Origin of the sequence: Streptomyces sp. NPDC006544 (assembly GCF_040611715.1) — a bacterium.
Classification (GTDB): domain Bacteria; phylum Actinomycetota; class Actinomycetes; order Streptomycetales; family Streptomycetaceae; genus Streptomyces.
In genome coordinates this window covers 55,662-110,370 of the sequence record NZ_JBEXOV010000005.1, presented here as the reverse complement: position 1 = coordinate 110,370, position 54,709 = coordinate 55,662, and the positions used below count along the sequence as shown (strand labels likewise).

General features: G+C 71.7%; 59 protein-coding genes and 2 pseudogenes (1 of these 61 running past the window's edge). 29 read left to right on the top strand and 32 right to left on the bottom strand.

Features of this window, described 5'->3' with window-relative positions:
• Positions 1-322, top strand: the 3' portion of a protein-coding gene (locus tag ABZY44_RS04140; protein WP_356650020.1) for a GNAT family N-acetyltransferase. The gene continues 203 nt to the left of window position 1, outside the view; the window shows 322 of its 525 coding nt (coding positions 204-525); the start codon falls outside the window, past its left edge; the stop codon is at positions 320-322.
• A 10-nt stretch (positions 323-332) separates the two neighbouring features.
• On the opposite strand, the gene ABZY44_RS04135 is transcribed toward ABZY44_RS04140, so the two are convergent.
• The gene (locus ABZY44_RS04135; RefSeq protein ID WP_356650019.1) at positions 333-725 is read right to left on the bottom strand and encodes a hypothetical protein; all 393 of its coding nucleotides are present in this window, start codon (positions 723-725) and stop codon (positions 333-335) included.
• 131 nt (positions 726-856) lie between these two features.
• The gene (locus ABZY44_RS04130; protein ID WP_356650018.1) at positions 857-1,912 is read right to left on the bottom strand and encodes an NAD-dependent epimerase/dehydratase family protein; all 1,056 of its coding nucleotides are present in this window, start codon (positions 1,910-1,912) and stop codon (positions 857-859) included.
• Between the two features lie 240 nt (positions 1,913-2,152).
• Between ABZY44_RS04130 and ABZY44_RS04125 the strand changes: the two genes are divergently transcribed.
• The gene (locus tag ABZY44_RS04125; RefSeq protein ID WP_356650017.1) at positions 2,153-2,779 is read left to right on the top strand and encodes an NAD(P)H-dependent oxidoreductase; all 627 of its coding nucleotides are present in this window, start codon (positions 2,153-2,155) and stop codon (positions 2,777-2,779) included.
• A 156-nt stretch (positions 2,780-2,935) separates the two neighbouring features.
• On the opposite strand, the gene ABZY44_RS04120 is transcribed toward ABZY44_RS04125, so the two are convergent.
• Both ABZY44_RS04120 and ABZY44_RS04115 read right to left on the bottom strand, forming a co-directional pair.
• A complete protein-coding gene (locus ABZY44_RS04120) occupies positions 2,936-3,259 on the bottom strand; it encodes a plasmid stabilization protein (protein WP_356650016.1) in 324 nt (107 codons plus the stop codon).
• Positions 3,260-3,326: 67 nt separating this feature from the next.
• Positions 3,327-3,530 (bottom strand): hypothetical protein, encoded by a 204-nt coding sequence (locus tag ABZY44_RS04115; RefSeq protein ID WP_356650015.1) that lies wholly within the window; start codon positions 3,528-3,530, stop codon positions 3,327-3,329.
• A gap of 269 nt (positions 3,531-3,799) precedes the next feature.
• Here ABZY44_RS04115 and ABZY44_RS04110 point away from each other — a divergent pair, with 269 nt between their 5' ends.
• The 3 genes from ABZY44_RS04110 (at position 3,800) to ABZY44_RS04100 (ending at position 5,773) form a co-directional block, all read left to right on the top strand.
• Complete coding sequence (locus tag ABZY44_RS04110; RefSeq protein ID WP_356650014.1) at positions 3,800-4,342, top strand: hypothetical protein; 543 nt, start codon at positions 3,800-3,802, stop codon at positions 4,340-4,342.
• A gap of 2 nt (positions 4,343-4,344) precedes the next feature.
• A complete protein-coding gene (locus tag ABZY44_RS04105) occupies positions 4,345-4,995 on the top strand; it encodes a hypothetical protein (RefSeq protein ID WP_356650013.1) in 651 nt (216 codons plus the stop codon).
• 181 nt (positions 4,996-5,176) lie between these two features.
• Positions 5,177-5,773 carry a DinB family protein gene (locus ABZY44_RS04100; RefSeq protein ID WP_356650011.1) on the top strand — a complete coding sequence of 199 codons (597 nt, stop codon included), beginning with the start codon at positions 5,177-5,179 and terminating at the stop codon, positions 5,771-5,773.
• 88 nt (positions 5,774-5,861) lie between these two features.
• Here the strand turns inward: ABZY44_RS04100 and ABZY44_RS04095 are convergent, their stop codons facing one another.
• Positions 5,862-6,383 (bottom strand): GNAT family N-acetyltransferase, encoded by a 522-nt coding sequence (locus ABZY44_RS04095; RefSeq protein WP_356650010.1) that lies wholly within the window; start codon positions 6,381-6,383, stop codon positions 5,862-5,864.
• Between the two features lie 122 nt (positions 6,384-6,505).
• Between ABZY44_RS04095 and ABZY44_RS04090 the strand changes: the two are divergent.
• Together ABZY44_RS04090 and ABZY44_RS04085 are read left to right on the top strand one after the other, a co-directional pair.
• A pseudogene (locus ABZY44_RS04090) lies at positions 6,506-6,757 on the top strand (IS1182 family transposase); the annotation flags it as partial.
• A 237-nt stretch (positions 6,758-6,994) separates the two neighbouring features.
• Positions 6,995-7,237 (top strand): hypothetical protein, encoded by a 243-nt coding sequence (locus ABZY44_RS04085; protein WP_356650009.1) that lies wholly within the window; start codon positions 6,995-6,997, stop codon positions 7,235-7,237.
• 516 nt (positions 7,238-7,753) lie between these two features.
• Here ABZY44_RS04085 and ABZY44_RS04080 read toward each other — a convergent pair.
• From ABZY44_RS04080 to ABZY44_RS04050, 7 genes are all read right to left on the bottom strand, one after another.
• A complete protein-coding gene (locus tag ABZY44_RS04080) occupies positions 7,754-7,954 on the bottom strand; it encodes a hypothetical protein (RefSeq protein ID WP_356650008.1) in 201 nt (66 codons plus the stop codon).
• A gap of 235 nt (positions 7,955-8,189) precedes the next feature.
• On the bottom strand, positions 8,190-9,290 hold the full coding sequence (locus ABZY44_RS04075) for a M20 family metallopeptidase (RefSeq protein ID WP_356650007.1): 1,101 nt from the start codon (positions 9,288-9,290) through the stop codon (positions 8,190-8,192).
• A 105-nt stretch (positions 9,291-9,395) separates the two neighbouring features.
• A complete protein-coding gene (locus tag ABZY44_RS04070; protein WP_356650006.1) occupies positions 9,396-9,977 on the bottom strand; it encodes a GNAT family N-acetyltransferase in 582 nt (193 codons plus the stop codon).
• A gap of 205 nt (positions 9,978-10,182) precedes the next feature.
• Positions 10,183-10,947: a glucose 1-dehydrogenase gene (locus ABZY44_RS04065; protein WP_356650005.1), complete on the bottom strand. Its 765-nt coding sequence runs from the start codon at positions 10,945-10,947 to the stop codon at positions 10,183-10,185.
• Between the two features lie 134 nt (positions 10,948-11,081).
• Positions 11,082-12,530 carry an MFS transporter gene (locus ABZY44_RS04060; RefSeq protein ID WP_356650004.1) on the bottom strand — a complete coding sequence of 483 codons (1,449 nt, stop codon included), beginning with the start codon at positions 12,528-12,530 and terminating at the stop codon, positions 11,082-11,084.
• Positions 12,531-12,602: 72 nt separating this feature from the next.
• Positions 12,603-13,187 (bottom strand): TetR family transcriptional regulator, encoded by a 585-nt coding sequence (locus ABZY44_RS04055; RefSeq protein ID WP_356650003.1) that lies wholly within the window; start codon positions 13,185-13,187, stop codon positions 12,603-12,605.
• Between the two features lie 116 nt (positions 13,188-13,303).
• Positions 13,304-13,588 carry a hypothetical protein gene (locus ABZY44_RS04050; RefSeq protein ID WP_356650002.1) on the bottom strand — a complete coding sequence of 95 codons (285 nt, stop codon included), beginning with the start codon at positions 13,586-13,588 and terminating at the stop codon, positions 13,304-13,306.
• Between the two features lie 498 nt (positions 13,589-14,086).
• Here ABZY44_RS04050 and ABZY44_RS04045 point away from each other — a divergent pair, with 498 nt between their 5' ends.
• From ABZY44_RS04045 to ABZY44_RS04030, 4 genes are all read left to right on the top strand, one after another.
• A complete protein-coding gene (locus tag ABZY44_RS04045) occupies positions 14,087-14,293 on the top strand; it encodes a hypothetical protein (protein ID WP_356650001.1) in 207 nt (68 codons plus the stop codon).
• Between the two features lie 3 nt (positions 14,294-14,296).
• Positions 14,297-15,721, top strand: a complete 1,425-nt coding sequence (locus tag ABZY44_RS04040) for a cytochrome P450 (RefSeq protein WP_356650000.1) — start codon at positions 14,297-14,299, stop codon at positions 15,719-15,721.
• A 145-nt stretch (positions 15,722-15,866) separates the two neighbouring features.
• Positions 15,867-16,484, top strand: a complete 618-nt coding sequence (locus ABZY44_RS04035) for a hypothetical protein (RefSeq protein WP_356649999.1) — start codon at positions 15,867-15,869, stop codon at positions 16,482-16,484.
• Between the two features lie 192 nt (positions 16,485-16,676).
• Entirely contained in the window at positions 16,677-17,165 is a 489-nt protein-coding gene (locus ABZY44_RS04030) for a peroxiredoxin (protein ID WP_356649998.1), read from the top strand.
• Positions 17,166-17,235: 70 nt separating this feature from the next.
• On the opposite strand, the gene ABZY44_RS04025 is transcribed toward ABZY44_RS04030, so the two are convergent.
• From ABZY44_RS04025 to ABZY44_RS03980, 10 genes are all read right to left on the bottom strand, one after another.
• On the bottom strand, positions 17,236-17,607 hold the full coding sequence (locus tag ABZY44_RS04025) for a hypothetical protein (protein ID WP_356649997.1): 372 nt from the start codon (positions 17,605-17,607) through the stop codon (positions 17,236-17,238).
• A gap of 339 nt (positions 17,608-17,946) precedes the next feature.
• Positions 17,947-18,867: a MurR/RpiR family transcriptional regulator gene (locus tag ABZY44_RS04020; RefSeq protein WP_356649996.1), complete on the bottom strand. Its 921-nt coding sequence runs from the start codon at positions 18,865-18,867 to the stop codon at positions 17,947-17,949.
• A 215-nt stretch (positions 18,868-19,082) separates the two neighbouring features.
• Entirely contained in the window at positions 19,083-21,395 is a 2,313-nt protein-coding gene (locus ABZY44_RS04015) for an ATP-binding domain-containing protein (RefSeq protein WP_356649995.1), read from the bottom strand.
• 156 nt (positions 21,396-21,551) lie between these two features.
• Complete coding sequence (locus ABZY44_RS04010) at positions 21,552-22,559, bottom strand: hypothetical protein (RefSeq protein WP_356649994.1); 1,008 nt, start codon at positions 22,557-22,559, stop codon at positions 21,552-21,554.
• 5 nt (positions 22,560-22,564) lie between these two features.
• Positions 22,565-26,134, bottom strand: a complete 3,570-nt coding sequence (gene dnaE, locus ABZY44_RS04005; protein WP_356649993.1) for a DNA polymerase III subunit alpha — start codon at positions 26,132-26,134, stop codon at positions 22,565-22,567.
• Between the two features lie 890 nt (positions 26,135-27,024).
• A complete protein-coding gene (locus ABZY44_RS04000; protein ID WP_356649992.1) occupies positions 27,025-27,213 on the bottom strand; it encodes a hypothetical protein in 189 nt (62 codons plus the stop codon).
• A 63-nt stretch (positions 27,214-27,276) separates the two neighbouring features.
• Positions 27,277-27,603, bottom strand: a complete 327-nt coding sequence (locus ABZY44_RS03995; RefSeq protein WP_356649991.1) for a hypothetical protein — start codon at positions 27,601-27,603, stop codon at positions 27,277-27,279.
• Complete coding sequence (locus tag ABZY44_RS03990; protein WP_356649990.1) at positions 27,600-27,944, bottom strand: hypothetical protein; 345 nt, start codon at positions 27,942-27,944, stop codon at positions 27,600-27,602. The genes ABZY44_RS03995 and ABZY44_RS03990 overlap by 4 nt, the downstream gene beginning before the upstream one ends.
• 509 nt (positions 27,945-28,453) lie before the next feature.
• Entirely contained in the window at positions 28,454-29,434 is a 981-nt protein-coding gene (locus ABZY44_RS03985) for an NADPH:quinone reductase (RefSeq protein WP_356649989.1), read from the bottom strand.
• 20 nt (positions 29,435-29,454) lie between these two features.
• Positions 29,455-30,033 carry a PadR family transcriptional regulator gene (locus tag ABZY44_RS03980; RefSeq protein ID WP_356649988.1) on the bottom strand — a complete coding sequence of 193 codons (579 nt, stop codon included), beginning with the start codon at positions 30,031-30,033 and terminating at the stop codon, positions 29,455-29,457.
• A 126-nt stretch (positions 30,034-30,159) separates the two neighbouring features.
• On the opposite strand from ABZY44_RS03980, the gene ABZY44_RS03975 reads away from it, so the two are divergent.
• The 5 genes from ABZY44_RS03975 (at position 30,160) to ABZY44_RS03955 (ending at position 33,620) form a co-directional block, all read left to right on the top strand.
• Entirely contained in the window at positions 30,160-30,552 is a 393-nt protein-coding gene (locus ABZY44_RS03975) for an ester cyclase (protein ID WP_356649987.1), read from the top strand.
• Positions 30,553-31,278: 726 nt separating this feature from the next.
• The gene (locus tag ABZY44_RS03970) at positions 31,279-31,413 is read left to right on the top strand and encodes a hypothetical protein (protein WP_356649986.1); all 135 of its coding nucleotides are present in this window, start codon (positions 31,279-31,281) and stop codon (positions 31,411-31,413) included.
• Positions 31,414-31,723: 310 nt separating this feature from the next.
• On the top strand, positions 31,724-32,077 hold the full coding sequence (locus tag ABZY44_RS03965) for a ribosomal protein L7/L12 (protein WP_356649985.1): 354 nt from the start codon (positions 31,724-31,726) through the stop codon (positions 32,075-32,077).
• A 201-nt stretch (positions 32,078-32,278) separates the two neighbouring features.
• Positions 32,279-32,647: a hypothetical protein gene (locus ABZY44_RS03960; RefSeq protein ID WP_356649984.1), complete on the top strand. Its 369-nt coding sequence runs from the start codon at positions 32,279-32,281 to the stop codon at positions 32,645-32,647.
• Between the two features lie 454 nt (positions 32,648-33,101).
• Entirely contained in the window at positions 33,102-33,620 is a 519-nt protein-coding gene (locus ABZY44_RS03955) for a hypothetical protein (RefSeq protein ID WP_356649983.1), read from the top strand.
• 231 nt (positions 33,621-33,851) lie between these two features.
• Here the strand turns inward: ABZY44_RS03955 and ABZY44_RS03950 are convergent, their stop codons facing one another.
• Positions 33,852-34,841: a YafY family protein gene (locus ABZY44_RS03950; protein WP_356649982.1), complete on the bottom strand. Its 990-nt coding sequence runs from the start codon at positions 34,839-34,841 to the stop codon at positions 33,852-33,854.
• 94 nt (positions 34,842-34,935) lie between these two features.
• Between ABZY44_RS03950 and ABZY44_RS03945 the strand changes: the two genes are divergently transcribed.
• Together ABZY44_RS03945 and ABZY44_RS03940 are read left to right on the top strand one after the other, a co-directional pair.
• Entirely contained in the window at positions 34,936-35,349 is a 414-nt protein-coding gene (locus ABZY44_RS03945; RefSeq protein WP_356649981.1) for a VOC family protein, read from the top strand.
• A gap of 134 nt (positions 35,350-35,483) precedes the next feature.
• Complete coding sequence (locus ABZY44_RS03940) at positions 35,484-36,269, top strand: hypothetical protein (RefSeq protein ID WP_356649980.1); 786 nt, start codon at positions 35,484-35,486, stop codon at positions 36,267-36,269.
• A gap of 292 nt (positions 36,270-36,561) precedes the next feature.
• Here the strand turns inward: ABZY44_RS03940 and ABZY44_RS03935 are convergent, their stop codons facing one another.
• Both ABZY44_RS03935 and ABZY44_RS03930 read right to left on the bottom strand, forming a co-directional pair.
• Positions 36,562-38,091, bottom strand: coding sequence for a serine hydrolase (locus ABZY44_RS03935; RefSeq protein WP_356649979.1), 1,530 nt, complete (start codon positions 38,089-38,091; stop codon positions 36,562-36,564).
• Positions 38,092-38,311: 220 nt separating this feature from the next.
• Positions 38,312-39,178: a LysR family transcriptional regulator gene (locus tag ABZY44_RS03930; protein ID WP_356649978.1), complete on the bottom strand. Its 867-nt coding sequence runs from the start codon at positions 39,176-39,178 to the stop codon at positions 38,312-38,314.
• A gap of 94 nt (positions 39,179-39,272) precedes the next feature.
• On the opposite strand from ABZY44_RS03930, the pseudogene ABZY44_RS03925 reads away from it, so the two are divergent.
• The 3 genes and pseudogenes from ABZY44_RS03925 (at position 39,273) to ABZY44_RS03915 (ending at position 41,319) form a co-directional block, all read left to right on the top strand.
• Positions 39,273-40,002: pseudogene (locus ABZY44_RS03925) on the top strand (SDR family NAD(P)-dependent oxidoreductase).
• A 238-nt stretch (positions 40,003-40,240) separates the two neighbouring features.
• Complete coding sequence (locus tag ABZY44_RS03920) at positions 40,241-40,573, top strand: metalloregulator ArsR/SmtB family transcription factor (protein WP_356649977.1); 333 nt, start codon at positions 40,241-40,243, stop codon at positions 40,571-40,573.
• A complete protein-coding gene (locus ABZY44_RS03915; RefSeq protein WP_356649976.1) occupies positions 40,570-41,319 on the top strand; it encodes a DUF2071 domain-containing protein in 750 nt (249 codons plus the stop codon). The genes ABZY44_RS03920 and ABZY44_RS03915 overlap by 4 nt, the downstream gene beginning before the upstream one ends.
• Positions 41,320-41,454: 135 nt before the next feature.
• Here the strand turns inward: ABZY44_RS03915 and ABZY44_RS03910 are convergent, their stop codons facing one another.
• Together ABZY44_RS03910 and ABZY44_RS03905 are read right to left on the bottom strand one after the other, a co-directional pair.
• Positions 41,455-41,892 carry a cytidine deaminase gene (locus ABZY44_RS03910; RefSeq protein ID WP_356649975.1) on the bottom strand — a complete coding sequence of 146 codons (438 nt, stop codon included), beginning with the start codon at positions 41,890-41,892 and terminating at the stop codon, positions 41,455-41,457.
• A gap of 21 nt (positions 41,893-41,913) precedes the next feature.
• Entirely contained in the window at positions 41,914-42,156 is a 243-nt protein-coding gene (locus ABZY44_RS03905; protein WP_356649974.1) for a hypothetical protein, read from the bottom strand.
• 161 nt (positions 42,157-42,317) lie between these two features.
• Between ABZY44_RS03905 and ABZY44_RS03900 the strand changes: the two genes are divergently transcribed.
• From ABZY44_RS03900 to ABZY44_RS03880, 5 genes are all read left to right on the top strand, one after another.
• A complete protein-coding gene (locus ABZY44_RS03900) occupies positions 42,318-42,935 on the top strand; it encodes a TOPRIM nucleotidyl transferase/hydrolase domain-containing protein (protein WP_356649973.1) in 618 nt (205 codons plus the stop codon).
• A gap of 123 nt (positions 42,936-43,058) precedes the next feature.
• Complete coding sequence (locus ABZY44_RS03895) at positions 43,059-43,361, top strand: hypothetical protein (protein WP_356649972.1); 303 nt, start codon at positions 43,059-43,061, stop codon at positions 43,359-43,361.
• Positions 43,362-43,817: 456 nt separating this feature from the next.
• Complete coding sequence (locus tag ABZY44_RS03890; protein WP_356649971.1) at positions 43,818-46,070, top strand: SpoIIE family protein phosphatase; 2,253 nt, start codon at positions 43,818-43,820, stop codon at positions 46,068-46,070.
• Positions 46,071-46,162: 92 nt separating this feature from the next.
• Positions 46,163-46,729: a pyridoxamine 5'-phosphate oxidase family protein gene (locus tag ABZY44_RS03885; RefSeq protein WP_356649970.1), complete on the top strand. Its 567-nt coding sequence runs from the start codon at positions 46,163-46,165 to the stop codon at positions 46,727-46,729.
• Between the two features lie 165 nt (positions 46,730-46,894).
• Positions 46,895-47,464, top strand: a complete 570-nt coding sequence (locus ABZY44_RS03880; RefSeq protein WP_356649969.1) for a helix-turn-helix domain-containing protein — start codon at positions 46,895-46,897, stop codon at positions 47,462-47,464.
• A gap of 146 nt (positions 47,465-47,610) precedes the next feature.
• On the opposite strand, the gene ABZY44_RS03875 is transcribed toward ABZY44_RS03880, so the two are convergent.
• The 5 genes from ABZY44_RS03875 to ABZY44_RS03855 all read right to left on the bottom strand — a co-directional run bounded on the left by ABZY44_RS03875 (position 47,611) and on the right by ABZY44_RS03855 (position 50,856).
• Positions 47,611-48,747 (bottom strand): NAD(P)/FAD-dependent oxidoreductase, encoded by a 1,137-nt coding sequence (locus ABZY44_RS03875; RefSeq protein ID WP_356649968.1) that lies wholly within the window; start codon positions 48,745-48,747, stop codon positions 47,611-47,613.
• A gap of 87 nt (positions 48,748-48,834) precedes the next feature.
• Positions 48,835-49,182, bottom strand: coding sequence for a nuclear transport factor 2 family protein (locus ABZY44_RS03870; protein WP_356649967.1), 348 nt, complete (start codon positions 49,180-49,182; stop codon positions 48,835-48,837).
• Positions 49,182-49,811: a TetR/AcrR family transcriptional regulator gene (locus tag ABZY44_RS03865; RefSeq protein WP_356649966.1), complete on the bottom strand. Its 630-nt coding sequence runs from the start codon at positions 49,809-49,811 to the stop codon at positions 49,182-49,184. Before ABZY44_RS03865 ends, ABZY44_RS03870 begins: the two co-directional genes overlap by 1 nt.
• Positions 49,812-49,991: 180 nt before the next feature.
• A complete protein-coding gene (locus ABZY44_RS03860; RefSeq protein WP_356649965.1) occupies positions 49,992-50,408 on the bottom strand; it encodes a VOC family protein in 417 nt (138 codons plus the stop codon).
• Between the two features lie 10 nt (positions 50,409-50,418).
• Positions 50,419-50,856: a helix-turn-helix transcriptional regulator gene (locus tag ABZY44_RS03855; RefSeq protein ID WP_356649964.1), complete on the bottom strand. Its 438-nt coding sequence runs from the start codon at positions 50,854-50,856 to the stop codon at positions 50,419-50,421.
• 237 nt (positions 50,857-51,093) lie between these two features.
• Between ABZY44_RS03855 and ABZY44_RS03850 the strand changes: the two genes are divergently transcribed.
• The 3 genes from ABZY44_RS03850 to ABZY44_RS03840 all read left to right on the top strand — a co-directional run bounded on the left by ABZY44_RS03850 (position 51,094) and on the right by ABZY44_RS03840 (position 54,624).
• Positions 51,094-51,822 (top strand): hypothetical protein, encoded by a 729-nt coding sequence (locus tag ABZY44_RS03850; RefSeq protein WP_356649963.1) that lies wholly within the window; start codon positions 51,094-51,096, stop codon positions 51,820-51,822.
• A gap of 162 nt (positions 51,823-51,984) precedes the next feature.
• Positions 51,985-53,997: a prolyl oligopeptidase family serine peptidase gene (locus tag ABZY44_RS03845; RefSeq protein WP_356649962.1), complete on the top strand. Its 2,013-nt coding sequence runs from the start codon at positions 51,985-51,987 to the stop codon at positions 53,995-53,997.
• A 237-nt stretch (positions 53,998-54,234) separates the two neighbouring features.
• A complete protein-coding gene (locus ABZY44_RS03840; RefSeq protein ID WP_356649961.1) occupies positions 54,235-54,624 on the top strand; it encodes a hypothetical protein in 390 nt (129 codons plus the stop codon).
• Positions 54,625-54,709 lie beyond the last annotated feature (85 nt).

The following is a 54,709-nucleotide window of genomic DNA, read 5'->3' as shown; positions in this document are numbered from 1 at the left end:
CGCCACGTACTGGTGGATCGCCGAGGGCGACACCTATCTGGGCGCCATCGACCTGCGTCATTACCTGAACGCGTTCCTCGTCGACGCGGGCGGACACATCGGCTACGGCGTCCGGCCCTCCGCGCGGCGGCGCGGCCTGGCCACCTGGGCGCTGGGCTCGGTCCTGTACGAGGCCCGACTGCTCGGGATGGACCGGGTCCTGCTGACCTGCGACCCGGACAACGAGGCGTCGGTGCGCACGATCGAGGGGAACGGCGGCGTGCTGGAGGACATTCGCGAGACGCTGATCGGACCCAAGCGGCGGTACTGGATCGGCCTGTGAGACCAGCTGGTCAGACGGACGTGAAGACGTCCTCGCGGGCTTCGTCGAGGATGAATCCGTTGTCGAGGCGGACCCGGACCGTCACGCGGAGCCGCTGCGCCCGGTAGGCGATCCACTCCGGTTCCAGGGAACCGACCTTCTCCTCGAGCTGCCTCTTGCTCTCGGGGGGCATCTCCTGGCCGAAGGCGTCGAGGAGCGACTTGAGGCGCTCGTACTCACGGGCTCCCTCGCTCTGGTGCTCGTGCTCCACCACCCGTTCGACGGTGCCCTCGATGCCCGCCGCGAGGGACAGGGACCCGGCGACGTGCCCCGGCGACGTCGTGGTGTCCCCCGCCGTGGCCACCCAATCGGTCAGCCTGGTGTCCGTCGCCAGCTTCACCCGCTGGCCTTCTTTCAGCGCCATCGCCTCTTCCACTCCCAGTCGCTCGCAGCTGTTCACTCGGTGGCGAGGGTAGTGGAGAGCTCCCGTCGGGGTCGCCGACGGGTCTCCGGAGGCGGGCCGGGGGACGGCATCCGCGCCGTCGGCGTCCCCGTTCACGCGGCCAGGGGCGCGGTGGCCATACCGGCGCCCTCGCGCAAGCCTTCGAGGAACTCCTCCACCGCTTGGACCCCCGTGTACCGGGGCTCCCACGCGAGCTCGGTGCGGGCCCGGGTGGAATCCATCAGGGGGAGGCGCAGGACCGCGTCGAACAGGTCGGGCGACGCGGGGACCAGGTGCAGCCGCCACGCGGCGGCCAGCGCCGTGCGGACCGGCGCCGTGGGGAAGGCGAAGGGGCGGGCGTGCAGGATACCGGCGAGCGCCTCGGCGTCGAGGGGGCCGCCGGCCGCCAGGTTGAAGGGACCCCGCACGTCCAGGGCCGCGGCGGCCAGGTAGGCGGCTGCCGCGTCGTCCGTGTGCAGGGCCTGGAACCGCAGTCCTGGCAGGTCGGGGACCGCGGGGATCAGCCCGGGGCGCACCAGCCGTCCGGGCAGGAGACGGCCCGCGAAGATCCTGCGCTGCTCGGACGCGGAGGTGCGCTTGAACAGGAAGGCCGGCCGCATGCGCACCACCCTGACGTCGGGGTGCGCCGGCTCGTACGCGTCGAGTACGCGTTCCAGGTAGGCCTTCTCCCGGGTGTACGCGGCCTGGGGCCAGCCGTGCGTGGGCCACGACTCGTCCACCGCACGGTCCGCGGCGCCCGGAGTCTCCTGGGGGCCGGGTGAGTAGGCGCCGACGGAGGAGGCGTGGATCAGGGCGGGAACGCCGGCGGCGGCCACCGCCTCGAAGACGCGCAGGCTGCCCAGGACGTTGGTCTGCCACGTCTGGGCCGGATGGTGGGTCGGCTGGAACATCCACGCCAGATGGACGACCGCGTCGGCTCCGGCGAAGAGCGGTACCAGATCGGGGCCGTGGGGCCCGATGTCGGCGGCGGCCCAGGCCGTCTTCGCGGGCGCCCACCGCGGAACCCGCCGGGCCAGGCCGAGCACGGAGCCGACGGCAGGGCTGTCGGCGCACGCCTGGACCACGCTGGTGCCGACGTTACCGGTGGCGCCGACGACCACGACCCGCAGACCGTCGTCGCCGGGCGGCAGGGATCCGGGACGGTTCATGACGGGGTCCTTTCGCTGTGCCGGTGTGCATCGCCGGGCGGTCGGCCTGGTCATGCCGCGCCTACCCGGCAGGCCTCACGGAACACACGGCCTGGAGGCGGTGGACGCGCTGCCGGGGGGCAACGAAGAGACGGTGAACGCGCTGCGGGGGTGCCGAGACGCGTCGGCCCTGCGGACCAGGGCGCGGCAGCGCCCGCCGGGCCCCGGATGAACGGCAACCGGGCGGGTAGCCGCAGGATCATGGACACCACACCGAACACGCCGCTGCGCGCCGTCGCGCTCGTCTGCACCCTGTCCCCCTCCCCCGCCCCGTCCAGCTCGCAGCTGCTGGCCGAGCAGACCATGGCCGCGCTCGCCGGGCACGGAGTCACGGGGAAGACCCTCCGCATCGCCGACCACGACGTACGGGCAGGCGTACGGACCGACACGGGCGAAGGAGACGCCTGGCCGCAGATCCGGGAGACCGTCCTGGGCGCCGACATCCTGATCCTGTCGACACCGATCTGGCTGGGCCACCCGTCGAGCGTGGCCCAGCGGGTGCTGGAGCGCCTGGACGCGGAGATCTCGGAAACCGACGACGAGGGCCGCATGCTCACCTACGGCAAGGTCGCGGGCGTCTGCGTCGTCGGCAACGAGGACGGCGCCCACAAGGTCAGCGCCGACCTCTTCCAGGGCCTCAACGACGTCGGCTTCTCCCTCGCGCCGAACGCCGTCACCTACTGGGTGGGCGAGGCCATGCAGGGCACCGACTACCAGGACCTCGACAAGATCCCGGAGGCGACGGCGGCGACGACGGCCACCCTCGCCGCCAACACCGCGCACTTGGCCCGCCGCCTCAAGGCCGCCCCGTACCCGCCTTCCGCCTGACCCCCGGCCGTCCCCGGAACGGCCGCCGGCGTGCGCTGCGACGGGGCCGTGTGCCTGGCGCGCCCGGGACACGGCCCCGTCGCAGCCGGGAGGCCGGACCGTGCCCCGGTTCCATGACTCCGCCGGCCCGTTCCTGCGAACGGGCCGGCGGAGTGGTCAGTGGCCGAGGGCGCGCTTGAGTTCTGCCTTGTCCATCGACGAACGGCCCTTGATGTTGCGCTGCCGCGCCTCGTTGTACAGCTGGTCCTTCGTCGGCCCCTGCGCCCCGCTGTGCGAGCGCTGCCCCCCGCGCTTCGACGAGGACATGTCCTCGAGGGAGGAACGGCTGGCGGTCTTCGACTCGCCGGCGCGGGCGCGCTCCTTGTTCACGGTGCGGGCGGCGATCTCCTTGGCGTGCTCGGGGCTCTCACCCCGCTGTTCGGCGCTCTCCTTGATGTGCTCGTACTGGCGTTCACGCTTGGGGCTGGAACCACGAGGCATGGTGACTCCTTGGCTGGTCGGCTCGCCGGACAGACGTGGACGGAAACCGTGGGTCGGGCCGGGTCGATCAATGACGCTTCTTCCCGGCGGCCGGGGCGCCGCCTTCATCGGCGTCCGGGGTCCGGCGGGCGTGAGCCTCGCGGCCCTCGCCCACGACGGCCTCGTCGGCCGCCCGGCGCGCCTCCTTGTCGCCGCTCTCGCCGACCGCCTCCGACGGCGGGGTCGGGGTCGGGGTACGGCGCCGCGCCCGTTCGCTCTCACTCGCGTCCATCAGGGATGCCCTTCCATTCGTCAGCGGCGGCGGCCTGTCGGCGGGCCGCGTGGGGTGCGCCCAGGGCCGTCCGCCCGTGTCGTGGGCCGTCCGCACGCACGGCCCAGTCGTCTCTCCATCGGGCGCCTAACCCGCAGCGGCGAGCTCAAACCCCGGCCGTGATCCGCGCCCGGCCCGCAGGCCCGGCCCCGCATGGGTTTGCCCGGCGGCAAGCAGGGCAGCCGCGTCAACGAAGCCACCGAGCCAGAGCCCCCGGGACGAGGCCAGACATGTCAAGCAACGTACTGATAGCCATCATCGTCGTGGCGGCGATCGTCGTGATCGCGCTGACGGTCACGCTGTGGATGCTGGCCCGACGCCGTCACCTGCGTGAACGGTTCGGACCCGAATACGAACGTACCGTCGCGGAACAGGGGGACAAGCGGTCCGCCGAGCGGGACCTTCGCGCCCGTGAGCAGCGGTACCACAAGCTCGAGATCAAGGAGCTGCCGCCGGAGCGCCGGCAGCAGTACGCGGACAAGTGGACCGCCGTACAGCAGCAATTCGTGGACCGGCCCGATGCCTCCGTGGCCGAGGCCGACGAGCTCCTGACCCGGCTGATGGGTGAGCGCGGCTACCCCACCGACGGGTACCAGGGGCAAGTGCGGGACCTGTCCGTCGAGCACGGCCGCACGCTGGAGGAGTACCGGGCCGCCCACGCGGTCAAGGTGCGCAGCGGCGCGGGAGAGGCGACGACAGAGGAGCTCCGGGGGGCGATGGTCCACTACCGCACCCTGTTCGAGGAGCTGCTCGCCGACCGGAGGAGCCAATGATCATGCCGAACCATGAGGACGAGGCGGGACGGGCGCCCGAGCCCGTCCTGACGACGGAAGACCTGGCGCGTCCCGCGTCCGCACGCGAGGACGCGGCCCTCTACCCGGGCGAGGCCACGGGTGAACGGGACCCGCGGGACCGTTCGGCGCAGGACGCGGGGACACGGTCCGGAACAGACCCGGGCATGCCGTCGGACGCGGATGCGGACTCGGACCGGGACGCTCTGTCGGACCGGGGCCCGCTGGCGGACCGGGACGCCGTACCGGACCGGGACGCCGTGTCGGGGAACGGACGCGAAGGGGACGGCCGGGAGCCCGGTGGGCTGGAGACGGGCCTCGACCGTGAGCCCGCACCGCAACAGGACGGCGACCCCGGGGCCGATGACGAATCGCTCCTGGGCGCCGCGGAGGCGGAGCGCTACCGCACCACCTGGAACGAGATCCAGGGCCGGTTCGTGGACGAGCCGCGCGAAGCGGTCCGGGCTGCGGACACTCTGGTGGCCGAGGTCATGCAGGCGTTCGCCGGGTCTCTCGCCGACCACCGGAGCGGGCTGGAGAAGCAGTGGGACCACGGCGAGCAGGTGGCCACCGAGGACCTGCGACAGGCCCTGCGCGCCTACCGCTCGCTGGTCAACCGGCTGCTCGACACCTGAGCAGCAGGAAGTAGGGAGTTCCTGAACCGGGCGGCCTCGGCCGTGCGGCCGGGCCGACGGATGCCGGACGGATCGGTGTCCGCTCGGCCCGGCCGCACGACCGGAGCCGCCCACGCCCACGCCGGGGACCGGGCGGAAAACAGGCAGGCGGTCCATCGACGGCGTGCGGCAGGCTTGCCGCATGACCGCATCCCATCCCAAGGCCGACCTCCGCTTCTACCTGCAGTCCGCCCGCGACGCCCTGCTCTGGAAGCTCGAAGGGCTCTCGGAGTACGACGTCCGCCGACCGCTGACACCGACCGGCACGAACCTCCTGGGCCTGGTGAAACACGCGGCCGGGGTGGAACTGGGCTACCTCGGCGACACGTTCGGGCGCCCGTCCGGCGAGACGCTGCCCTGGCTCGAGGAGGACGCCGAGCCCAACGGGGACATGTGGGCCACCCCCGACGAGTCACGTCAGCAGATCGTGGACTTCTACCGGCGGGCGTGGGCGCACGCGGACGCCACGATCGACGCGCTGCCGCTGGAGACGACCGGCCGCGTGCCGTGGTGGCCGACGGGCAGGGACGAGGTGACGTTGCACCATGCCGTCGTGCGCGTGGTCGCCGACACCCACCGGCACGCGGGGCACGCCGACATCATCCGGGAACTCCTGGACGGCGCCGTGGGGATGAAGGAGGGCAACGACGCGATGCCGCCCGCCGACGCGGCATGGTGGGAGGAATACCGGGACCGGCTGGAGCGCGCGGCTCGGAAGGCCGACGGCCAGAGCACGTAGGCCGGGCCCGGTCATCCACGACCACAGGGGGGTAGCGCCGCAGGGCCGCAGGGGGACAGCGCCGCAGGGTCGTTGGCCACACTCGGCGCTAGGAGCGTGTCTCAGTATTCGCCGTCGTGTCGGTCCAGGCGATCTCGAAGTACCTGACGCGTCCGTCTTGTCCGGCCGGCCGCATCCCGGCTGCCATCATGACGTGCTGGGACGCGATGTTGTCGTGGTCGGCGTCGCCTTTCACGCAGGTGACGCCGTGTGCCCGCGCGAACAGCAGTAGTCCGCGGAGAGCTTCGGAGGCGTATCCCTGGCCTCGCGCTGACGGGATGAGGCCGTAGCCGATCGTGACGCTGCCGCTCTCGTCCGCGGGTCCGTGGAAGCCCAGTCCGCCGATCGCCTGACCGTCCTCGCGGCGACGGATCTCATAGTTACCGAACGGCTGGGGATCACCGGTGTCTGCGCAGGTGCCGAGGAAGCGCCTGGCTGCGGACACGTCCCCGTCGGTGGGGTATCCGGGCGCCCATCGGGCACCGCCACGCGACTCGCCCGTCACCACTCGCTCAGCCTCGCTGACGGCCATTGGATGAAGCACGAGCCGCGCTGTCACAAGATCGCCCATAGCAGGGAGGAGTATCACGCGGGACGGCCAGACCGCACGTGGATTATCCGACCGGGCAGCGCCCCGCCTCCGGTTGATGATCGCAGGTACGGAAGGATCGCGGTATGCGCGGTGGGGATGGACTGTTCGAGGTCGAGCCGGTGGAGAAGCAGCAGCCGCAGGACCGTCCGGCGAGGGTGGAAAAGCGGTTCAGGGCGTTCGACCCGCACCAGGTCCTGCTGCTGCCCCCGTCACTGGACGACTGGCTGCCCCAGGACCACCTCGCCCGGTTCGTCGCCGACCTGGTCGACGAGGTGCTGGACCTGGGGCCGGTCCTGGCCGACTACACCAACAAGCGCGGCTACCCGCCCTACGACCCGCGGCTGCTGCTGCGTCGCCGCACATCCGACGGGCAGGATCCCCACCACAGCCTCACAGGCGCCGACAGTGACCGATCCCATCGGTCACGGCCAGCAGGCCGCTTGCTCGTTACCGACCCACGCTCCTAGGGGGACCGGAGGCGCCGACGGCCGCGCGCTCTCCCACCCGGCCCCCGGCCCGCAGCCCCGGCGCCCAACCCGTCCCTCGGATGTCGCCACCGGATCCGGCCGCGGATCCGCGAGAATCGCGAGGTGAGTACACCAGCGCAAGGCCCACGGGAACGCGGCATCGGACGCGGAGTCAGCACCCTCATCCCCCAGAGCGCCACCGATCAGGCGATGGCGGCCCTGACCGGGCTGCAGACCGTACCGGTACACGTCGGTCTCCTCCAGGCGGCGGCGTTGCTGCTGGAGGACGCCGCCCGGACGGCCGCCGACGAGCCGACGCGAGCCGCCATGGCCAGGACGGCGGGGATGCTCCGCTCCGCCATGTAGCGCCGCCAGGAGGGACACGCGCTCGCGCTCATGTACGTACGTGAGCCTTTTCGTCGTCGTGGGATGCGGGCCCGCCGGAGTGGCCACCGCTCGGCTGCTGGCGGAGCAGGGGCATGCGGTGCGGGTCGTCACCCGCGTCCAACGTGACGTGTTCGATGCCGGGTTCGGGGCTACGGCCCGCCCTAGCTTCTCGGGGCGCGGGAGCTGTCCTCCACTGCGCCGCACCGCCCTACCACCGCTGGGCGACCGAGTGGCCGGCCCTGATCTCGTCGGTCGGCGCGGCGGCCGAGGAGGCCGGGGCGGTCCTGGTCCTGCTGGGCGATCCGTACGGCTACGGTCCCGTGAGCGGTTCCCTGACCCAGGTCAGGGCAACGGTGGCTTGGTGGCGCGCCCGCGCCGGGCGGACCGCCGCCCGATGGCAGCCGCGAGCCGCCGCGACAGGGCGGCGGACTCGCGTCGCCTAGCTCCCGGTCGTCCGCACGGGAGGTGCCGGACGACCGGGCGCGGACGGCTTGCTCAGTTGTTGGATCCCACCGTGTTGTTGAGGCCCGCGTTGAACACGTCGTCGGCGGCGAACTGCGACCAGTCGCCGAAGACGAAGGTGTACGTCGTCTCGGACGGAGCGTTGACGGTCACGTCGGCAGCGGCGACGGAGGCGCCACCGAGGACGATGACACCGGCCGCGACGACGGAGAGCACGGAGCGGACAGAACGCATGGATCCACCTTTCGAGGAGGTAAGGGGCACCACAGAACCTAGAGAGGTGGCGACCGTCTGTCCCGACGCAGGGCCGGGCAGGGCCGGGAGCCAGCCGATTGGCGCAGCCGGGACTGCACCGGCCGGGGCTGCACCACCCGGCGGGGCGGGTCGTCGCGTACGCCGCCTCGGCCCGCGGGGCCCCGACGCGCGGAACGGCCGTCGGGCACCGTACGCGGCAACGGCCCCTGCCCGCCTATCGGTTCTGAAGGGCGTGCACCAGTCCGGCGACGAGGTGCGCCCGCTCGGTCATGGCGCCGACCACCACGTACTCGTGCTCGGCGTGGGCGCCGCCCCCGACGGCTCCGAGGCCGTCGAGCGTCGGTACGCCCAGAGCGGCCGTGAAGTTGCCGTCGCTGCCGCCGCCGACCGCCTTGCCTTCGAGCCCGGGAAGCAGCCGTTGGGCCAGCGCGAAGAGCTCGGCCGACGCCGACTCGGGCATCGGAGGGCGACCGATGGCCCCTTCGACCGTGATCCGCGCCTCGTCGAGGTGCGGGGCCAGCGCCGCGAACGCGGACTCGATGCGCTCCTTCTCCCCGGCCGACTCCACCCGGACGTCGACGATGACGGTCGCCTCCGCGGGCACGACGTTGTCGAGGGTTCCCGCGGAGGCGACGGTCGGAGTGACGGTCGTGCCGATCTCCGGGCGGCCGAACGCCGCGATGTGAAGGACCTGGTGGGCCGCCTCGATCAGGGCGTTGACCCCGGCCGCGGGCTCGAGGCCCGCGTGCGACGCACGTCCCGCGATGGAGACCTGGAAGGTGCCGCAGCCCTTTCGGCCGGTTTTCAGGGCTCCGCCGTCGGCGGAGCCCTCGAAGACGAGCACGGTCCCGCACGCGAGGGCGCGTTCCTCGATGAGGGCCCGGGAGGAACGTGAGCCCACCTCTTCGTCGGCGGTCACGAGGATCTCGACGCCGGACCGGTCCTCGAGCGCCGCCAGGCCGTGGATCGCCTGGACCAGACCGCCGAGCATGTCGAAGACCCCGGGGCCGGTCGCGTGACCGTCCCGCACGAGGAACGGACGGCGTTCGAGGGTTCCGAGCGGGAACACGGTGTCGTGGTGACCGAGGATCAGCACCTTGGGATCACCGCCCGCCGACCAGTGGACGTGGGGCCCGGCTTCGCTGTCGACCAGGACGGCCTGGCCGCCGAGGCGGTTCTCGATGACGGCGGCGACGACCTTGGCCGATGCCGACAGTGCGTCGAGGTCGCGTGAGGGGGACTCGACCTCGACGAGGGTCCTGAGGTCCTCGATCATCGCGTCGACACTCACGGGGACGGTCTTGCGCATCGTCATGGGGCAAGAGTAGCCCGCACGTCCATTCCTATGATCGTACGAACCGGCCGCGCGCCTCCTCACGGTCACCGAGGCCGGCGGCGGCCCGGGCCCCGAGGGCCGGCGTCAGAGCGCGCGTTCGCCGTCTGACGCCGTACGGGCCTCCCACTGCTCGGCGGTGATCCGCCAGGTGACGTCGATCCCCACCTGGCCGGGCGCCTCGGGGCCTTCGGGTACGGGGCTGCGGCCGACCTCGGTGAACCCCAGGCGGCGGGCCACGGCCCCGCTGGCGACGTTGGCGGCGTCATGGTGGATCTCTACGTGGTCGATGCCCGCGAGCCGGAGGCCCTGGCCGACGAGAGCCGCCGCGGCCTTCGTTGCCAGCCCGCGGCCGCCCCAGCTCGGGTGGATCCAGTAGCCGATGTCGAGGCCGCCCGGGCCTATCCTCCGCCAGAGCCCGCAGCTGCCGATGACCACGGCGTCCGACGTGATGGCGTATCCGAAGCCCTGTCCGGTCTCCCACTCCTCGTGGCTGCGGGTAAGGAAATCGGCGGTGTGCGGCCTCCCGGCGTTGACCGTCCAGGGCATCCACGGCTTCAGGTGGTCCAGGGATTCGTGGATCGTCCGGTCCAGGACGTCGACGTCGCCCGTGCGCCAGCGGCGCAACTCGAGTTCGCCGGAACCGAGGACCTCAGCAGGTTCGTTCATGTCCTGGATGATCTCTCGGCGGCGTGGAAGTCGACAAGGCCGTTGCGCACGGCCGCAGAGCACGGATCCGGCGCGGTCGAGGGTCGGCGGCGAGGCTCGGTCCGCCGGGCCGACGGCCGAACCGGGACCCGGCCGAGCGGGACCCGGCCGGCCGCCCCTCACCAAGGCGTTCCGGCCGGATCCCGAGCACGGTGGCCCCGTCCGGTCAGGCGGCGGCGCCGCCGTCGATCACCAGGTCGGTGCCGACCACGGAGGCGGCGTCCGCCGAAGCCAGGTAGAGCACGGCTGCCGCGACCTCCGCGGTGGTGGACACCCGGCCCAAGGGCGATTCGCCCTTCATCCGGGCCGCGCGGTCGGCGTCGGTCTCGCCCGCGCGGAGCGACATGGCGGTGGCGGACGGGCCGGGGCTGACGGCGTTGATGCGGACTCCGTCGGCGATGTGGTCCAGGGCGGCGACCCGCGTCAGGGCGGAGACGGCCGCCTTGGTGGCGGCGTAGCCGCCCACTCCCGGGATGCGGGTGTGGGCGCCGAGGTTGGAGGAGATGTTGACGATCGCCCCTCCGGTGGACTGCTCGCGCATCCGGGAGACTTCGGCCTGCAGGCCGAAGAGCACGCCGGTGACGTTGATGTCGAGCAGGCTGCGCCAGTCCTCCTCGGAAAGGCCGGCTACGGGGCCGCCGCCCAGGAAGACGCCCGCGTTGTTGACCGCGACGTCGAGGCTCCCGAAGAGTTCGACGGTCCGGTCGACGAGGCCTCGTACGTCCTCGGAGCGGGAGACGTCCGCGGTGACCGCGGCGGCCGTTCCCCCTTCCTTCTCGATCAGGGCGACCGTTTCGGCGAGCGGTGCGGCGGTGCGTCCGGCGACGACCACCGAGGCTCCCTCGGCCGCGAACGCGAGGGCGACGGCTCTCCCGATGCCTGATCCGGCGCCGGTGACGAGGACGCTCTTGCCGGTGAAACGTGGGGACACGGTAATGACTCCCTGGTGCGCTGCTGGTTGCTCGTTCTCGTCGGTCTGTCGGTCTGTCGGTCTGTCGGTCTGTGATGTGCGACCCGTGACCGGGGACCGCCGGCGGTCCCTTCCGGCCGGCGGTCCCCGACCGGTCACTTGATGCGGGTGTTGAGGAAACCGGCCGCGGCAAAGGCGGTCGCCATCGCGGCGAGCGAGACCTTGTCGGAGCCGAGGGCGAGGACGGTGGCGAAGATGACCGTCGGGCCGAGCTCCATCGCGGTGTTCATCACCCCGCCCGCGAGTCCGGCCTGGTGCGGCTCGACCCCGTCCGTGGCCAGGACCGCGGCGCCGGCGAAGGCCGCGGCGCCGCCGGCCGGCAGCAGGAGCAGGCCGGGGAGGAGCCCGAGGGCGTACGGGGTGTGCTCGGCCAGTCCGGTGAGGGCGAGGAGTCCGAGGCCCGCCGCCGCGGTGACGAGGCCGGCCGTGGTCACGGTCGCGGTCCCGTACCGGGCGATGAGCGGGCCCGCCGCACGGCCGGCCAGGAGGAGGGCCACCGCGAAGGGAACGAACGCGGCGGAGGTCTGGAGCGCCGACCAGCCACGGTCCTCCTGGAGGCTCAGCGAGAGCAGGACGAATGCCGTGGCCGTGCCGGCGGCGGTCAGCCCGATCGCCGAGAGCGCCAGGACCCGGCGGCCGTTGCGGAGGAACCCGAGCGGGAGCAGCGGGTCACGGGCCCGGCGTTCGACGATCGGGAAGGCCACGAGGAGGACGGCGGCGGCGATCAGCGCGACCAGGACTCCGGTCGACCCCCAGGAGTGGGCGTCGGTGAGGACGAGGCCGTAACTGGCCAGGCTGATGCCGGCGGTGGCCAGCAGGGCCCCGGGGAGGTCGAGGGACCGGCCCTCGCCGACGGGGGTGGCGGGCAGCAGACGAGGAGCCAGGGCCAGTGCGGCTCCGGCCACCGCGACGGGAACGACGAAGGACAGCCGCCAGGTGGAGAGTGCCGAGATCACGCCGGAGAGCAGGTTCCCGGCGGTCGCGCCGAGCACCGAGAGACCTCCCCAGGTGGCCATGGCCCTTCCGTACGCGGCGGGTTGGGGGAAGACCGCGCGCAGGACGGCCATCGCGGCGGGCGCGGTGAGCGCGGCGCCCGCGCCTTGGGCGAAGCGGGCCGCGAGGAGGACGGTGGGGTCCTGGGCGAGCGGTGCGGCGAGGGACGCCACGGCGAACACGACCAGTCCGGCGTTGAGTGCCCTGCGGCCGCCGAAGCGGTCGGCGATGCGGCCGCCGAAGAGGAGGAGTCCGGCGAAGGTCAGGCCGTAGGCGGCGCTGAGCAGGAGCAGGGCGTCGCGGGCCAGGTCGAACTCGCCGCCGATGGCGGGCAGCGGCACGATGAGCGAGGTGAGCGTGAAGATCAGGGACATCTGCACCGCGCCGAGCAGCGCGAAGGCGGAGCCGGAGGACGGGACGGCCGCTGCGGGTCCTGCCGCTGCCGGGCCGGCCGCTGCGGGGCCGACCGAGGTGGCTGCCGGCACTGCGGCCGCGGCGGTGGCCGGAGCCCCTGCCCCTGCCCTGAGGGTGGTGCTGCGTGTGGCGGTCATTTCTCCCCCTGATATTTGATCGTACGTTCCAGAATGAGCGCATGAAGAAACTTCCCCCCGGGGAAGCGCATTTCAATCGAGCAGGGCCAGGGCCTGCTCTGCCGCGTCGCGCACCACGCCAGGGTCGCCCGAGGTTTTGCCCACGACGCGCAGGCCCTGCATCAGCACCAGCAGCATCCGTGCGAGCGTCCGCGGATCACGGTCCCCGGACAGCTCCCCCTGCGCCTGGGCCCGCACCAGCGCCGAACGGAACAGGGTCTCGATGTGACCCCAGCTCGCCTCGACCCTGCGCGCCGCCTCCGCGTCGTGCGCGCCGAGCTCCGCGGCGGTGTTGGTGACGAAGCAGCCGTTCAGGCGCTGCCCGTTGGAGCTGGACTCGAGGGCGAAGCGCCGCACCACCGTGCGCACGGCCGGCAGCGCGGGCCCCGGCTGGGACAGTTCGCGCAGCAGGAGCGAATCGCGGTTCTCGTTGTAACGGTCGAGCGCCTTCATGTACAGCTCGCGCTTGTTGCCGAAGGTGGCGTAGATGCTGGCGCGCCCGATCCCGAGGCGGTCGACGAGGTCCGCCATCGACGTCGCCTCGTAGCCGCGCTGCCAGAACAGCTCGAGAGCCGACTGCAGCGCGGCGTCCGGATCGAATTCCTTGGTCCTGGCCACGGTGAGTACGGTACGGGATATTGGAACGACTAGTCAAGTATGCGCGGCCCGCCCCCACGCACGCTGACGCGACGTGCGGGGCGGACGCCTTCGACTCCCCCGGGGCGCGGACCCGTTCAGTTGGCCGGGAAGCCCGGCGCCGGGTAGGCCGTGAGGCCCACGATGTCGACGCAGCGCAGCAGCTTGGCCTGGGCGCGGGCCGAGTCGGCCACGGGTACGACGATCTCGCACACGGCGGGACCGCCGCCTTCGGAGGCCCGGTAGGACAACGCCCTGACGGACAGGTTGTTGAGGGTCGCGGAGATCCGCGTGAGGGCGTGACCGCCGTCGCGGACCGTGACGGTCAGCATGTGGCAGGCGGGGGCGACGTCGGGGAGGACGTCGCAGCGGGTCAGGGTCATGAGTCGTGGGCTCCTGTCCTGGGGGGTCGGGCGGGGCGGCAGGTGTCAGGGGTGTCAGCCGGGCCGGGCCGGGCCGGGAAGCGCGTTGCCCCGGAAAACAAGAAGACCCCTCGCGGATGCGAGAGGTCTGCGTGCGGGCGGCGAGCCGACGGCGTGGTCGCTCGGTCAGCTCGGGGCCGGCACGCCGGCGCTAATGATCTGCTGGCGAAGCATGGGGCAGAGTCTGGCACGGGCCCGTCGCGGCGTGGGACAGCATCTCAGCATGCGGATGGGTCGCGCCCTACGAGCGGGTGCGGGGCGGGGCTCCGGTCGGCGGAGCCGCTTCCCCGGGCAGGTCCCCGGGTGGGGTGCGGACAGCGGCGCGGCATTGTGCCAGATGCGCATACGGCGGGCACGTCACGTGTTTCCGTGGCGTGCCCGACGACCCGCGGGAGGGCGTAATGGGTACATCGAACAGGGCGGACCAGCCGCCCTGTACCCCGAAGAAGGAGGCCAGTCATGGCTGCCCTGATCCCCCTCCGCAAGTCGCTCCTCGTCGCCGTCTCCGCCGTCGCCGCACTCCTCGGCGGCGGGCAGGCCTTCGCCGCGTCGAGCTCCGCCCATCTGGCCAACGACCCCTCCGGGGCGAAGGTCCAACGCAGCAGCGCGCTCGGGGGGCAGGATCACTCCAGCGCGTATTACTACTACTACGTACAGGCGCGGTAACTCATGCCGACGACCCGTGTGCCGCCCGGTCCCGCAGGGGCCGGGCGGTACGGCAACAGGCGCGCGTTCGAGCGGGACCGGCTCGGCTTCCTGCTCGACCAGCAGCGGTACGGCGACGTGGTCCGGCTGGACGACGACCTGTACATCGTGAACTCGCCCGTCCTGGCCGAGGAGGTCTTCAAGCACACCAACACCACGTACGCCATCAGCCGGGACCTGCTGGGCGAGGCGACCGACGGAAGCCGCGCCTCCGAGGACCTGGCCCTGTGGATGCGGGCCCGCAGCCTGGCGGGACGCGGGCTGAACCGGACCAGCCTGCGCGCCGCCGGCGACGGCCTCGCGGCGACCGTCGCCCGCCACGCGGACTCCTGGCGCGCCCGCGGCAGGTTCGAGGCGATCCCCGCACTGGAGGACCTCAGCGCCCACCTCATCGCAGAATTCTGTCTCGGCCCGGAGACCGGCGAGGTCCCCGGCCTCCTCGCCCGCCTGCAGGACGCGCTCCTGCCCCCCGCCCTGCCCCTGCCCGCCCGTTGGCGCGCCCTGCGCGGACGCCGCCTCCAGCGCGCGGGCCGCGAACTCGCCGCCGAGGTCTCCTCCCTGATACGCCGGCGTCACACCACCCGGCAGGACGGCTCCCCGTCCGTGGTCGCGGACCTCCTCAACACCGCGTGCGACGAAGGCGCCCTCACCCACGAAGGCGCCACCAGTGTCGTCGTCGCCAACCTGTTCGCCGCCCACGAGACCACCGCCGCGGCGCTCGCCTGGCTGCTCCTCCTCCTCGACCGGCATCCGGAGATCCGTCAGCGGGTACGGGACGAGGCCGACCGGGAGGTCGGGGGCCGGCTCCCCGCCGCGGCCGACGTGCCCCGGCTGACCGTCACGGAATCCGTCGTGAAGGAAACCCTCCGCCTCTACCCCCCGCTCTGGTTCCTCCAGCGGACCGTGGAAGAACCCGCCGAACTCGCCGGCCACCCCCTGCGCCCCGGCCAGCACGTCGCCGTCAGCCCGTTCGTCCTCCACCGCGACCCCCGCCACTACGACGACCCCACCACGTTCAACCCGGACCGCTGGACGGACCGGCCCACCACGCCGCTGCCCAAGTACGCGTTCATGCCCTTCGGCGGCGGCCCGCGCACCTGCCTCGGAGCGCACTTCGCCACCACCGCCATGACTCTCGCCACCGCCACCCTGACCCGCGACCACCAGATCACCCGCACGCCCGGCATCACCCCTGCCTTCCACACGCGCACCATCCTCCAACCCCACCGCCTCACCCTCGACATCACCGGCCGCCCCCACCCGCCCGGCCGCCGGCCCGGCGGCGGGCGACCCGCCACCGCGGCAGAGCCCCAGGACCACCGGTCGTCCCGGTGTCCCTTCGCCGGCGCACCACGGGCCACGCGGGACACCGGCAGCGGTCCCGGCTGAGCCGGAGGAGCGGCCCGGCTGCCGCCCGGCCCGAACAGGAAGTCTCGACCGCGTGGAGATCGGTGCCGCATGAGGTGACCCGGGGGGCTGGGGGCCCGTGCACCCGCCTCCCGGTCCGCTCCCCCGGCCTGGCATCGTGTCCCTCATGTCCCGCGAGACCTCCGAGACCCCCGGCGATCCGTCCCGGCACCGCGACCCGGGAATGCCGTGGGCCCGGTACGCCGAGCGCATCCTGGTCGTCTGCCCGCGCTGCGGCGGGCAGGCGCTCTGCGCGCCCCGGCCCGGCCTCCCCCCGCTCGCCTACTACACCGAGCTGCTGTTCCGGCCCCGGAGGATGACCTGCGCCCACTGCGGGGCCGTCGCCGAATGGGAGGCCCGGGTACGGGGGGCCGGGCTGGTCGGCGCGGTCCCCGGCGGCACCGAGGACCCGTTCTTCCGGCGGCCGCTCTGGTTGCAGACCCGGTGTGCCGGACACGTCCTGTGGGCCTACAACGAGGAGCACGTGGAGGAACTGGCTGCCTATGCCGGAGCCCGGTTGCGTGAACGCGGCACCGGCTTCGGCAGCCCGACGCGGTCGATGGTCCCCCGGCTGCCCGGCTGGATGAAGGTCTCGGGCAACCGCTCCGACGTCCTGGCGGGCCTGGAGACGCTGCGCGCCCTCGTCCGTCGGTGCACGCCCGCCGACCGCTCCGATGCCGCGCACGAGCGCGGCGACCGCCCCCGCGCGGCGCCGAGCTCGTACTTCCGGGGCGGACCGTACTGAGGGCTCCGGCCTTCCGGTGCGGGCCGCCCCATGGCGCACCCGGGTCGCGGCGTGCCCGCACACCATGCACCGCCGCTGACCCCGCGCCCGGGGAGCCGCCGCCGGCCGGGAGCGGGAGCACCGGCTGCCGGTGACGCGGTGCGCCGCGAGCGGGTACCGTACGCCCTCCACCGACAGAGAGGCGCGGACACCGTGACCCGAATCCCGGCCGTGGGCGACGTCGTGGGCGACTTCTCGCTCCCCGGCGGCCAGTTGACCGACGGCACGTTCGTCCGAGGGGAGTACGCGCTCGGCGCGCAGCGCGGGACGCCGGTCGTTCTCGCCTTCTACCCCGGCGACAACACCCCGGTGTGCACGGCCCAGTTGTGCTCCTACTCCGACGGGCTGGAGGCGCTCGGCGCGTGTGGGGCGCAGGTGTGGGGCATCAGCCCGCAGGGCGTCGACAGTCACGAGGCCTTCGCCTCGGCCCGCGGCCTGCGGATGCCGCTGCTGGCCGACAACGACCGCGCGGTGGCCCGCGCGTTCGGGATCACGGCTCCGCTGATCGGGCTGCGCCGGGCGGTCTTCGTCGTCGCCCCGGACGGCACCCTGCACTGGAAGCACGTGGCCGCCGTGGGGATGAGGTTCCCCTCGGCCGAGCTCATCGCGGAGCAGCTCGTCGGCGTCACCGCCGCCGGCTGAGGTCAGGCGGTCGTCCGAACGGCCCCGCACCCTCGTCGCCGTCGGCCCTGGCGGTCCCGGGCCGGGGGTGTCAGCGGGCGGCGGTGCGCAGTGCGTCGCTGACGAGCCGGACGGAGCGGGCCAGGCGGGCGAGTTGGCCGAGCTCGATGGCGTACATCCTGATCGAGTTCTCGATGACCGCCTCCGCCACGCCGAGGGCGGGGAGCTCGGCGCGGCTGGTCTCCATCGCCACGCGTACGGCCCTCAGCTCGTGCTGCACCTGGAGCTGGGCGTGCCGGGCGAGGAGGACGGGGCTGCGGGTCAGGGTCACGTATCCGGCGTAGCGGGCCGGGAGGAGGTCGCGCAGCCAGCGGATGGCCGTCCGTTCCCAGTCGTGGTTCCCGGGGTGCTTGACCTGGAGGGGCCAGTCCGGGCTGCGCGTGATGAGTGCCGTCTGAGACATTCTTGTCCGCTTCCGCAGGGTGTGGAGCTCTGATCGGTGGGGTCTGTGGCGGCCTCGGCCCAGGGGTTGGCCGAGGCCGCAGGGGGCGCGCTCCGGGATCCGAAAGCCGGACGGGACACCAGGCGGAACGTGGAGGAGGAGTGCGTCACGCCGGGTATCTGTTCTGGGAGGGCGTGGGGTCGCTCTCCCTGGCATGTCTACGGATGACCGCGCCGCCATCAGTAAACATATATACCGTGGAGTAAGCAAGAGTATGAAAATATTCATGCCCGGATTCGGCGTGAATATGAAGGGCACAATCCGGCCACCACCCGCCTGGACGGGCGGCCAGCGGTCTCCCTAGAGGAAGAATCCGTGCTGGTCGGCGGCCTGCTCATAGCCTTCGAGCCGGGCCTGCGTCCGTTCGGGGTCGGCGTCGGCCATCGCCTGGAGCAGCGCGGCGGACAGCAGGCCCGGCGCCGCGTAGGAATCGAAGACGAGCCGAGAACCGGTGCCGGCCGTCAGCGCCACGTCGGCCTCGTCCACCAGCGGTCCGAGCGTACGGTCCGTGATCAGCGCCACGCGGAGCCCCGCCCTGCGGGCGACCCGCAGGGCCGCCAGCGTCTCCTTCGCGTGCCGGGGCATGGCGAAGGCCAGGACCCAGCTGCCGCCTGCCGCACGCGCCTGCAGGAGCGCGTCGAAGGCGACGCTGCCGCCGTTGATCACCAGACGCACGTCGGGGTGGATGCGGCGGGCCGCGTACGCGAAGTACTCCGCGAGGGAGACCGAGATCCGCAGCCCGAGCACCGTCAACGGCACGGAACGGGCCAGCTCCCGGCCGATGTCGAGCACCTGATTGGTGTCGGCGAACAGCCTGCGCACGTTCTCCAGGTTCTCGATCTCGGCGTCGACGGCCGCCTGCAACTCGTTGCGGCGGGTCTGTTCGCGGCCGTCCGGGGAACCGGCCACCGCGCTGAGGGCGATCGGCTGGAGCACCTCGCGCAGGGCCGGGTAGCCGGTGAACCCGAGGGCGGCCGCGAACCGGGTCACGGACGGCTGGCTCACGCCGGCCCGTTCGGCGAGCTCGGTGATGGAGAGGAACGCCGCCTCGGTGAGGTGGTCGACCAGGTACTGGGCGATCCGGCGCTGCCCCGGGGAGAGCTGGTGTCCGTCGAACAGCGCCTGGACCCGGTCGGCCGGGGCGCGCACGTAGTCGTCGGCCGCCTGCCCGCTCGGCGTGATCGCGGCCGCTTGTGCGCGCGCGTGCTGCCCCGATGACACGACGGTCCTCCCTCTCCTACCACTGCGGTTCCAACATAGCTCACGGCACCCTGCTGACCAGCGTGCTTGCCCATGACCGCGCCCGTACCGGAGAGCACCCGACAACCGACACCCCGCCCCCGGGCCGCCGGCCGGCGGCTCCCGGCTGAGCAGCCGTCAGGTCGGTGCCCATGGGTGGAGAACGGCCGCCCCCGCCGTCCGGGGAGAACCGCGGATCAGCAGGCCGGGTGACTGCCAGGGTGAACGTCGAACCGCGGCTGTTCGTCCAGGCCCTCCGGCAGCCGGCCGGTGTGCACCACGCCGAGGGTCTGGGTGGCGCGCGTCAGGGCCACGTAGAGATCACTGGGCTCGTGCTCCGACGGTTCCACGACGATCACGGTGTCGAACTCCAGGCCCTTGGCCTGGCGGGGGTCCAGCAGTACGACCGGCTGGGTGAGGTCCGGCTCCCGGCCCGCGTGAACGCCGGGCACCGCGGCCGCCAGCGCCCCGTGCAGCGGGCGCGGGGCGATCACCGCGAGGCGGCCCTCGGCCGGGACGCCCTCCCGTACCGCCTCGGCGACCGCGGCGGCCAGGTCGTCCGCCGCCCGGATCCAGGGCCGCCGGCCGGTGGACCGGATCGAACGCGGCGGTTCGAAGCCGGGGTGGCGGGCCCGGAGCACGGCGGCCGCGACGTCCATGATCTCGGCGGGCGTGCGGTAGTTGACGCCGAGCCGTACGAGCTCCCAGCGGTCCTCGACATAGGGGCTCAGGATCTGCTGCCACGAGCCGCAGCCGGCCTCGTCTCCGGTCTGGGCGGGGTCGCCCACCAGCGTCATCGACCGCGTCGGGCAGCGCCTCATCAGCAGGCGCCACGCCATGGCGGACAGCTCCTGCGCCTCGTCCACGATGACGTGGCCGAAGGCCCAGGTCCGGTCGGCGGCGGCCCGCTCGGCCGCGCTGCGGTGGTCGTCCTCCTCCTGTCGCGCCGCCATCCGCTCGGCGTCGATGAGGTCGTGGGCCGCGAGGAACTCGCTCTCCATGTCCTCGAACTCGTACGACTCCGATCCGGCGGACAGGTCGAGGACGCCCTGGGCGTACGCGATGCGCTCGAGGCGGTCCCGCTGCGCGGCGGCGCGGCTCGCGGTGTCGTCGACCCCGAGCAGCTCGGCGGCCTCGTCGAGCAGCGGGACGTCGGCGGGCGTCCAGTCCGCTTCGGCCGTCGTCGTACGGCGGATCAGCCCGGCTTCCCGCTCGGGGAGGTGGGTGGGGTCGGCGAGGTAGTCGGCGATCAGCTGCCGGGGCGTGAGCTCCGGCCACAGCGTGTCGATGGCGGCGTGCACGTCGGCGCTGGTGGCGATCTCCTTGGCCAGCAGGGCGATGTCGTCGGGGCCGAGCAGGTTGGGGCCGCCGTAGGGGTCGGCGCCGAGCCGGTCGGCGAGCTGTGCGGTGAGCGCGTCGATGACGCGGAAGGCGAAGTGGGGGCGCGCCAGGTTGTGCGGCAGCCCGGTGGCGCGGGCCCGGTCCCGGGCCTCGTGGGCCATGGTCCGGTCGAGCAGCAGGGTTCCGTAGTCGTCGTGGTCGATCTCCAGGGCGGGTTCGGGGACCCGGTCGGCTTCCTCACCGCTCCCCGCGGGCACGGTCTCGGGCAGCGCCTGCCGGTCGCTCACGACCTGGGCGAGGATCTCTGCCATCGCGGCGCGGCCCTTGACCGCGGCGGCGCCGGGGCGGTCGACGGCCGTCGCGCGGACGCCGGGAAAGAGCTCGCCCGGCGTGGCGAGCAGGACACCGGTCTCGCCGAGGGCGGGGAGCACCTCGCCGATGTAGCCGAGGAAGGCCGGGTTGGGCCCGACGATCAGTACGCCGCGCTTGGCGAGCAGCTCGCGGTGTGCGTAGAGGAGGTAGGCGGCCCGGTGCAGGGCCACGGCGGTCTTTCCGGTGCCCGGTCCGCCCTCCACGACCAGGATCCCGCGGTGGGTGGAGCGGATGATGCGGTCCTGTTCGGCCTGGATGGTCCGCACGATGTCGTGCATCCGGCCGGTCCGTGCGGCGTCGAGCGCGGACAGGAGCACGGCATCCGCGTCGGCCCCTTCGTGTCCCGTGCGCTCGGTGTCGGCGAGGTCGAGGATCTCGTCGTGCAGGGCCGTGACCTCGCGTCCCCGCGTGGTGAGGTGGCGGCGCCGGCGCAGCCCCATGGGGGAATGGCCCGTCGCGAGGTAGAAGGGGCGCGCGACATCGGCACGCCAGTCGAGTACGAGCGGAGTGCGTTCGGTGTCGTCCTGCCTGATGCCGATGCGCCCGATGTGGTGGTCCCGGCCGTCGGAGAACTCGAGCCGGCCGAAGCAGAGGCCGTTCTCCCCCGAGTTCAGAGCGGAAAGCAGACCGGACTGCTCAGCGACCATGACGTCCCGTTCCAACCGCGCCTGGAACCCGCTGGCGACCGCGCCGAGCGCCCCCTGCACGGCGCGTTCGGCCTGGTCACGCAGGTCGTCCAGGCGCCCGTAGAGGGTGGTGATGAATTGCTGCTCATTCCGGAATTCTTCGGTTGACAATTCCACTCCTGACGCGATACAGTGTCCCCATAAGCTTCTTCACTTCATCGCTCAGCGAAGATGTGAAAACTCAAATATACACAAACGAACACCCCGGCCTCAATCGGTCCGGGGTGTTTTTTGTATGGCGCGGGCGGTCTTATCGAGGCCCCTTCCCTATGCCCCGGCGAGGGTAGCCGGTTTGACGGCGTCGGGGCCGTAGCGGGCGCGGGCACGGTCGGCGGCGGCCTCGATGGCGAGTGCCTGGTCGTCGGCCGGGTCGAAGCTGAGCTGTCTCCGGGCCTCGGAGGCCGGACGCAGGGCGTCGGCGCGGAGGTCGAAGGACCGTACGCGTGCGCGCTGGAGGCCGAGGAGTCGGTACAGATCGTAGACGGCGCCGGTCAAGGGGCGGGTGTGGTGGGTGGGTTCGGTCAGGGCCCGGCTCCGGGTGGTCGTGGTGCGGTCGGCGTACCGGACGGTGAGGGTGAGGCCGGCGGCTGCCTGGCCTTCCCCGCGGAGGCGGGCTCCGAGCCGGTGGGCGAGGCCGAGGAGGGCGCGGTGGTGCTGGTCCGCGTCGAGGCAGTCGGCGTCGAAGGTGTGGCCGGCGCTCATGGATCTCGGGAGGGACCGGGGTTCCACGGAGCGCAGGTCGTCACCGTGGGCGTGGGCGTGCAGGGCGCGGCCGGTGGCCGATCCGAAGAGCCTGGTCAAGGTGGGCAGGGGCGCGTCGGCGAGGTCCCCGATGGTGTGCAGTCCGTACTTGGCCAGCGCGGCGGCGGTGGCGGGACCGACTCCGTAAAGGGCGGCGACGGGGCGGGGGCGAAGCCAGGCGGTGACCTCCGCCTCGGTGAGGACGGTGGTTTCACCGAGGGGCGTGAAGGCGGCCGTCATCGTGGCGAGCATGCGGTTGGGCGCGACGGCGCAGGTCGTCCGTACGCCGTGGAGGGCGAGGGTCCGCAGGCGCAGGAGGGCGGCCAGGTCTTCGGCGTCGCGCTGCCAGTAGCGCAGCGATCCGGTGATGTCGAGGTGGGCGGCGTCGGGCGGGATCGGCTGGACGCGGGGGGTGATGTCGGCGGTGAGGTCGAGGAGTTGGCCGTACAGCCCGGTGTCGGCGCCGTCGGGCAGGTGGAAGCGGGCGTGGAGGATCTGCCGGCGGGGACTCGGCGCGCGGGAGCTCTGCTCCATGGTGGTCACCCGGCCGATCCGGGGCTGGTGTAGCCGAGGGAGGTGAGGTCGGCGGCGCGGGTGCCGGCGGGCTGGAGGTCCGCGTAGGGGTGGAGGCGGGCTCCGGCGGTGCCGTTGGCGAGGGTGCGTGCCGGGGCGTTGCGGTCCGGGGCGTTGCGGTCCCTGGCCGGGGCGGAGCCGTTCTGGGCGGGCGTGGGGGCGGGGCCGGAGCGGCCGAGGAGGGTGAGGGCGGCTTCCGGACCGTGGTCGCGGCGGGCGGCCGCGATCTCTTCGAGGTTCCAGACCATCTGGCCGACGACGGTGCGGCGCGGACCGCGGGCCTCGACGGTGCCGCGGACCAGGAGCAGCCCGGAGTGGAAGACGGTGTGGGCGCAGGCGTCGTGGCTGTCCTCGAAGAACGCGATGTCGACGAGACCCCGTCCGTCCTCCAGGGTCACGAAGATGACCCTCTTGCCCGAGGGGATCGGGGGCGTCTGCGTAGAGGCGCGGACGCCCGCGACGAGGACCCGCTGTCCCGGGCGCATCGATTCGAGGTGGGCGGAGTCGGTGGCGCCGAGCTCGCGGAGCAGCCGGTGGTGGTGCTCCATCAGGTGGTGGGAGACGTCGATGGACAGGACGTCGATCTCGGCGTCGAGTGCCTCGCGACTGGTCATCTCCGGGAGTCCCGAGGACTGGGCGGTGACGAGTTCGCCGCCGAGGGCCAGCTGTCCGTCGACGGCGCGGGCCCGGGTGTGGCGGTGGAGTTCGGCGACCTGGAGCAGGAGGTCCCGGCGGGTGAGGGGTCCGCGCAGGGTGTCGAGGGCGCCGATCCGGATGAGGCGCTCGGCGATCGGCAGCGCGGAGTGGGCCCGCTCCCAGAAGTCCTGGAGCCCGTGGTACGGCTGCCCGGCCGCGATCCGGTCCACCTGCTCGCCGGAGATTCCCTTCACCGACGACAGCGAGAGCCGAACCCCCCACGCGCCGCCCTCGACCCGCTCGACCCGGTGGCCGGCCCGGGAGAGGTTGACGTCCACGGGCAGGACCGGCACTCCGTGGCGCCGGGCGTCGGAGACGATCACTCGGGCCGGCCACATCCCGGGGTCGTGTTCGAGCAGTCCGGCGTAGAGGGCGGCCGGGTGGTGGGCCTTGAGCCAGGCGGACTGGAGTGCGGGCACGGCGAAGGCGACGGCGTGCGCGCGGCAGAACCCGTACGCGCCGAACGCCGCGATGATCTCCCAGACCTCGTCGAGGACGGCGCCCGTGTAGCCGCGGGCACCCGCCTCCCGCCGGAACCACGCCTCCACCCGGGGCAGCCGGTCGGGGCCGGCGAGGGCGCGGCGGGCGATCTCGCCCAGTGCCCGGTCACAGCCGGTCATCACCCTGAAGATCTCGATGATCTGTTCGTGCCAGATGGTCACGCCGTAGGTGTCGGCGAGGACGGGTTCCAGGTCGGGGTGCGGGTAGTGGGGGGCGGCCCCGTGCCGGGCCGCGATGTAGAGGGCGGGCATGCCTCCGGCGACCGGGCCCGGCCGGAACAGGCTGATGTCGGCGATGACGTCCTGGACGCCGCGGGGCTGGAGACGGCCCACGAGGTCCTGCTGGCCGGGGCTCTCCAGTTGGAACATGCCCACGGTCCGGGCCTTCCTGATGAGCTCGAACGCTTCGGGGTCGTCCAGCCGGACGTGGTCGGGGTGGTCGAGGTCGAGCTGCCGGCCGGTGGTACGGCGGATCTCGGCGACGGCGTGGGCCATCGCCGACTGCATCCGTACTCCCAGGACGTCCAGTTTCACCAGGCCCAGGGCTTCGACGTCGTACTTGTCCGCCTGGACCATCGGGTACCGGCCGCCCGGGGTGGGCTGCACGGGCAGCCGGTCCAGCAGGGCGGCGTCGGAGAGGATCACTCCGCACGGGTGCATGGCGATCCCGCGCGGCAGGGCGTCCAGCCCCTCGGCGAGTTCCCACAGCGGGCCGTACGAGGCGGCTTCGGCGGCGAGTTCCTTGAGTTCGGGGAGTTCGGCTAGGGCGCCGCGGATGTCACAGGCCCGGATGTGCGGGAACGATTTGGCGACCTTGTCGACGACCTGCGGGGGCAGGCCGAGGGCGAGGCCGGTGTCGCGCAGGGCGTGCCGGGCCCGGTACGTTTCCGGCATCGCGGCGACGGCCACCCTCTCGGTGCCGAACCGTTCGATGATCCTGTCGTAGACCTCCAGCCGGCGGGCCGACTCCACGTCGAGGTCGATGTCGGGGAGCGAGGCCCGCCGGACGCTGAGGAACCGCTCGAACAGCAGGTGGTGTTCGAGGGGGTTCGCCGTGGCGATGAAGAGCGCGTGGTTGACCAGGCTGCCGGCGCCGGAGCCGCGGGCCGCGACCCGGATGCCCATGGCGCGGATGTCCGCGACCACCTGGGCCACCGCCAGGAAGTAGGACTCGAAGCCCATCTTCCCGATGACGGAGAGCTCGTACTCCAGCCGTTCGACCGCCTCCGGGTCCTGGTCCAGGCCGCGCGCGAACATCCCCTCCTCGCAGCGTCGGCGCAGCAGGTCCATGGCGCCGCCGGCGCCGTGGGCGGCGCCCACCACCTCCGGCTCGGGGAAGCTGGACCGGCCGAGCCGGCCGGGCCCCGCGATGCCGAGGTCGGCCTCCGGGTCGAGCACGCACTGCTCCGCCGTACGCACGGTCTCCGCGAGCAGCGCCGCCGCCCGGCGCGGACCGGCTCCGGCGGCCTCGGCGATCCGCTCGGCGGCGGCCGCCATCGCGGCGGGCCCCTTCAGCCAGCGCTCTCCGGAGTCGAGGCGGCGGCGGTCGATCGGGCGCAGCAGACGGGCCGAGTCCAGGACGTCGGCGAGGCGGTGCTGGGCGGGGTCGGCGTAGCGGACGGCGTTGGTGAGGACCGCGGGGACCGCGAGCCGGTCGGCGAGCCCGAGGGTGCGGGCGGCGAGGCGCAGCGAGCCGGGCCCGGTGCCGGAGAGCCCGTACCAGAGCACCTCCAGCCGCAGGCCGGGGCCGACGAGCTCGCGCCACGGGGCGAGGAGCCGTTCGGCCAGGTCGGGCCGGCCGGCCGCGAGGGCCCGTACGGGTTCGGAGACGGGGCCGAGCACGGCCATCAGGCCTTGGTCCGCGTACTGCCGCAGTACGGGCCAGGAGACGACCGGCGGCCCGCCGGCGGCGTCCGCGTGGGCGGCGGAGACCAGCCGGCACAGCCGGGCCCAGCCGTCCGCGTCCCTCGCGAGGAGCGTGACCCGCAGGGCCGGCTCGACGACGTGCGCCCCACCCCGCACCGGCGTCCGCACCGGCGTCCGCGGCGGCCGGGGAGCGCGGGGACGGTCCCTCTCGCGAAGGCTGGCGGGGAGGGCGAAGCTGGCGGGGCTGGCGCGCCTGCTGGGGCTGGAGTCAACGAGGCCGGGGCCGCGGGGGCCGTCGAGGCCCGGGCCCGCCGGGGCGCAGGACCCGTCGAACGGAGCGACGGCCACGTCGACCCCGAAGACCGGGCGCACCCCGGCCCTCCCGGCGGCCTTCGCGAAGCGGACCGCGCCGGCGACGGTGTCGCGGTCGGTGAGCGCGAGCGTGTCGATATCCCGCTCGGCGGCCCGTTTCACCAGGTCAGATGGGTGGGAGGCGCCGTAGCGGGCTGAGTAGCCACTCGCGACATGGAGGTGCACACCGGCGCACATGAGCCACCTCCGATCGACCGGCCACCCCTTTCCAGCCACCCTGACCAGATTCACCCAGCATATCGAACATAAATCGAACAACGCGAGCGCGACTCTCCCCGCCCTCCCCATCGGTAGGTGTTGTGACTGAGCGTCGTAGTTGGCCACTGAGCGCTCTAGTTGGCCGGAGCCGCAGAGCGGCCGGGCCGGAGGCTCGACCGGTAACGCACGAGTCCGGGAAATGGAGGTGTGCCGGCTCCTGACCTGCACAGGCAGGATCACTCCATGTCGACTGACATGAGCGGAATGATCGAATGCCGGCCAGGGGCCCGCCTATGGGGCCCCGACGACGAGGACTCTGTATGGGGGGTCGGCATCGATCTCTTCCTCCTGAACAGGGGCCACGCCTACGACGGCCTGGCCTGCCTCTTCGGAATCCGCAACTCCTACGGCTTCCGGTCTCTGGCGGAAGATCGTGGCTTCCCGGACGACGCGTCGGATGGGCTGCGAGCTGAGTTCGCTGGCTACGGCGGCCCCCACGAGGTGCACGGGGCCACCTGGCTGACCTGGGCCGAGCTGGACACCACGGACTGGCAGGAACCAACGCCTCAGGCACACGGACCCGCGCCGCAGCCGCAGGGATCGACACCGACTGGGGCCGGGTCTGGAGCGTCATGCGCATCCTCAGTGAAATCCACGGAGCCGAGAACGTGCGCCTCGTCGTCTGGTTCCACTGACTCGCGGCTGAGCAAGCGGTTGGCCAAGATCAATTGAGACGCCGGCGGCCGAGAATCTCAGATGATCTGGTCCTGGATGGTTGGACGCCGGGTGTTGTCTCAGATGATCTGGTCCGGTGACCTCGCTTCGAGCTGGTACCAGGTCTGGGCGATCAGCCACGACTGGTAGTCCCTGAAGATCCTGGCGAGGCTGTCGATGTACCGGTCGTACAGATCGGTGAAGCACAGGGCCGCAGCGGCGTCATCCGCCGGCCGCTCACCCACCCACACAGCAAGGTCATAACTCATGGGCGCAGCCTGCCACCCCTCACCGACACTGTTCTTGATCAGAGGCCGCAGCAGTGGACGTGCTCAGGAAGGATGTCGCCGCTGACGATCCTGAAGCTGCCGACGGGCGGTCGACCAAACGATCTCGAACTCATCGGCCGACCTCCAGTGTGGGTCGTGCCCTTCCCACTCGGAGATGGGTAGTTCCGCAGTCAGACCGTAGACACTCTCGTAGTCAGCCAGCCGACCGGCGCTCTGGGCTTCTTGCCACTCGGTCAGCGACGCAGCGGCCAGAGCCCTGCTGCCGGGCTCCTGCAACTCGACTTGCCGGATCACGTGCCCATCCATATCCAGCTCGAAGTAGAAGCAGACGGCCTCCTCGTCCCAGAAGCAGCGAAGCCAGAGCGTCACTGGTTCACCATGTCGAAGGGCTCGTCGTGCCAGCGCCAGCCGGCGGTGCCGTCGTCGTGGATGTTCAGCATGAACTCGGCGACGGGATTCCCGTCGGGAAACGTCAGGGTGAGCGCACTGCGGATCCGGAAGTAGCACTCGTCGATCTGTTCCCATGCTTCCTCGTCGATGGCCCGCTCCTGCTCCGTGAACAGCGGACGGAACTCTTCAAAGCCGGGAAGTGTCTCGACGTTGGCGTGCATCCAGGGCCAATCGGCGCCGGTCACCGCCAGCCGGGCAACCTCATGGTCGCCGCGGTGGAGCCGCCAGACACTGCCGGTGGCCAGATTCGGGTTGCTCATCTCGCCATGATGGCGATCACCACTGACCTTGCGATCCCCATCGCGTCCCTCAACGGCCGCCGGACCTCGACCCCATCCTCCACCCAGGTCGCATCGAAGCCCGCCACCTCCAGCAGGGCCTCATCGGAAAGCGCACGCGTCCGGTGAGACCGGACAGACACCAGCACCAACGGACCAGATCATCTGAGACGACGAGCGAATCGGATCAGATCATCTGAGAGAGGGACCAGATCACCTGAGACGGGATACCTGTGACTGCCCCTCGTCATCCAATCGAGTCGTTTGACAGCGAACCCAGTCGTTTCGGCTTCTTTGACAGCGAAGCTAGTCGGCCGGTCAGCGGCCGGTGTCGTACAGAGCCGCGGTGAACTACTCGTCGGTGACGGGCTCCAGCCAGGTGGTCTCGTAACCGCTGCTGTCGCCGACGACCATTGCGATGTGGAACATGAGGGTGGGGTCTGTGGCGCCATGCAAGTGCGCAACCGCGTTGACAGCGAACCCGGTCGTTTCTAGGGGATGGTGACCAGAATGCGTCCGTGGCCACTGCCGGCGTCGACCTGGTCGTGGGCCTTGGCGATGTCGTCCAGCGGGTAACGGTCGCCGACCGCGACGGTGAGGGCGCTGACGGCGGCTGCGGAGGTGAGGTCGCGGGCGGCCTGGTGCTTGGCCCCGGTGGGGAAGTCGTCGCTGCCGAGCAGTCGCAGGGTGACGTTGTTGAACAGCAGGGGCCAGAAGGGGATTTCGGTGCGGTCCGTGCGGGTGGCGTAGGCGGCGATGACGGCGTTGTTGGCGGCGACGGCGTTGTCGAGGTCGGCGTTGTCGGACAGCGCGACCTCGATGATCCGGTCGACGCCCCGCGGCGCGTACGAGCGGATGGCCGCGGCGGGGTCGCCGGTGTCCAGGGCGACGGCGTGGGAGACGACGGCCGGGTCGATGTGGTCGAGGTCCGCGGTGCGGCGGACGGTGGCGATCACAGTCGCGCCGGCCCAGTGGGCGAGCTGGGCGGCCAGGGAGCCGACGCCGCCGAGGACTCCGTGGACCAGGACCAGTTCGCCGTCGACCGGACCGTCGGCGAAGACGGTGCGGTGGGCGGTGATGCCGGGGATGCCGAGGCTCGCGCCCAACTCGTCACTGAGGTGGTCGGGCAGGGGTACGGCCTGGTGATCCGGTACGACGGTGTACTGGGCGGCCGTGCCGAAGGGACGGTAGGACTGGGCTCCGTACACCCAGACCCGCTGTCCAACGCGGCGGGCTTCGCCTCCGGTGCCGACGGCGTCGATGACTCCGGCTGCGTCGCTGTGCGGGATCACCCGCGGGAAGGGCATCGACGAGCCGAGCCAGCCGCGCCGCTTCTTGGTGTCGCCGGGGTTGACGCCCGAGACGGTGACACGGACGCGGACCTCGCCGGGGCCGGGGACAGGATCAGGGAGTTCACCGACGTGCAGGACATCGGCGGCGGGGCCCTGGTCGTCGTACCAGGAAGCAAGCACGGGGGTACCTCCGTGGGCAGTCAGCCCGCGGGAGCGGCGGGCGCATGCGGATCGCTGTCGGTGTATGCGGTGTCGAATGCGGGCGGTTCCTCTCCGAGGGCTTCGCGCAGCCAGGTCCGTTCGGCGCGACTGGTGGCGCGGGCGGTGAGCAGCATGCCCCGCCGGTAGGGGTCGGCGACTTCCTCGGCACGCAGGGGCCGGTCGTGGTCGTAGAAGAAGCTCGCCGGTTCTTCCAGGAACTCCAGCCGTCTGCGCAGCACCGCGTGCTGTTCGGCTACGTCGGGCAGGTGGGAGAGGAAGGCCAGGACGATGTAGAACCGGGTGAAGTCGGTGATCTCGTGGGCGGCGGGCTGGCGCAGACGCTGAAGCATGTCGGCCCGCCCGGCCGCGGTCAGGCTGAGCACGTACCGTGCCGCCCCCGCGGCCGGGTCTGTGCGCCGCTCGATCAAGCCCGCCCTGGTCAGGCGATTGATCGCCGGATACAGGCTGCCGTCACTGACCGGCCGCGTATAGCCGGTCAGCTGTGAGACGCGGCGGCGCAGCTCGTGTCCAGGCAGGGGTCCCTCGGCGAGGAAGCCGAGTATCGCGAGTTCCAGCATGAGTCCATCTTCGCACGGGGACATCGAATCGATGTGAACATCGATTCGATGTTAGGCTCGCAGGTACCTGCCCAAACGTCTCTGGAGAGGCACAGCACGATGCCATCGCAGTCCACCGAGTCAGTAATGAACCGTTTCGTCGAGTTCATCAACACGGGCAACGAGGATCTCGCCCGCGAGGTCATTTCTCCGGACGCGGTGTTCCACGCGCCAAGCCACCCGGAACCACTGCGAGGGCCCGATGGGTACTTGGAAGTCATCGGGATGATGCGCAGCGCCTTCCCCGACGTCCAGTGGACGCTGGAGGAGACGGTCACCGAAGGCGACACTGTGGCCGCGCGGTTCACTATGCGGGGAACCCACGACGGTGAATTCTTCGGGATCCCGGCGAGCGGCAACAAGATCTCGGTGCAGGCCATGAACTTCTACTACCTGGCCGACGGCCGGATCGTCGGCGAACGGGGCCAGCCCGATCTCCTTGGGGTGATGCAGCAGATCGGTGCCGCACCGGCGCCGTGAGCCCAGTCGTGCTGGGTACCCTTTTTTTGGCGCGGAGCTACCGCTCCCAGGGGCCCGTACGTCGCCGTGGCGAAGGGCGAAGGCACGGGCGGCCGCAAACCAGAGGGTTCGGGCCGAAGGCAGGTCACGCGACCGCGTTGACAGAGAAGTTAGTTTGGGCAGGTCAGCGGCTTCGGCCGGACTAACTTCGCTGTCAAAGGACAGTGACTGAGTGTCCTGCGTCATTGAAGTTGATCTTTGCCATCGAAGTTTGATCGTCAGTGACTTCGTGACACCGAAGTCTGAGCTCCTAAGCGTGTGTGCTGGTCACAGGCCCGGAAGCCAATGGGTGCTGGGGGTGACGGTCATACGATCCGGTCGTTACGCATGCCATGAAGATCACCTCCCGCATCCCTCGCCGTGGCCGCTGTGGAGGAACATCAACTAGTTCCGAGGCGGTCGCGGACTGCGTCCTGGGCCGCCGCGTGTAGCGGTGGCCCAAGACGGTCCCGTCCGCGCTCCGCACGATTACTCGGACTTCGATGGCACACGCTGAAACTCCCGTGACACAGGACACTGAGCGCCGCAGTTGGCCCCTGAGCGTGATGCGTGGCACGGCTGGGCGTTCTGGGTGTCCTGAGGCTTCAGTCGGCCAGGTCGACGGCCGCCCGGACGCGCAGGCTATGTGCGGTGTAGCCACCCCGCCCTGTCGTCGTCCGCGAAGTGGACTTCGACAGCGGAGTCCGTGTGCTCGACGAAGACTTCGACAGGGACCTCGTCGTCGCCGAACGCGCCGAGCAGGACGAACTCGTGGAAGCCCTCGTGTCCGACTTCCTTGGCGACGACGACGAACTCATCAGGGTCGACAACGAGAGCGACTAGCGGCTTTCCCAGAAGTGCCGGTCACGGGTGGCCGACCCCGGTGTGGCTGCACGGCCCCGCACCTTGGCGGGGCGCGAAGTGAGCACGCAGTTGGCCAAACGGGCCAACTGCGACGCTCAGTCACAGAGACTTAGCGCTCTACCTGTCCCTTTAGCGTTGTAGTTGGCTCCTGTGAGCTCTAGTTGTCCCGCCGGCGTGCGCGGCTGGTTGGGCCATCCTGATCTGGATCCGGCGATAGCCTGCTGGGCGTACCCTCCACCCGCCCACAGCGCTCAGCAGTTGCCGTGATGGTTCACTTGCCGGACAGCTCGTGGACGGCCGGGGAGGGTGCGTGGAAGAGCCAGGATTCCGTGTGCTGCTGACAGAAGCAGGAGACCGGAAAATGGAGGCAGTCCGTGCGATACGGGCGGTCACTGGCCTCAGTCTCTGGAACAGCAAGCTTCTGCTCGCCGGCGCACCCGTAGAGATTGAGGCAGCCGGCTGGTTCGAAGCCGCTGTCGAGGCGGCTCGGACCCTTGAGGACGCAGGCGCCCGCACCAGACTGCTCTGCGATTGCTGCGGCCGCACCATCAGGCGGGGAGCCTTCCCCCTCAACGCGGCGCAGTGGACGGAACCATGGCCCCTCGAGACCTGCTGGGCAAGTGGCCTGCCCGCAGCGATCTGAAATCGTGTTAGACGACTCTCAGCGTGTTCATGAAGCGGGGTGACGGCGACATTCCCGTTGCACACGGGATGTAGCTGTGTCCGGGATCGGGCTGTCTCTTCGTGCACGACGACACGGTGAACAGGGACGTTTCATGGGGCCGTCGTTCGTTCCAAAGAGCTCGACGTGGGGCCGTGCCGACGGGGCCGGTACTGTACAGACGTGGATCACCCCGCCCGGCAGTACTACAACCCGCAACTGACAGCGGACGAAGAGCGCGTCCTGCTGCGGAGGAACTACCTGCTCAACCAGACAGGTCAAGCGGCGCTGGGACTCATCGGGCCGCACCTTCGCGGTATCGCGGTAGAGCCTCGCCCGGCAGAGATCGTCCTCCACTTCGCCATCACCGCACGCACTGCTGAGGTGGAAGAAGACCTCGACGACATCATCTTCGAGCTCGAGGTGTTCCTCGGCGGCGGACCCGAACAACGTTCGGAGATCACAGCCGAGGTTCATGTTGGTAGGCCAGACGCTGCGTGGCCCGGGCGCCGGCACGCTCTGCTCTACGTCGCGAAGCCGGAAACCGGGTGACCGAGGCCCAGGGGTTCTGACGTTTCCTCGTCCAGGGCCAACGGCGCCTTGAGCGACATGATCCTTTGGCATTGGCCAGGTTGGCGGTACTTCGTCCGTGCTCGGAGCCGAGCACAGCTTTGCCGCGGAGGCTGCCGGTGCTGTCTCCATCGCAGGCCCTCGAGTACGTGAGGGCGTTGCTGCAGGCCGATGCCCCGGCCCACCTTGTGGCTGTCGCCGTTGAACAACTCATCGAACCCACGAACCCTGTGCTCGCCGTGCAGACCATCCGCCAAGGAAGGCTCGGCTAGTGGATCTGACTCACGACGGTTGACTTCATTGGGAAGCCCTCTAGCGTCGCAGTTGGCCCAGTGCGCGTTCTAGGTGGCCCGGCTGAGCGTCGCGGCGGGCCCTCGAAGACAGGCGTCTCATCTGCGATTTTGGTCATCTGAGCCACTAAGTGATCCTGATCGGTATGCACCATGCGCTCACTCACTGGGACAGCCCCTTCATCAACTTCAGGGACTTCGGCTTTCCCGACGGGTGGGAGCACGGCTACCGGTGGGTTCACATCAAGCGCTTCCACCTGCCACCCGCGTCACCGGCCGACCAGGACTTGCTGGCCGCCTTGATCGCCCACCCCGAGTTCCGGGACACATACGACGGAGCCGGCGTCTGGCTCGAACCGCGCCACGGCCAATGGTGGTCCGACCGGATCACTCCCAGCACGTACACGACCCTCGACGAGGCGAGCGCAGCCGGCACGATCCATACATGGGCCACCAGTGGTGCCCCGCTTCCACCAGACCTGGACGCGAGGCTGCAAGAGGCGGTCTACGCCCCAATCCGCCAAGCGACGAGCCGGTACGCACTCGGAGCACTCCCCGAGAACGCACACCACGACTACGGCCCCATCCACACCGAGTTCCATGAACTCGTCCTGATCGACCGCCGCCTCGGCACCCTTGCCCTACTCGTAGCCGCCGACGACTGAGACAGCTACCGCGCCCGAGTCTTCGAACCGGCCGACGCGTCGCGTCACACTGAGCGTCCTACTTGGCCAAGCGGGCCAAGTAGCGCGCTAAGTCACAGGTGTGAGGCTCAGGTGACGGGCGCACGCGACGAACGGGGGATGCAGTGTCTGGCAGGGAAGAGACTCGGCTCCAGTGACGATCTCCAGTACCCCACGGTTGCCGGCAGGTGAGTCTCGCAGTAGACAGCGACGTCAGGCTTGGCGGGCAGAGGCTGCGAGCCGGTCGGCGAGCGCGGTGACCAAGTCTCGGAGTTCGTCCGGTCGCTCGATGACGAACGGCCGGTCGAGCGAGGCGAGTACAGGGGGCAGCCAGTCGAGCCGCTCTGCTCTCACTTCGACCTGGAGCCAGCGCTCGGCGTGCGGATCCGCGCCTTCCGCGGGCGCGGACTCCTCCACGCTCGCGATGCTGGCGGGAAGTCGGGCACGGATCTGTTCGACCGTCCCGTGGATCCGCAGGGTCACTTCGTACCGGTAAGCGGCCTTGGCGAGCCCCGACAGGACGCGCTGTGCCGGATCGAGCCCAGCGGGCGGCTCGAATGAGCCCGGCAGGGTCCTCACGTCCGCGATGCGATCGAGCCGGAAGGTCCGGTCCTGGCCGATCTCTGAATCGGTGCCCGTGACGTACCACCTGCCCGTATGCGTCACGATCCCGTACGGGTGCAGCGTGCGTTCGCTGCGCCGGCCGTCCCGGGCGGTGTACCGGATCGAGATCGGGCGGCGATGGCGTACCGCATCGGCGATGGCGAGCAGGACCCCTGTCTCCGGCGTGGCCGACTCGCCGGGCGGAGCCGTGAAGGCGAGGGACTCCATCACGGCGTCGAGCCGACGGGTCAGACGCTCGGGCAGCACCCGGCGGATCTTGGCCGCCGCCGTCTCGCCCGCCGTGTCGGCCGCCGTCAGCAACCCCGCCCGGCGGCCGGCGACGAGACCGAGCAGCACGGCGAGCGCCTCGTCGTCGTTGAGCATGAGCGGAGGCAGGCGGTACCCGGGGGCGAGCCGGTACCCGCCATAGCGGCCACGGACCGCCTCGACGGGGATGTCGAGGTCGACCAGGTGGTCCACATATCGCCGCACGGTCCGCCCGTCGACGCCGAGCCGGTCGGCGAGTTCGGCCACCGTTCTGATGCCGCCCGACTGCAGGAGTTCCAGGAGGCTGAGCACGCGGCTGGTAGGTCGAGCCATGTCCATGAGCCTAGCGTTGATACCGGACCGATTCTGTCCACTATTTGCTCTAGCGTCCGAGGTGCACCTGCTTCACCAACCTGAGGAGAACACCATGGACTTCGTCTCGACCCGGGTCATCACAGGCGACGTCGCGCGTCTGGTCGACTTCTACGAGCGAGCCACCGGAGTGCGGGCGGAGTGGTCCACCGAGGACTTCGCCGAACTGCGGACCGCCCACGGGACCCTCGCGATCGGCAGCACCCGCACCGTGGCCCTGTTCGCACCCGGCTTGTTCGCACCCGGCTCCGCCCGTCCGGCCGACAACAACACCGTGATCATCGAGTTCCTCGTCGCCGACGTGGACGGCGTGCACCGAAACCTGGCCGATTTCGTCGACGACTTCGTGACCGAGCCCACCACGATGCCCTGGGGCAACCGGTCGCTCCTGCTCCGGGACCCCGACGGCAACCTCGTCAACTTCTTCACCCCTGTCACGCCAGCGGCCGTCCAGAAGTTCGCTCGCTGACGACAGCGCGGCCGCCTGGACGGGGCGCTACCGTCGGAGGTGTCCCCGCCTGCGGACCACGGTGCCGGTCCGGTACGTCTCGCTCGGCCCGGACCGGCCGCCACGCGGGTTTCGGACACACGTACGATGCGCCGATGATCTACCTGTCCATCGACAGCACCTCCGAGGCGTACGAAGCCGGGAGGGCTCTGGGCTTCCTCCTCGGCCCCGCCGTGCTGATGCTCGTACTGTGGTTCGCCACCGCGTCATGGCGGCGGGTCAGTGCGCTGCCTCCCGGCGAAGCCGCCGACGGGCCCACCGCGGCGCTGCGAGTGCGCCGGCGTCGTACGGTTCTGATCATCCTGGGCCTGCTCGGGGCGGGTGCGGTCGTGAGTGCCGTACTCCGGTACGCGCCGGAGCCGCGCGCGGCGGAGACCGCCGGAGCCGCGAGCGGCCCGATGGAAGCCGACGCGGCCCCGACCGGTCCGCGTACGATCACGCCGCCCGCAGCCCTGGATGGCTACCGGCTGATGACAGAGAAGGAGACGGCCTCCTACCGTGAGGTGGAGGCCGGACGCCTTCCCTGTGGCCGCACCTGGTACTACGACCGGGACGATGACGGCCGCGCCGACGGCATCCTCCACATCGACACCACCCAGTGGTCGCAGAAGCTGGCCGAGGAAAAGCGCAGGGACTCGATCACACAGGAGTTCCGGAACTTCTTCGCCGGAGCCAGGAGCAGCGACTCCGCGGAGTACCCCTCCGGCCCGCTCGGCGGCCGTCTGGCATGCGGGCACTACGAGAACAACCCCGCCATGTCCATGTGTGCCTGGAGCGACGCGAGCACCCTCGGCACGTTCGCGCAGAATGGAGTCGGAGAGCTGTCCGAGGCAGCCAGGACCACGCTCGATTTCAGGAACGCATCCGACCAGCGCACCTGAAAGCGCACGGGCATCCGCTCCGTCGAACGCCCCTACAGGGCGCTGAGCAGGGCGGCCGCCCCGCGAACGCGCAGGCTTGCCGCCCCGTGCCCGTCCGCCCCACCCGCCCCGGGTCCGCGCCCGGGCGCGGACCCGGGGTGGTTCAGGCCCGGAACACGGTGCCATCGAGGCCTGGGCCCGCGCTCAGTCGCCATAGGGACGTGGCGCCGCGGTTGGCCGGGGCAGCGGTCCAGCCGCCATCCACCTCGCGGCCCCCTTCGCCCGGTCGTCGAGACGTTGGTGAAGGAAGCGCCTAGCCGGCCTTTTCGAAGGTGCCCAGCCCGTTGGTGTCCAGGTACTCCACGCGCATCCGGCCGTCGGTGAAGGTCACCCCGGTGCGTCCGACCGCGTTCTCGCCGGCGGTCTCGAAGCTGAAGGTGTTCCCGTCGTAGTGGGTGAGCGGGTAGTTCTGCGGCTTCGGTCCCAGGTGCAGGACCAGTCCGCCGTCCGGGCCGGCGGTGACGGCGGCCCGCCCGTAGAACGGGTTGGTGTACGCACCGGTGTACGCGCTGTCCGAGCGGGCCGGCTTCGGGTGGGCGGGCGGCTTGGCGTAGTCCGTGTCCGAGCCGCCCTCGTTGAGCTGCTCCGCGTAGGACTTGGCCACGACGGGCAGCCAGTCCCGGGTGGGCTTGCCGTGCTCGGCGGTGTCGAAGAAGTTGAGGGCGATGGTGTCGGGGAGGCCCGAGGGGGCGCCGTTGGTCAGCACCACGATGGCGAGCTTCTCGGCGGGGACCAGGGTGACGTTGGTGTTGGCGCCGAGGGCGAAGGCGCCGGAGTGGCTCAGGCGCAGTCGGCCGTGGTCGTCGTAGCGCACGTTCCAGCCCAGGCCGTAGTAGCCGGGCTGGGCGTTCGGTTCGGCGGCGGGTTGGCTGATGCTGTGCGGGACGTGGGTCTCGGCCAGGCCGGCGCTGTTGACGACCTGCTTGCCGTCGATCTTTCCGGCGCCCATCTGGAGGCGCAGCCAGCGGGCCATGTCCCGGGCGTTCGAGCTGACGCCGCCGGCTGCGGTCTGCGCGTCGGCGTCGCGGACGTAGAGGGGCTTCCAGGTGCCGTCGCCGGTCTTGACGTGGGTGAGGGCGCGGTCGGCCGCCTTCTCGTAGTCGCTGAAGCGGGAGCTGGTGTGCGTCATCCCGGCGGGCTTGTACAGCAGGTCGTCGGAGAGCTTGTCCCAGGGCACGCCCTTGGCCTTGGCGACGGCCTCGGCGGCCGCGGTGAAGCCGAAGTTGGTGTACGCGTAGCTGGTGCGGAACGGGCTGAGGGGCTCGTAGCGCAGGTGGGACAGGATGTACGACTGGTCGTAGCCCAGGTCCTCGAGGAGGTCTCCGGAGTGGTCGGGCAGGCCCGAGCGGTGCGCGAGCAGGTCGGCCGCCGTGACGTGCGAGCTGACCCAGGGGTCCTTGACGGTGACCCCCTTGAGCGGGTCGTCGAAGCCGTCGGCGTCGAGGGCCTGGGCCAGGACGGTCGTGGCCACCGGTTTGGAGACCGAGGCGAGCTGGAAGACGGTGTCCGGGCCGACCTTCTCGCCGGGGACTTCGGTGCTGCGGACACCGAAGCCCTTGAGGTAGACGACCTTGTCGTCGTGGACGACGGCCACCGAGACACCGGGCACACCGGTGCGCCGTATGCCGTCCTGCACCTGCGTGTCCAGGGTGTCCAGGGCCTTCGCCACGTCGAAGCCGCCGGGGCTCGGCGACGGTGCGGCGGCACCGGTCCCGGCCGCCAGGGCGAGGCCGGCGGCCACTGCCAGTGCCCTGCGCTTGCTGTTACGTCGCATACGTCGCATACGTCCATTGAACGCTGGCCCAGCAGGGGGCGCCTGGGCAGAGCCCGGGGGTACGAAATGCAGGTGGGGCGGCGTAGTTCTACCCCGCCCTCGCCGAGGTGGACCCGGTCGTCCTCGACAAGAAACGCGAACGGCGCCACGTGAAGTGCGGTGCGGTGCGGTGCGGTGCAATGCACAGCCACACACCGATGGCGAGCCGGGACACGACGGGGGGACCTGGTCAGGGATGCGGGAACGGGGAGAGGCGTGTCGCAGTCCGGACGAGGTCGGCGACGGCTCGGGACCGGCTGTGCGGTGGCCAGGCGATCACGGTGGTGACGGTCGGCGCGTCCAGCACGGGCACGGCGGCGAGGTCACCGTGGAGTCGAGCCCGGCACGACTCCGGTGAGACCGCGCAAGCACGGCCGAGCGCGACGAGCTGCAACAACTGCGCGTGGTCGCGGACCTGCGGGCCGGGACCGGGCGGGTAGGTGCCGTCGGGGTCGGGCCAGCGTGGCAGGGGCAGGCCCGGCAGCCCGGTGATGTCGTTCATGTGCACATGGGCCCGGGCGGTGAGCGGATGCCCGGCCGGCAGGACCACGACCTGGCCCTCCGTGCTGAGCTCTTCGGTGTGGAACCCGGCCGTCGAGTCGAACGGCCGGTACAGCAGCGCCACGTCGGCCCGGCCCTCGCGCAGGAGTCGTTGCTGCTCGGCAGGGCCGCACAGGATGACGTCGACGGGGACCGCGTCGGGTTCTGCGGCGTACGCGTCGAGCAGTTTCGCCAGCAGCTCCGGGGACGCGCTGGCCTTCGTGACCAGGACCAGGCCGGGACGCCCGGTCACGGAACGTGCGGCGCGGCGGGTCCGGCGCTCGGCGGCCTCGACCGCGTCGAGGGCCGCCCGGCCCTCGACCAGCAGCACCCCTCCTGCCTCGGTCAGCGTGACGGTGCGGCTGGTCCGGTCCAGCAGCGGGGCCCCGAGCCGGCGTTCGAGCTGCTGGATCGCCCGTGACAGAGGAGGCTGTGCGATCCCGAGTCGCTGCGCGGCGCGCCCGAAGTGCAGCTCTTCAGCGACAGCGACGAAATATCGCAGTTCCCGGGTCTCCATGCGGCCACGCTACTCCGGATCCATACCTGGACGGTATCGCTGCCCACCCGATCGGTGTTGGACCGCCACCGGCGTCCGAGGCAGCATCGTCTCCATGAGCGAACGGACGATTGCGCTGGTCACCGGCGCGAACAAGGGAATCGGCTACGAGATCGCCGCGGGCCTGGGAGCCCTCGGCTGGAGCGTGGGGGTCGGCGCCCGCGACGATCAGCGCCGTCAGGCCGCGGTGGACGGACTGCGCGCGGCCGGCGTCGACGCGTTCGGCGTACCGATGGACGTGACCGACGATGCGAGCGCGACCGCCGCCGCACGGCTGATCGAGGAGCGGGCCGGGCGCCTCGACGTGCTCGTCAACAACGCCGGCATCGCCGGAGGGATGCCGCAGGAGCCCACCCGGGTCGATCCCGCCACCATCCGGACGGTCGTGGAGACCAACGTGATCGGCGTCATCCGCGTCACCAACGCGATGCTGCCGCTGCTGCGCCGCTCCGCCTCACCGCGGATCGTGAACATGTCCAGCAGCGTCGGCTCCCTCACCCGGCAGTCAGGAACCGCTGCCGAGCAGACGACGGGTCTGGTGGCCGCGGCGTACGCGCCGTCGAAGACGTTCCTGAACGCCGTCACCCTCCAGTACGCCCTGGAGCTGAGCGGCACGAACATCCTCATCAACGCCGGCTGTCCCGGCTACGTAGCGACCGACCTCAACGGCTTCCGCGGCGTGCGCACCCCCGCAGGGCGCGGCGATCGCCATCGAACTCGCGACCCTGCCCGACGGCGGCCCGACCGGCAAGTTCTTCGACGACGCCGGCGCAGTGCCCTGGTGATGGGCACGGCGGACGGGTGAGCCGCCCGCGGGTGGTTTCCGGGGTGCCTTCTGGAATCGACGACGGCCCGGGCCAGGAACCGTCCTGTTCGCCTCCACCACCACGTACACGGCGCAGACGCGTGGCCGGAACCGGCAGGAGGGGCAAGTCCCGTCCGGGCCGGGGCCGGCCCAGGAGGGGGCAGGACGATTCACGGACACGGTTGTTAGATATTTAGCCATGATGTTAAATACGGGCCATGGCAGAAGCTCAGGACGAGGCAGGGGCCTTCCGCGCCCTCGCCGACCCGACGAGGCGTCAGATCCTCGAGGACCTCAGAGGCGGCGAGCTCGCTGCCGGCGAGATCGCGAGCAGGTTCCCGATCAGTGCGCCTTCCGTCTCACGGCACCTCGGCGTGCTCAAGGGAGCCGGTCTGGTCACCGAGCGCCGGGAAGGCAACCGGATCCTTTACACACTGGCCGAGGAGCGCCTGGCGATCTGCATCGGCCGGTTCCTCAGCGCCGTCTGCCCCGAGCAGATCGTGCTGCGACACACCACATGGCGCCACGGGGCGCAGAGCGAGGAATCATGAGACAGCCGCGATTGTCCAGCGTCATCGAACGACGGCTCCTGGTGAACTACCGCGTCGACCCGGATGCCGCGGCACGCCTGCTCCCCGGGCCGCTGCGCCCGCAACTGGTGCAGGGTCACGCGGTCGCGGGCATCTGCCTGCTGCGCCTGGGAAACGTCCGGCCGGCCTGGGCACCCGAGCCGTTGGGGCTCCGGAGCGAGAACGCGGCGCATCGGATCGCCGTCGAATGGGACGGACCCGACGGCCTCGAGACCGGCGTCTACATTCCGCGGAGGGACACCGCCTCGCGGCTCAACGCGTGGGCCGGAGGCCGCGTCTTCCCCGGTGAGCACGGTCGCGCCGATTTCGACGTGCGCGAGACACCCCGCCAGGTGCGAGTCGCCATGGCGAGCCGGGACGGCGACACGCACGTGGATGTCACCGTCGAGCTGTCCGACGAGCTACGAGCCAGCAAGCTCTTCGCCGACCTCGCAGAGGCTTCCCGGTTCTTCCAGGCGGGGACACGGGGCCTCTCGCCCACCAGGTCCGGACGTCACATGGACGGCATGGAGCTCGAAACCGACGCCTGGCACGTGGAAGCCGGCGAAGTCCGCTCCGTCGCGTCGTCCTTCTTCGACGACCCGGACCGCTTCCCCCCGGGGACCGCGACGCTGGACTGCGCTCTGATCATGCGTCATGTCCCGGCCTCCTGGCGGCCGCTTCCGGTCATGGCGACGAACCGGGACGCTGAACTCGTCACGTTCTGACCTCGTCGTCACGGAAGAGCCGCCACAAGGCGGTAGTTGGCCCGCGCTGCGGAGATTCCCGTTCATCCCGTGCCGCGTCAGGCCACGTTCGCCTGTTCGTGTGCTCGTGCGCTCGTGCGCTCGTGTCCGGCGTCGTCAGCTCGTGCTGAGCGGTTCGGTTTCCGCGGCGTCGAGCTGGTGGTCGGCCCAGACGTAGCTTTCGGGGAGCAGGTCGGTGAGGGAGACGGTCCGTGTCCCGTGACCGGCCCCGACGATGACCTTCAGGGCCGGGAAGTAGTCGAGGAGGACCTGGCGGCACCGTCCGCAGGGGGAAACGACTCCCCGGTCGCGGTCGCCCACGGCAACGATCGTATCCAGCTCGTAGACGCCTTGGGCGGCTGCCGTACCGAGGAGGACCAGCTCGGCGCAGGGGCCGCCGGTGAAGTGGTAGGCGTTCACCGCGGTGACGATCCGGCCGTCCTGGGTACGGGCCGCGGCCGCCATGGTGTGGTTGTCGCCCCGGCAACGCGTGCGCGCGACGTGGGCCGCGGCCTCGATGAGTTCGCGGTCGACGGGGGGAGCGTGCGTGGTCATGTTCTCTGCCTTCTCGAGGTGTCAGGCCACGTTGATCCGCGTGACGGGGGTGCGCAAGCGGGTACGGGCCGTGTGCTCGTTCCGCCAGGTGACGTGGCGGCGGATCATGCCGCAGCCCTCCTGACGGAAGTGCCACGCCCTTCTCCCGGTGCCCCTGCGCCTCGGCCGCACCGCCGCGGTGAACTGGAGCGAGGCATGGCGAGTGAAGATCTCGTAGCTGTAGTCGAGTCCCGTACCGTTCCACTCCCCCGGCCCGCAGCGCATCCTTCCATGGCCTGCCCGAACTGGCCTGGCATTTCTGGGGGGGGGCACGCCGATCCGGCACCTCCCCTCAGCGTGCGGGCGGGTCGAGCAGGGCCTCGTCATGTCGAGCAGGGCCTCGATATTGCGTGCGGTACCGGTCAGCGGACGTGCAGACTCACTCCATGACGGACATCCACGCATTCCTGGACGCGGTCGGCCGCTGGGCGGCCGGTGGTCCGGGCGCACCGGCGGGCGAGCTGGCCGTGCGACTGGGGCTGCGGACAGCGGTGCTGCTGGAGGGGCCCAGTGACCTCGAGGCCGTCGAAGCACTGGCCGCGCGGCGTGGTCGGGACCTGGCCGCCGAAGGGGTGTGCGTCGTACCGATGGGCGGGGCCATGAGTGTGGGCCGCTACGCCGGTCTTCTCGGGCCCCCCGGTCTCGGCCTGCGCCTGAGGGGTCTGTGCGACGAGGGCGAGCGGCGTTTCTACGACCGCGGCCTCGAGCGGGCGCGGGCACCGCGCGAGGGCTTCTTCGTGTGCGTGGCGGACCTGGAGGACGAGCTCATCCGCGCGCTGGGCCCGGACCGCGTCGAGGAGATCATCGAGGCCGAAGGCGACCTGCGGGCATGGCAGACCTTCCTCCGCCAGCCCGCGCAGCACGGTCGGCCCCGGCGCCAGCAGTTGCGGCGGTTCCTCGGCACGAAGAAGGGCCGCAAGATCCGCTACGGCCGTCTCCTGGTCGAGGCCCTCGACCCCGGACAGGCGCCGGCCCCGCTCGACGACCTCCTCGCGAGCCTGTGACCCCGACCTACCGCACCTCGCCGAGCGGGAGGGCTGACCTCGTGGTGTCGTCTGCGGCTCCGCGTGGGCCTGAGGACTGGTCGGTCTCCTCCCCGTGTCACCGGGGTCGTGGAGGATGATCTCGTGACACGCCTTCCGACAGATGTCCGGGCCGCTTTCCGGCTCTTCGCGTTCTACCTGGGCAACGGCACGTTGGACGTCGACCTGTTGGACGGGATCGACTACCGAGCCCATCTGCTCGCCTTCGGCTCGGACCTCGAGATGGTCTTCGCGGTCTTCTCCAACGTCCTCGAGGTCGACGAGCACGGACAGACCCTCAACGACGGCGATGCCCAGTACCGGGCCGCCCAGTGGATCCGCAGGCGCTGCGACCCCGCGTACGCAGTGCAACCTCCTTTCGCAGCATGGGAAACGGAGCTGCCGTGACGCACACGGGCGACCCTCGCGGGACGGTCCGCGGCTCCCGGTCGCCCTCCACCGCGCGTCGGCCCGAGAGGTCGGGCGAGCGCGGCGTTTCGGCGTCACCGGGGAGTGGCGCCCCGTCCCGTCCGACGGCGAGGCGTGACGGCCGCCCCGGAACGCTTCCGTTCACGCCGCCGGGTCGCGAGGTGGCAGGTGCCGTGCGCGGGCCGGTTCCACCGGCACGGCGGAACCGGCCCGCCCTCGGGCGCCCTCGTCCCTCCGGTGTATCCCTGCCCGCGTGCCGTTTGGGGCGTATCGTCGCAAAGGTGACCGATGGGTATGCGTGGCGCGTGCGGCGGGAGAGGGTGGCCCTCGGCCGCCCGGACGGATCCGCCGCGAGCCGCCCTGCCCGTCGCGCGTCGCGCACCGCCGGGGCACGGGCCTCGGGCCGCCGCTCCTTCGACCGGACGGGGATGCGCGGTGGCCGGCAGGAGTGAGGAGTCCGATCGTGCCGGCGGGCTGCTCGACGAGGCGCTGACCGGCACGGTGCACCGCACCGGGGCCTCCGCCGGGGCCCTGTACCTGCTGGACCAGGTCTCACGCGTACTCGGCCTCGCGGTGTTGTCCGGAGTGCCGGTGGAGGTGGTCTGGCCGTGGCTGCGGGTGCCTCTCAGCGCGCCGGTGCCGGTCAGCGACGCGGTCCGTGAGGACCGTCTGGTGTGGGTGGGATCCCAGGACGAGCTGGCGCGCAGCTATCCGCGCGCCGCCGCGAGCCTGCCCTACCGGTTCGCGCTCGCAGCGGCCCCGCTCCCGGGCAGGGGCCGGTGCTGGGGGGCGTTGCTCCTGTTGTGGCCCGCCAGCCATCCCGCGCACGCCACTGCGCGCGAGCGGAGCCACATCGGTGCCGCGGCGCGCCGCATCGCCCGCGTCCTGGACGAGGCCGCCTTCGAGCACGCCGTGCCCCGACGGCCCCGCCTCGTCCCGGCCCACGTGGCCCCGCGCGCGCACGGCGCGCTGCCGTCGCAGACCGCCGCGGACTACATCGAGCGCCTGCCCGAGGGGGCCCTCGGACTGGACCTGGAAGGGCGGATCACCTTCCTGAGCACCGCCGCGGCGGCGCTGCTCGGCACCGATGCCTCCCGGCTGCTGGGCACACGACCGTGGCAGTCCTTGCCCTGGCTGGACAACGGGAGCGTCGAGGACCACTACCGCACTGCCGTCATCAGCCGCGACCCGGTCGCCTTCACCGCGCTCCGTCCGCCGGACACGCCCCTGGGTTTCCAGCTCTATCCGGACTCCAGCGGCATCAGCGTCCGGATCACGCCCGCAGCCGCCCTCACGCCCGCACCCGAGGCCGGACCCGGATCCGCGACCGCGACCGCGACCGCTGGGACGTCCCCGCTCGCCCGCCCCGCCTCCACGGGAACCGTCTCCGCGGGAGCCACCTCCTCAGGCACCACAGCCTCGGGAAGCACCCCCGCAGGATCCGCATCCTCCGGAGCATCATCCTCGCGAACCGCCCAGGCCGGACGGCTGTACCAGCTGGTCCACCTGGCGTCCGCCCTGACCGAGACCGTCGCCGTCCACGACGTCGTCGAACTCGTCGCCGACCAGATCCTGCCCGCGTTCGGCGCCGACGGCCTGGTCCTGTCGGCGGCCGACGCGGGACGCTTGAAGATCACCGGGTACCACGGCTACGACCGGGAAACCATCGACCGCCTCGACGGCCTCTTCCTGGACACCGACCTCACCCCCGCGGGGCAGGTGCTCGCCGAAGGCACCCCGTCCTTCTTCGCCAACCCCGACGAGATGGCCCGGCGCTTCCCCGGGGCGCAGCAGCTCAGCGGCAAAGCCGCCTGGGCCTTCCTCCCCCTGGTGATCTCCGGCCGGCCCGTCGGATGCTGCATCCTCTCCTACGAGCGGCCCCGCGACTTCAGCGCCGACGAACGTGCCGTCCTGACCTCCCTGGCCGGGCTCATCGCCCAGGCCCTGGACCGCGCCCGCCTGTACGACGCCACCCGCGACCTGGCCCACGGCCTCCAGCAGGCCCTCCTCCCCCGCAGCCTGCCGACCCTGCCGGGGCTGGAGAGCGCCGCCCGCTACCTGCCCGCCAGTCGCGGTCTGGAGATCGGCGGCGACTTCTACGACCTCATCCGGATCGACGCCACCACCGCCGCGGCCGTCATCGGCGACGTCCAGGGCCACAACGTCTCGGCCGCCGCCCTCATGGGCCAGGTCCGCACCGCCATCCACGCCACCGCGGGAGCCCCGCCGGACCAGGTGCTCGCCCGCACCAACCGCGTCCTGGCCGACCTGGAGACCGACCTCCTCGTCTCCTGCCTCTACGCCCACATCGACCTCGCCCGTCACGAGGTGGTGTGGGCGAGCGCCGGCCACCCGCCGGCGCTCCTGCACCAGGCCGGCCGGCCGTCCGGCGTCGTGACGCTCGATCCCGGCCCCCTGCTGGGAGTCGACCCGGGCGCCGTCTATCCCGTCACGGTCCTGCCCCTCCTCCCCGGAACGACCCTCGCCTTCTACACCGACGGCCTGGTCGAGAGCCCCGGCACCGACCCCGGCCTCATCGCAGACGACCTCGCCCGCCTCCTGGCCGACCACGACGGGCAGGCCCTCGAGCTGACCCTGGACGCCCTCCTCCACCGCGCCCGCCCCAGCGGCCACTACACCGACGACATCGCCATGCTCCTCCTGCGCACCGCCCGGCCGCCGGGGTGACCTGCCGTCAGCGACCGTCGGCGTACGGAGCGTACGTACCGGCGCCCGCGGCGTCTCGGACGAACAGCCACCAGCACGGAAGGTGAAGTGCCATGTGTGCCCTGCCCACGCGAGGATCCTCACGGCAACCCGCCACGGAACTCGACGCCCGCTACAGCTCCGCGCTGCACCCCCGCCCGGGCGCCGCGGAGGCCACCGCCACCACGTGGGACGAGGGACGGCGGCAGTTGGAGACCGCCGAGATCTTCTGGGTGTCCACGGTGCGGCCCGACGGCCGGCTGCACGTCACGCCCGTGATCGCCGCCTGGCACGAGGGTGTTCTGTACTTCTCCACCGGCAAGGAGGAGCAGAAGGCGAAGAACCTCGCTCATGACGGTCACTGCGCCCTGACCACCGGCGGCAACTCGCTCACCGAGGGACTCGACCTCGTGGTCGAGGGCAGGGCGCGGCCCGTTGCCGATGCGGCGGTGCTGGAGGAGGTGATCGCGGTGTACGAGGCGAAGTACGGGCAGCACATCACCTCCCCCGAGGGGACCTTCCACGGGATCGGGGACGCGTTCCGAAGGGGTGACGTCATGGTGTTCGCGGTCGCCCCGGCCACGGCGTACGGATTCGGCCGGGACGACGGGGTGTACACCCACACGCGGTGGACCTTCTGAACCGGGCACGGCACGGGCTCGGACAGCCAGGGGCGCGGTGCGGGGCCGGGGGCGGGGTCGGTAGCGGTCGGTCGGCCGCCGGTCACCGGTCGCCGGTCGATCGCGGTCGGCCGGTCGCATCCGATTCGCTTGCGAGCGGTCATGCCGGTTCAGCAAGATGGGGGCATGGACGAGCTCGAGGACGTGCTGGTCGGTGTCGGCCCCCGGCTGCGGGAACTGCGCCGCGAACGCGGGATCACCCTGGCCTCCCTGGCGGAGACCACCGGCATCTCCGAGAGCACGCTCTCCCGGCTGGAGAGCGGTGGACGCCGACCCAACCTGGAGCTGCTGCTCCCCCTGGCCCGCACCTACGGCGTGCCGCTGGACGAGCTCGTCGGCGCCCCGCGAACCGGGGATCCGCGCATCCATCTGCGTCCCGTCAACCGAGGCAGCATGACGTACGTGCCGCTCACGCGCGGCGCCGGGGGTCTGCACGCCCACAAACTCGTCATCGGTCCCACCACCGCCGAGCCCTCGCTCAAGACGCACGAGGGCTACGAGTGGATCTACGTCCTCAACGGCCGCCTGCGGCTCCTCCTGGGCGCCCGCTCACTCGCCATGACACCCGGCGAGGTGGCGGAGTTCGACACCCGCGTCCCGCATTGGCTCGGCCCCGACGACGACCGGCCGGTGGAACTCCTCATCATCTTCGGACCACAGGGCGAGCGTGCCCATCTGCGCGCCCACCCCAAGTGACCCCGGGACCCCGGGACCCGGGAATCAGGGCCCCGGGGGCCTCGAGGCCCCCGGCACCGCCGACCGCATGGACGGGGCCGCAACCCCGGTCCATGCGGGGCCGGACCCGGCCCATGCGGGTCCGGCCCGTCCACCGCCGACCTCCGCTACGGCATCGCGGGCCCCTCCGAGCTCTCCGGACGCTCCGGATGTCGCGGGCGCTCAGCAGGTTCCGAGCGCTCCGGACGCAGCAGCGACTCGAGGCCGTGCCGGCGCTCGCCCAGGATCCGCGTGCAGACCTCGGCCTCGCTGGCCGGATCGAAGACGCCCTGGGCGGTGGAGGCCGCCGACGCGGCGCGGGCGGCCACGGCCGCCTCGGCATCCGCGTCGACGAGGTCCGCGTTGATCGCCGCGGCGGCCCGCACGCCTGCCGCCTGCGCGGCCGCGAGGCCCGCCGTCAGATCCGTGACGTTGCCCGCCACCCACACTCCGGCCGCCTCGGTCAGCCCGCTCCCGTCCGAGGCCACGTACTCCCCCACTCCCGTGGGGTGCTCCACCGTGTCGAGGCCGAGGCCGGCGAGCAGTTCGCCGCGTGCCGCGAAGCGGGGTGCGACCGCCAGGGCCTCCACCGGTACCTGGTGGCCCGAGGCCAGCCGGACCCCGGCCAGGCGGTCCTCCGCCACGACCAGGCCGGTCACCTCCCCGTCGACCACCGCGATCCCGCGTGCCGCCAGACGCTCCCACTGTTCTTCGGTCGGGTCGTCCCCGGTGTGCAGGAACAACGTCACCCGCGGCGACCACTGCCGGAACAGCAGCGCCTGGTGAACGGAGACCGGACCGCCGCCGAGCACGCCCAGCGTCGCGTCACGGACCTCCCAGCCGTGGCAGTACGGGCAGTGCAGCACGTCGCGCCCCCAGCGCTCGCGCAGGCCCGGCACCGGCGGCAGCTCGTCGACGAGGCCCGTCGTCACCAGCAGGCGCCGCGTCCGGAACGTGCGACCGCTCTCGGTCCGGACGACGAACCCGCCCTCCGCCCGCCGTACGGAGACCGCCCGGCCGGGGACGATCCGTCCGCCGTACGCGACGGTCTCCTCCCGGCCGAGGCGCAGCAGCTCGAGCGGCGCGATGCCGTCCCGGGACAGCAGGCCGTGCGCGGCTCCGGCGGCCGCGTTGCGCGGGTGCCCGGAGTCGATGACGAGTACGGAGCGACGGGCCCGCGCCAAGGTCACCGCGCCGGACAGCCCGGCGACGCCCCCTCCCACCACCAGGACGTCGAGTTCCTCGGAATCATGCTGTTCAGTCATGCGCACACCGTGCGCGCCCCCGGCCGACCCCGCCATTTCTCTTGCCGGTCCAGCAAGTCCGCGTACAGCGTCCGAGGACCGTGCCGCTCAGGCGGGGAGGAAGAAACCGGTCACGTCGGCGAGTCGGTCGTCGCGGTGCACCGCACTGCTCACGCCGGTCATGAAGGCCTCGCCGTCCGGGCCGACTTGAGTCCACCGGGCCAGCGACCGGCCGTGGTGGCCGAGGACCTCGTCGATGCGGAAGCGGTGTCCGGGGAAGGCTCCGGCGAAGCCGTTCATGTACGCGTCCAGTTCGGTCAGGCCGGCGACCTCGGTTCCCGGGTCCCGGTAGGTGACGTCGTCCACCGCGACCGCCCCGAGTGCGGTGAGCCGTATCGCGGGGTCGGCCGACCAGCACGCCGCGTAGTCGTTCCAGAGCTGCTGTTGGTCACTCATCACTGTTCCTCATTCATCTTGTCGGTCTTGTCGGTCTCGGCCTGCCCGGCGCCGATCGAGGCCAGGGCTCCGTCCGTGACCGCGCGCAGTTTGGCGACGGGTGCACCGGAGCGGACGAGGACCAGGAGGCCCTGGTAGAGGGTCAGGAGCTGGACGGCCGACATCTCCACGTCGAGTTCGGCCGGCAGGAGCTCCTGAGCGCGGGCGCGCGTCAGCGCGTCGGCGAAACCCGTCTCGATCGTCTCCAGCCCCCGGCGTACGCCGGCCGCCGCCTGCGGAACGGTGAACGACTCCACCGCGGTGTTGGTGAGCAGGCACCCCGGATCTGGTTCCGGGCCGGGATTCTGGCCGAAGGCCGAGGTGAAGAAGGAGCGGATGCCCGCCACCGGGTCCTGCGTGTCTCGCAGGTGGATCCGGACCCTGCCCTCGACCACCTGCTCGTTGTAGGCGTCGAGCGCGGCGCTGAACAGGCCCTCCTTGCTCTGGAACGTCCGGTACAGGCTGCCCGGGTGCATCCCGGTGGCTTCCTCGAGGTCGCGCAGCGAGGCGCCGAGGTATCCGCGACGGCGGAACAGCCGCATGGCGGAAGCCAGCACCTCTTCCAGATCCCAGACCTGTCGACGACCCATCGACGCTCCCTCCGTAGTTGAACGATCGCTCACAAAATAGCATGCGCGTGCCCCGTGGGCGGGCCCACCGAGGGCGGGACCGGTCAATCGATGCGTAGCGCCGGAGCGTCGGATTCTCCGGTACGGCGGGAGGGGCGGGATGAGCCGGGCTTTCCCGCCCCCTCCGGCCGTACGCGTGGGTCAGCTCGTGCGGGGCTGGTTGAAGCGGAGCATGTTGCCGGCCGGGTCGCGGAAGGCGCAGTCACGGACGCCGTACGGCTGGTCGGCCGGCTCCTGCAGCACGTCGGCGCCGGTCGCCCGGATGCGCTCGAAAGTGGCGTCGACGTCGTCGGTCGAGAAGATCACGCCGCGCAGCACGCCCTTGGCCAGCAGTTCCGACATGGCCTGCCGGTCGGCCGGCGAGGCGTTGGGGTCGGCGAGCGGCGGCTCCAGGACGATCTCCACGTCGGGCTGCTCGGGCGAGCCGACGGTCACCCAGCGCATCCCCTCGAAGGCGACGTCGTTGCGCACCTCCATGCCGAGGGCATCGCGGTAGAAGGCGAGCGCCTTGTCGTGGTCGTCGACGGCGATGAAACACTGCGAAAGCTTGATGGTCATGCCTTCGAAACTACGGCGCGGCGGCGGTTTCCGCTTCTCCGGTCCTGCTCGGCCCTCCCTTGCGGACCGGCCGCGTGAGGATCTTGGCCACGCACGCCGGGATGGCGGCCCCCGCCTCATGGCGGCGGGCGCGGTAGGCGCTGGGGGTCTCGCCGACCAGCTCGGTGAAACGGGAGCTGAACGACCCGAGCGAGGTACAGCCGACCGCGAAGCAGACCTCGGTCACGCTCAGGTCTCCCCGGCGGAGCAGTGCTTTCGCCCGCTCGACGCGGCGGGTCATGAGGTAGCTGTACGGAGTCTCACCGAAGGCCGCGCGGAAGCTGCGGGAGAAGTGTCCGGGCGACATGAAGGCGACGCCCGCCAGGGCGGGAACGTCCAAGGGCCGCGCGTAGTCGCGGTCCATCACGTCACGGGCGCGACGCAGCCTTACCAGGTCCTCGAGTGTCACGTCTCCAGCATCTCACGGCAGCGGACGCGGGCCGGGTGCCCGGCGAGGGTGCCGACCGGGTGCCCGGCGGGGTGCCGGACCGGGGGTCTGCCGGACGTCGGCGGGGCCGGGACGGGCCGACACCCACCGGCGCGGCCCCGCCCCCTCCCCCGGCTCGACCGGAGGCCGCCCGCGAGGAGCGGACCGGGCCCGTGTGACCATGGCCCCTTTGGCACATCCGCACCTCATGGGGGGACCATGCGCACCCGCACCACCACCGTGTCGACCTGCCTCGCCGCCGCGCTCGCCGCGTCGCTCGTCCTGGCCGGCTGCACCACGTCCGAAGGGAGCCCGCAGCGCGGCGGGACGAGCGCGGCCGCTCCCCCGCCGGCCGCGACGGCCACGCCCGTTCCCGGCGCCGGTTCCGGGTACGAGGGCCCCCGGCCGCAGGACCAGAACCTGCTGGCCTGGACCGGCGACCCCAATGACGCGGGCCACGTCACCGCCCAGTCCGCCGCCGGGGTGGCGGGACGCGTCACCCTGGTGCGGATCGTGCTGCGCGAGCAGACACCGTGGGCCAACATCTGGCTGGGGCTGGCCGGCATCGACCCGAGCGCCCAGCTGTCCCACTGCTACCTCGGCGTGTACGGCGCGGACGGCACCCTGCTGGCGTCCACCGCGGACATCTCACCGCAGCTGATGACCGACGCGATCGCCAAGCCGCTGCCCCTCGCCAAGCCGTTCACCGCCGCCCCCGGCACCTACTTCGTCGCCCTGCTGCTCAACGGCAACTGGGCCACCAACGCCCTCACCTTCAAGTCGACGGGAGCCGGCATCTCGGTGAACGCGGGACTGACCCCGCCGAACCTCCGCTACAGCACCGTGCTGACGGGCCAGACCTCCCTGCCCGCCACGCTGAACCTCGCCGAGCAGTCCACCAGCACGATCAACACCGGCTGGGCCAGCCAGTGGTACGCGATCTCCTGACGTAGGCACGGACACCGGCGCGGGTGTCGGCCCGGGAGGCGCCGGGGCCCGCTCGGGCACCCGACGCACCGTCGGAAGAGTGCGCAAGGTCGGGACCGGGTCCGCCGGGGGAAGTGCGGGCGAACGGCTCCGTGGGGTGGATCCGCTCGGCACACTGGGGGCATGATCGATCCTGACCCCGGCCTGTGGCTGGAAGACCTGCACGGCGAGGAAGCGCTCGCCTGGGTGCGGGAGCGGAATGCCGAGACCGCCGAGCGGCTCACGACGGCGCCCGGATTCGCGGCGCTGGCGGCGGAGTTGCGGGAGGTCCTGGACGACGCGGGGCGGATCCCCCACGTCCGGCGGCGCGGGAAGCACCTGTACAACTTCTGGCAGGACGCCGCGCACGTCCGAGGCGTCTGGCGCCGGACGACCCTGGAGGAGTACCGCCGTGACCGGCCGGCCTGGGAGACCGTGCTGGACCTCGACGCCCTGGCCGCGGCGGAGGGCGAGGAGTGGGTGTGGGCCGGGGCCGAGGTGCTGCGCCCCGGGCACCGCCACGCCCTGGTGCTGCTCTCCCGTGCCGGGTCCGACGCCGTGACGGTGCGCGAGTTCGACCTGGAGACCCTGCGGTTCGTCGAGGGCGGGTTCCAGGTGCCCGAGGCCAAGACCAGCATCGGCTGGATCGACGCCGACCACGTCTACGTCGGCGCCGACCTCGGCCCCGGGTCGCTCACCGCCTCCGGCTACCCGCGCACCGTACGGCGCTGGCGGCGCGGCACCCCGCTCGCCGACGCCGAACTCGTCTTCGAGGCGGCGTCCGAGGACCTGTCCGTGAACGGCTGGCACGATCCGTCCGAGGGGTACGGCCGGCACTTCGTCTCCCTGCAACGGGACTTCTGGCACCAGGAGTTGTTCCTCCTCGCGGACGGTGAGCGGCCGGTGAAGGTGGACGTGCCGGACGACGCCGAGAAGTACGTGCACCGGCAGTGGCTGATGGTCGTCCCGAAGACGCCCTGGGCGGGCCGTCCGGCGGGTTCCCTGCTGGCCTTCGACTTCGAGTCCTACCTCGGCGGCGAGCGCGAGCCGGCCGCGGTGCTCTTCACCCCTGACGCGGCGACCGCGCTCGCGGGACACCACTGGACCCGCAACCACCTGATCGTGAAGAGCCTCCACCACGTCACGACCCGCGTCGAGGTGCTCACCCCCTCCGACGGCCCCTGGACCCGCCGCCCCCTCGCGGAGGTGCCCGCGCTGGCCACCGCCACGGTCCACGGAACCGATCCCCACGAGAGCGACGAGTACTTCCTCGGCGTCTGCGGATTCGTCCAGCCGCCCACCCTGTTCCGGGGCGAGGCCGACGGAGCCGCCGAGGCCGTCAAACAGGCGTCCGCCCTCTTCGACACCGAAGGCCTGTCCGTACGACAGCACTTCGCCACCTCGGCGGACGGCACCCGCGTGCCGTTCTTCGTGGTCGGGCCCGACCGGGACGCACCGGGGCCGACGCTGCTGTACGGGTACGGCGGGTTCGAGGTCACCCTGACCCCGGGCTACGACGCGGTCACCGGGCGCGCCTGGCTCGCGCGGGGCGGCACGTACGTCGTCGCGGGCATCCGCGGCGGCGGGGAGTACGGCCCGGGCTGGCACCACGCCGCCCTCAAGGCCGACCGGGAACGTGCCTTCGAGGACTTCGCCGCCGTCGCCCGGCGCCTCGTCGACCTCAAGATCACCACCCCCGGTCTGCTCGGCATCGAGGGACGCAGCAACGGCGGCCTGCTCATGGGCGCGGTGACCGTCCGCTATCCCCACCTCTTCGGCGCCGTCGTGATCGGCTTCCCGCTCCTGGACCTCCTGCGCTTCCACCTGCTGCTCGCGGGGGCGTCGTGGACCGCGGAGTACGGCAACCCGGAGGACCCGGCCGACCGTCCCCACCTCGAGGCCCTGTCCCCGTACCACGGGTTCCGGGGCGACCGCGCCTACCCGCCGATCCTCATCATCACCGCGACCAGCGACGACCGCGTCCACCCCGGCCACGCCCGCAAGGCGGCCGCCCGGCTCAGGGAGCTGGGGCACCGGGTCCTGTTCCACGAAACCACCGCCGGAGGCCACGCCGGCTCCGCCGACAACGAGCAGGCCGCCCGGGTCGAGGCGCTCACCCACACCTTCCTGTGGCACCACCTGCGCGAGGACGCCTGACGGAGGGCCGGCCGAGGTCCGGTCCGCGCCGGCGGACCTCGCCCGGCCGGCATGTCCCACAGCTCGGGCTCTCGAATGCCGCGGGAGGGCCGTGAACGGCCGCCGCAGATGCTGTTCTTTATCGGCCCGGAGGTTAATACGTTCTCATCATGACAGGTCAGACGGCCTTTTTGTAGGACGGAGGGCACACTCGATTTCCCTTGTTCCGGGCGCTGTTGGAAATTGAGAATCAGCGTCATGAATTCCTCTCCGAACATCAGTCATGACGCGGTCCTGCGAGCACGAGTAGCTCTTCTCGGTTCGGGAACGCTGCCGGTCAAGGAGGAAGTCGCGGCCTACCGGGTTCTCGTCCACGTGAGTCCGCTCGCCTATCTGCCCCGCCTCGCGGTGGCCCTGTGGGAGTACAGCCGTCAATGCGCGGACCAGCCCCGGACGGTGCTCGCCCTGCACGTCGAGTCCGTCGAGGCCGCGCGCCGCATGTGTGCCATGGAGCCCGGCCGGACCGACCTCCTCGTCGGCGCGCTGCTCGCCTACCGGGAGCAGCTGCTCCTCGTGCACCGCGCCGCGGACGTGGCGGCGGTGGACGCGGAGATCGCCCGCGCCGAGGGGTCACCGCCGCGGACGTGATCCGGTGCCGGCTGCCGGTCCGTGGCCGAGAACGCGTACCGGCCGGGGGCGTCGCAAGGTGAGGACGCCCCCGGCCGGACGGGTG

Bases quoted from the DNA above. Each gene is read 5' to 3' on its own strand.
- ABZY44_RS04095 (WP_356650010.1), bottom strand. From the start codon at position 6,383: ATGGGCGATCTTGTGACAGCGCGGCTCGTGCTTCATCCAATGGCCGTC.
- ABZY44_RS03870 (WP_356649967.1), bottom strand. From the start codon at position 49,182: ATGAGTGACCAACAGCAGCTCTGGAACGACTACGCGGCGTGCTGGTCG.
- ABZY44_RS04060 (WP_356650004.1), bottom strand. From the start codon at position 12,530: ATGACCGCCACACGCAGCACCACCCTCAGGGCAGGGGCAGGGGCTCCG.
- ABZY44_RS03845 (WP_356649962.1), top strand. From the start codon at position 51,985: ATGATCGATCCTGACCCCGGCCTGTGGCTGGAAGACCTGCACGGCGAG.
- ABZY44_RS03980 (WP_356649988.1), bottom strand. From the start codon at position 30,033: ATGCTGGAACTCGCGATACTCGGCTTCCTCGCCGAGGGACCCCTGCCT.
- ABZY44_RS03885 (WP_356649970.1), top strand. From the start codon at position 46,163: ATGTGTGCCCTGCCCACGCGAGGATCCTCACGGCAACCCGCCACGGAA.
- ABZY44_RS03975 (WP_356649987.1), top strand. From the start codon at position 30,160: ATGAACCGTTTCGTCGAGTTCATCAACACGGGCAACGAGGATCTCGCC.
- ABZY44_RS04000 (WP_356649992.1), bottom strand. From the start codon at position 27,213: ATGAGTTATGACCTTGCTGTGTGGGTGGGTGAGCGGCCGGCGGATGAC.
- ABZY44_RS04110 (WP_356650014.1), top strand. From the start codon at position 3,800: ATGTCAAGCAACGTACTGATAGCCATCATCGTCGTGGCGGCGATCGTC.
- ABZY44_RS03915 (WP_356649976.1), top strand. From the start codon at position 40,570: ATGAGACAGCCGCGATTGTCCAGCGTCATCGAACGACGGCTCCTGGTG.
- ABZY44_RS03950 (WP_356649982.1), bottom strand. From the start codon at position 34,841: ATGGCTCGACCTACCAGCCGCGTGCTCAGCCTCCTGGAACTCCTGCAG.
- ABZY44_RS03900 (WP_356649973.1), top strand. From the start codon at position 42,318: ATGACGGACATCCACGCATTCCTGGACGCGGTCGGCCGCTGGGCGGCC.
- ABZY44_RS04070 (WP_356650006.1), bottom strand. From the start codon at position 9,977: ATGAACGAACCTGCTGAGGTCCTCGGTTCCGGCGAACTCGAGTTGCGC.
- ABZY44_RS04125 (WP_356650017.1), top strand. From the start codon at position 2,153: ATGGACACCACACCGAACACGCCGCTGCGCGCCGTCGCGCTCGTCTGC.
- ABZY44_RS04010 (WP_356649994.1), bottom strand. From the start codon at position 22,559: ATGGAGCAGAGCTCCCGCGCGCCGAGTCCCCGCCGGCAGATCCTCCAC.
- ABZY44_RS03850 (WP_356649963.1), top strand. From the start codon at position 51,094: ATGCGCACCCGCACCACCACCGTGTCGACCTGCCTCGCCGCCGCGCTC.
- ABZY44_RS03945 (WP_356649981.1), top strand. From the start codon at position 34,936: ATGGACTTCGTCTCGACCCGGGTCATCACAGGCGACGTCGCGCGTCTG.
- ABZY44_RS03930 (WP_356649978.1), bottom strand. From the start codon at position 39,178: ATGGAGACCCGGGAACTGCGATATTTCGTCGCTGTCGCTGAAGAGCTG.
- ABZY44_RS03990 (WP_356649990.1), bottom strand. From the start codon at position 27,944: ATGAGCAACCCGAATCTGGCCACCGGCAGTGTCTGGCGGCTCCACCGC.
- ABZY44_RS03865 (WP_356649966.1), bottom strand. From the start codon at position 49,811: ATGGGTCGTCGACAGGTCTGGGATCTGGAAGAGGTGCTGGCTTCCGCC.
- ABZY44_RS04080 (WP_356650008.1), bottom strand. From the start codon at position 7,954: ATGCGTTCTGTCCGCTCCGTGCTCTCCGTCGTCGCGGCCGGTGTCATC.
- ABZY44_RS03910 (WP_356649975.1), bottom strand. From the start codon at position 41,892: ATGACCACGCACGCTCCCCCCGTCGACCGCGAACTCATCGAGGCCGCG.
- ABZY44_RS04075 (WP_356650007.1), bottom strand. From the start codon at position 9,290: ATGACGATGCGCAAGACCGTCCCCGTGAGTGTCGACGCGATGATCGAG.
- ABZY44_RS04120 (WP_356650016.1), bottom strand. From the start codon at position 3,259: ATGCCTCGTGGTTCCAGCCCCAAGCGTGAACGCCAGTACGAGCACATC.
- ABZY44_RS04045 (WP_356650001.1), top strand. From the start codon at position 14,087: ATGGCTGCCCTGATCCCCCTCCGCAAGTCGCTCCTCGTCGCCGTCTCC.
- ABZY44_RS04115 (WP_356650015.1), bottom strand. From the start codon at position 3,530: ATGGACGCGAGTGAGAGCGAACGGGCGCGGCGCCGTACCCCGACCCCG.
- ABZY44_RS04100 (WP_356650011.1), top strand. From the start codon at position 5,177: ATGACCGCATCCCATCCCAAGGCCGACCTCCGCTTCTACCTGCAGTCC.
- ABZY44_RS03875 (WP_356649968.1), bottom strand. From the start codon at position 48,747: ATGACTGAACAGCATGATTCCGAGGAACTCGACGTCCTGGTGGTGGGA.
- ABZY44_RS04130 (WP_356650018.1), bottom strand. From the start codon at position 1,912: ATGAACCGTCCCGGATCCCTGCCGCCCGGCGACGACGGTCTGCGGGTC.
- ABZY44_RS04040 (WP_356650000.1), top strand. From the start codon at position 14,297: ATGCCGACGACCCGTGTGCCGCCCGGTCCCGCAGGGGCCGGGCGGTAC.
- ABZY44_RS04035 (WP_356649999.1), top strand. From the start codon at position 15,867: ATGTCCCGCGAGACCTCCGAGACCCCCGGCGATCCGTCCCGGCACCGC.
- ABZY44_RS03955 (WP_356649983.1), top strand. From the start codon at position 33,102: ATGCACCATGCGCTCACTCACTGGGACAGCCCCTTCATCAACTTCAGG.
- ABZY44_RS03905 (WP_356649974.1), bottom strand. From the start codon at position 42,156: ATGCGCTGCGGGCCGGGGGAGTGGAACGGTACGGGACTCGACTACAGC.
- ABZY44_RS03880 (WP_356649969.1), top strand. From the start codon at position 46,895: ATGGACGAGCTCGAGGACGTGCTGGTCGGTGTCGGCCCCCGGCTGCGG.
- ABZY44_RS04105 (WP_356650013.1), top strand. From the start codon at position 4,345: ATGCCGAACCATGAGGACGAGGCGGGACGGGCGCCCGAGCCCGTCCTG.
- ABZY44_RS03860 (WP_356649965.1), bottom strand. From the start codon at position 50,408: ATGACCATCAAGCTTTCGCAGTGTTTCATCGCCGTCGACGACCACGAC.
- ABZY44_RS03840 (WP_356649961.1), top strand. From the start codon at position 54,235: ATGAATTCCTCTCCGAACATCAGTCATGACGCGGTCCTGCGAGCACGA.
- ABZY44_RS04135 (WP_356650019.1), bottom strand. From the start codon at position 725: ATGGCGCTGAAAGAAGGCCAGCGGGTGAAGCTGGCGACGGACACCAGG.
- ABZY44_RS03940 (WP_356649980.1), top strand. From the start codon at position 35,484: ATGATCTACCTGTCCATCGACAGCACCTCCGAGGCGTACGAAGCCGGG.
- ABZY44_RS03935 (WP_356649979.1), bottom strand. From the start codon at position 38,091: ATGCGACGTATGCGACGTAACAGCAAGCGCAGGGCACTGGCAGTGGCC.
- ABZY44_RS04025 (WP_356649997.1), bottom strand. From the start codon at position 17,607: ATGTCTCAGACGGCACTCATCACGCGCAGCCCGGACTGGCCCCTCCAG.
- ABZY44_RS03920 (WP_356649977.1), top strand. From the start codon at position 40,241: ATGGCAGAAGCTCAGGACGAGGCAGGGGCCTTCCGCGCCCTCGCCGAC.
- ABZY44_RS04050 (WP_356650002.1), bottom strand. From the start codon at position 13,588: ATGACCCTGACCCGCTGCGACGTCCTCCCCGACGTCGCCCCCGCCTGC.